A 54366-nucleotide genomic window follows, 5' to 3' on the forward strand; every position below is an offset into this window, starting at 1 on the left:
CAGCTTGCAGCTTGCAGCTTGCAGCTTGCAGCTTGCAGCTTGCAGCTTGCAGCTTACTCTTCCCAGTCGCGGGTGCGCTCCACTGCCTTTTGCCAGCCTTTGTAGAGCTTTTCTTTCTGCGCTTCGTCCAGTTGTGGGCTGAACTCGCGCTCGATGATGGCCTTGTCCCGCAGCTCGTCCAGTCCGCTCCAGAAACCACAGGCCAAGCCTGCCAAGTAGGCGGCGCCCAGGGCCGTGGTTTCGCGCATCTTCGGCCGTTCGACGCAGGTGCCGAGGATATCGGCCTGGAACTGCATGAGGAAATTATTGGCCACTGCACCACCATCGACGCGGAGTTCGCTCAGGCGCTGGCCGCAGTCGTGCTGCATGGCATCGAGCACATCGCGGGTCTGGAAGGCGATCGATTCCAGGGCTGCGCGAATGATGTGATCCACCTTGACCCCACGGGTCAGGCCGAACAGCGCGCCACGGGCGTAGGGGTCCCAATAAGGGGCGCCAAGGCCGGTGAAGGCGGGTACCAGGTAGACGCCATTGCTGTCTTTGACCTTGCTGGCGAAGTATTCGGTGTCATGGGCATCGTTGACGATCTTCAGCTCGTCGCGCAGCCACTGTACGGTGGAGCCGCCGTTGAACACGGCGCCTTCCAGGGCGTAGGCCACTTCCCCCCGCGGGCCGCAGGCGATGGTGGTGAGCAGGCCATGGGACGACTTCACCGCCTGCTTGCCGGTATTCATCAGCAGGAAGCAGCCCGTGCCATAGGTGTTCTTGGCTTGACCGGGTTCGACGCACATTTGGCCGAACAGGGCCGACTGCTGGTCACCGGCGATACCGGCAATGGCGATACCGCTCTTGGTATGACCATAGATTTCGGACGATGGGCGTACCTGAGGCAGCATCTGGCGAGGAATACCCAGGATCTCTAGCAGCTTGTCGTCCCATTGCAGGGTATGGATGTTGAACATCAGGGTGCGCGAGGCGTTGGTGTAATCGGTGACATGCACCTTGCCACCCGAGAATTTCCAGATCAGCCACGTATCGATGGTACCGAACAGCAGTTCGCCCCGTTCGGCACGTTCACGGACACCTTCGACATTGTCGAGGATCCACTTGAGCTTGGTGCCGGAGAAATAGGGGTCGGTGACCAGCCCGGTGGTGTCGCGGATGTAAGCCTCATGGCCATCGCGCTTGAGTTGTTCGCAGATCTCGGTGCTGCGCCTGCACTGCCAGACGATGGCGTTGTACACCGGACGGCCGGTTTCCTTGTCCCAGACCACCGTGGTTTCACGCTGGTTGGTGATGCCCAGCGCTGCCACCTGGGCATGGCTGATGCCTGCCTGGGCCAGCGCCTCGACCATGGTCGCGCTCTGGGTGGCGAAGATTTCCATCGGGTCGTGCTCGACCCAGCCAGCCTGAGGATAGTGCTGGGCGAACTCGCGCTGCGAGGTGCCGACTACGTTGGCGTCGCGGTCGAAGATGATGGCCCGCGAACTGGTGGTGCCCTGGTCCAGGGCGATGATGTAGTTCTTGTCCTGGGTATCTGTCATGTCGGTGGCCTTGCACAAAATTGGGGGAAGTCAGGGCTGGTCGGGCAATCGGCCCGGCGGCATCAGGAAACCTGGGTCTTGCCCTGAGGATTATCGTCTGTTTGCAGGTTCGCGGCGTGTACCGTCGGCAGATTGCGGGCGATCAGGCCTCGATACAGGGCGGCGCCCAGGCACGCGCCCAGGATCGGTGCGAACACCGGAACCAAAAAGTAGGGGATGTCACGTCCGCCAGTGAAGGCGATTTCGCCCCAGCCGGCCAGGAAGGTCATCAGCTTGGGCCCGAAATCCCGCGCCGGGTTCATTGCAAAGCCGGTGAGCGGCCCCATGGCACTGCCGATCACCGCGATCAGCAAGCCAATCAAGAGCGGTGCCATGGCTCCTCGGGGCAAGCCATTGTTGTCGTCGGTCAGCGCCATGATTACGGCCATGAGGATGGCGGTGATCACCACTTCGACCACCACGGCCTGGGCAATGGACAGAGAAGGGTGTGGATAGGTGGAGAACACCGAGGCCAGCTCCAGGCTGGCCTGGCTGCCACGTACTATCGCGTGGGTCTGTTCGAAATCGAAGAACAGGTTGCTGTACAGCGTGTATACGAGCGCGGCGGCACAGAAGGCGCCACAGACCTGGGCGAGAATGTAGAAGGGCAGTTTGCGCTTGTCGAAATCGGCGAACAGGCTCAAGGCGATGCTCACGGCGGGGTTCAGGTGAGCACCTGAAATGCCGGCGGTGAGGTAGATCGCCATGCTGACGCCAATGCCCCAGATGATGCTGATCTCCCAGAGACCGAAGCTGGCGCCGGCAACCTTGAGCGCGGCGACGCAACCGGTACCGAAGAAAATGAGCAGGGCGGTGCCGAGGAACTCGGCCAGGCATTGGCTTGAAAGGGTGGGTTGTCGTAGAGCAGTCGTCATGTGAAACCTCGTTTCTTGTTGTTGTGAGGCACTGGGCGCTCGACAAAATGCTCGGTGTCTATCCCCATAAACCCGGGCGAATGTAGGAAATGCACCTTTAAAGGGCGTCATTTATTCAAAAACGAAAAAATATAGACAAGAAACGCTGATGTCAAAGGTCGAAAGTGAACTGTCATTCACAATCTGACCGCCTGTATCAAGCGTGAATCCGCGTGCCAGACACGATCGAGGTCGGTTCGCTGGTCGCTCTGTGGGATTTGTCCTAAAGTACGCGGCGACTTGCCATCGACTGGAGCCGTACATGACCCCCGCCCTCGATCTTTTGAAGAAGGCGCGTGCCGAACACCGCGTGCACAGCTACGAACATGACCCCAAGGCAGCCTCCTACGGTCTGGAGGCCGCAGAGAAGCTCGGGCTCGACCCGCAGCGGGTGTTCAAGACCCTGTTGGCCAGTAGTGAAAAAGGCGAATTGCTGGTGGCGGTGGTGCCGGTGGGAGGTACGCTGGATTTGAAGGCGTTGGCCCATGCGGCAGGGGTTAAGAAATGTGAGATGGCCGACCCGATGGCGGCGCAGCGTGCCACGGGCTACCTGGTGGGTGGGATCAGCCCGCTGGGCCAGAAGAAGCGCCTGCGCACCTTTATCGACGATTCTGCGCAGCAGTTCGAAAGCATTCATGTGAGCGCCGGCCGACGCGGGCTTGAAGTGGAACTGGCGGCGACGGTGCTGGCCGAGCACACCCAAGGGACGTTCGCCGGGATCGGGCGAGGCTGAGCCTCAGCGAATTTGATGGAGGGAAGCAGGCGCTTGGCGACAGCGAGAAATGGGCCGACCAACGGCCCCTTTCGGATGGCTCAGGTTGCCGAGCTGTAGCGGCGAACCCCGTTCTCCTGACGTGGCAACTGTGCCGCGACGCTGCCTGGTACCGGGAAAAGGACCAGGTGGTCTGCCGCTACGCTGATGCCAACATCCTGACCGACCTGATGGTCGATATGGCTCGGGAAGATCGCCTCGAGCTGGCTGCCGGTGGGCAACTGCAGGCGGTACAGCGTCGATGCACCGAGGAAGCTCTTGCCGATGATGTTTGCCCGCAAGCTGCTGTCCGGCGCGTGGATGATGTCATCCGGACGCAACAGCACATCCACTGAGCTGCCCAGCGCCATGGTGTAGGCACGGTTGCCGCGCAACTCACCCAGTTCGGTATTGACCGCATCATGACTGCTCATCTGGCCACGGATGAAGTAGCCCTGGCCGATGAAGCTGGCGACGAACGGCGTCTGCGGTTCGTGATAGAGGTTGTAAGGGGTATCCCACTGCTCCAGGCGGCCTTCTTTGAACACGCCCACGTGATCGCTCACGGCGAAGGCCTCTTCCTGGTCGTGGGTAACCAGGATGGCGCTGGTGCCGCGGCTCTTGAGGATGTCGCGCACCTCATGGCTCAGACGGCGACGCAGCTCCACGTCCAGGTTGGAGAAGGGTTCGTCAAGCAGCAACAACTGGGGTTCCGGGGCCAAGGCCCGGGCCAGGGCCACCCGTTGCTGCTGGCCACCGGACAGCTCGTGGGGGTAACGGCTACCCAGGCCGCTGAGCTTGACCAGCTCCAGCATTTCGTCGACCACCTCGCCCTGGCGGGGGTGCTTGCCGATACCGAAGGCGATGTTCTGCGCGACGGTCAGGTGGGGGAACAGTGCATAGTCCTGGAACACCATGCCGATGCGGCGTTTTTCCGGCGCCAGGGTGAAGCCTGCGCGGGAAATGACCTCGCCGGCCAGCTGGATCTCGCCCTCATGCACCGGCTCGAAACCGGCGATGGCGCGCAGTGTGGTGGTCTTGCCGCAACCTGACGACCCCAGCAGGCAACCGATGTCGCCTGCATTCAGGTGCAGATTTAGGTTCTGGACGATGCGCTGGTCACCATAGCCACAGGCCAGGTTGCGCAGGTTGATCAGTAGCGGATGACTCATGCGTGGTGGTAAGCCGGTTCTACAAGGAATTCCAGGAGGGCCTTCTGCGCATGCAGGCGGTTTTCAGCCTGGTCCCAGGCGACCGAACGTGGGTCGTCGAGCAGGTCCTGGCTGATTTCCTCGCCACGGTGGGCGGGCAGGCAATGCATGAACAGGGCGTCGGGTGCCGCCAGGTCGAGTAGTTCACGGGTGACCTGGTAGGGCGCGAAATGCGCCAGGCGCCGTGCAGTTTCCTCCTCCTGGCCCATGGAAGTCCAGACATCGGTAGTCACAAGGTGTGCACCGCGCACGGCCTCCTTGGGGTCACGGACGATGGTCACGCGCTCGCCACCCAGTTGGAGGAAGCGCGGATCGGGCTCATAGCCTTCCGGGCAGGCGATGCGCAGTTGGAAGTCGAATTGGTGGGCGGCTTCGATATAGGAGTTGCACATGTTGAAGCCATCGCCGATCCAGGCCACGGTCTTGCCCTGGATCGAGCCGCGGTGCTCGAGGAAAGTCTGCATGTCGGCCAGCAACTGGCACGGGTGCGACTCGTCGGACAGGGCGTTGATCACCGGAACGCGCGAATAGGCAGCGAACTCGGTCAGGGTGCTGTGGGCGTGGGTGCGGATCATCACCACGTCAAGCATGCTCGACAGGACGATGGCGCTGTCGCTAATTGGCTCGCCACGGCCCAGTTGGGTGTCACGCGGCGAAAGGAAGATCGCCTGGCCGCCCAGTTGGATCATGCCGGCCTCGAAGGACACGCGGGTACGGGTCGACGATTTCTCGAAGATCATTCCCAGTACGCGATTCTTCAGTGGCTCGAACAGCACGCCTCGCTTGCGCAGGTCCTTCAGCTCGATGCCTCGGCGGATCACACCGAGCAATTCGTCGGTGGTGAAATCCAGCAGGGAGAGAAAGTGCCTAGCGCTCATGATTGACTACCTTATCTGCAACGGTTTGCAGGTCGACCGTATGGTTTTGTTGACAACGGGAGTGACCTGCGGCGTAAGCCGCACGAGGCGGACGGAATAGGGGAAGGCGCAATACTATAATTAAATGTCGCCTCAAACCAAGAGGGGAAACAGCTGCTCTATTACTGCGGATGTCATAACCCCTTGTAGGGCAGCTGTTTTTTATTTTCTACAGGGGTTGTACACGGCTTGCCGGCGGTTTGGCAAACCCCTTGTCGCGAATCGCGCGCCACAGGTCGGAGGATGTTCAAGGCATTGCGCGGCGTCGATACACACGTGAAGGCCGCTGCGGTGCCGGCAAGGCCGAGCATGCTGCTCGGCTTTCCGTTACAATGCGTCACCGTGCCGACGATCGCGTCGGAAAGTTCAGCCGAGGTGCTTCATGGATATCATTGAAACAATCAAAGAGCAGATCGCCAACAACACCATTCTGCTTTACATGAAAGGCTCGCCGAATGCCCCGCAGTGCGGCTTCTCGGCGCGCGCTGCGCAGGCCGTGATGGGTTGTGGCGAGAAGTTTGCCTACGTCGACATCCTGCAGAACCCGGAAATCCGCGCCAACCTGCCCAAGTACGCCAACTGGCCAACCTTCCCGCAACTGTGGGTTGGTGGTGAGCTGGTCGGCGGCAGCGACATCATGCTCGAAATGTTCGAGAAGGGTGAGCTGCAGACCCTGATCAAGGAAGCCGCCGCCAAGGCCAAGGCCTCCGAAGCCTGATCCTGCCGCCAGCCCCGCGACCGAACAGATCCGGCGGGGCTGACAAGGTTTGACAGGTATGAAAAAAGCCCCGCACATGGCGGGGCTTTTTCATTACTGGCGAAACTTATTCTTCGCCCATCTGCGATTGCAGGTAGTTCTCGATGCCAATCTTGTCGATCAGACCCAATTGGGTTTCCAGCCAATCGATGTGCTCTTCCTCGGACTCGAGGATATCCTCGAGCAGTTCCCGAGAGCCGAAGTCGCCTGCGGTCTCGCAGTGAGCGATCGCGGCCTTGAGATCAGCCAAGCCCTTCTGCTCGATCTTCAGGTCGCATTGGAGCATTTCTTTGGTGTGTTCGCCGATCAGCAACTTGCCCAGGTCCTGCACGTTGGGGATGCCTTCGAGGAAGAGAATACGCTTGATCAGTTTATCAGCGTGCTTCATCTCATCGATGGACTCCTTGTACTCGTGCTTGCCGAGTTTGTTCAGGCCCCAGTCTTCATACATACGTGCGTGCAGGAAGTACTGGTTGATTGCGACCAGCTCGTTTCCGAGGATCTTGTTGAGATGCTGGATGACGCTTACGTCGCCTTTCATGTCGGGTTCCTGCCCTTGTTGAAGTGTGTCAATGCAAGAAGTCTGATCCCGCTAACGGCCTCTGTCAAACCTAAGTTATTGAATAGTAAGTGAAAATTAATAGAAATAAGAATGTTTGTGAACCGCGTTAGAACGCTAACTTCTTGAATTCTGGGCATAAAAAAACCGGACACTTGGTCCGGCTCTTCTTGATTGGGTGTTTTCAGGCTGCGTTGAATTCAACAGGGTAGGGCAGGGCGGCGTGCTGGCTGGCCTGAAGTTCGGTCAACGTCTCGCGAACTACCTGCTTGGCAAGGCAGGCGCATTTTCCGCACTGGCTGGCCACATTGGTGGCGGTTCGGACTTCCTTGTAGCTGCAGCATCCTTCAAAGATCGCATCGCGGATCTGTCCGTCGGTGACGCCGACACAAAGACACACATACATAGGGGAGACCATCGCTGGTTAGGCTCGATGGGATGGAGCTTAATGGTAATGAGAATGCGTGTCAAAGAACTTTCGGCAAGCGCCGGGCTTGAGCGACCGGTGGTTGGATTCGGCCTGTCACCAGAAGCCGTGTATGATGGGCGACCTTTGCTGGATGCCGGGCGGCCCCGCCCACCCAGGCATCGGTATTTCACCACCCTCAGGAGATCACGAATGAGCGTACTCGTTGGTAAAAAAGCCCCTGACTTCACCGTTCCAGCCGTACTGGGCAACGGCGAGATCGTCGACAGCTTCAACCTGGCTTCGGCCATCAAAGGCAAGTACGGCCTGGTATTCTTCTACCCGCTGGACTTCACCTTCGTCTGCCCGTCCGAACTGATCGCTCTGGATCACCGCATCCCTGACTTCCAGGCGCGCGGCGTGGAAGTGATCGGCGTGTCGATCGACTCGCACTTCACCCACAACGCCTGGCGTAACACCCCAGTCGACAAAGGCGGTATCGGCCAAGTCAAGTACACCCTGGCAGCTGACATTGCCCACGACATCTGCAAGGCCTACGACGTTGAGTCCGAAGGCGGCGTGGCCTTCCGTGGCGCCTTCCTGATCGACAAGAACGGCGTTGTCCGTTCGCAGATCGTCAACGACCTGCCTCTGGGCCGTAACATGGACGAACTGCTGCGCCTGGTCGACGCCCTGCAATTCCACGAAGAGCACGGCGAAGTGTGCCCGGCCAACTGGAAGAAAGGCGACAAAGGCATGACCGCTTCGCCAGAAGGCGTCGCTGCCTACCTGAGCGAGAACGCTGGCAAGCTGTAATTGCCACGCGAATAAAAAAACCGGCCTTCTTGGCCGGTTTTTTTATGCGTCGGGTTCGAACTCAATCGTTGAAGTCGCGCCAGCCGCCCATTTCCTTCCAGCGGTTGACAATGCCGCAGAACAGCTCGGCGGTCTTCTCCGTATCGTAGCGGGCCGAGTGGGCCTCGCGACCGTCGAAGTCGATGTCGGCGCTCTGGCAGGCCCGTGCCAGTACGGTCTGGCCGTAGGCCAGGCCGGCCAGAGTGGCCGTGTCGAAGCTGGAGAACGGGTGGAACGGATTACGCTTGAGGTCAGTGCGCGCCACGGCGGCATTGAGGAAATTCAGGTCGAAACTGCTGTTGTGCCCGACCAGGATGGCCCGTTTGCAGCCATTGGCTTTCAACGCCTTGCGCACGCCGCGGAAGATGTCGGTGAGCGCCGTTTCCTCGCTCACCGCCATGCGCAGCGGGTGGTCCAGCTTGATGCCAGTGAACTCCAGGGCTGCCGGCTCGATGTTGGCCCCTTCGAAGGGCTCGACCCGATAGAAGTAGGTGTGCTCAGGGAACAGGAAGCCCTTTTCGTCCATGCCGATGGTGACTGCGGCGATTTCCAGCAAGGCATCGGTCGCACTATTGAAACCGCCGGTTTCAACGTCCACCACGACGGGCAGGTAACCGCGGAAACGCTCGGCCATCGGATGGCGAGCGCCGCCGCCTTGACCTTCCTGGTCTTCTTCGTAGAACGCTTCGCTCACGCCTGACCCTCCAGCAGACGCCAGCGCAGCTTCTCGCCTGCGCGCAGAGGGATCACGGTATTGTCGCCCAGTGGCAGGCTGTCCGGGGCAGTCCACTCCTCGCGTACCAGAGTAATGGTGTCGGTGTTCGCCGGCAGGCCGTAGAAGGCCGGGCCGTGCAGGCTGGCGAAGCCTTCGAGCTTGTCCAGGGCATTACGCTGCTCGAACGCCTCGGCATACAGTTCGATGGCGGCATAGGCGGTGTAGCAGCCGGCGCAACCGCAGGCGGCTTCCTTGGCATGACGGGCGTGCGGTGCCGAGTCGGTCCCCAGGAAGAACTTGCTGTTACCGCTGGTGGCCGCGTCCAGCAAGGCCACCTGGTGGGTGTTGCGCTTGAGGATCGGCAGGCAATAGAAGTGCGGGCGGATACCGCCCACCAGCATGTGGTTGCGGTTGTACAGCAAGTGTTGGGCGGTGATGGTCGCGCCGACGTTGGCCGGGGCCTGCAGGACGAACTGCGCGGCATCGGCGGTGGTGATGTGCTCGAACACCACTTTCAGGGTCGGGAAGCGCTCGACCAGGCGAACCAGATGCTCGTCGATGAAGCGCTTCTCTCGGTCGAACACATCGACCTCGGCGCGGGTCACCTCACCGTGCACCAGCAGCGGCATGCCGGTTTCGGCCAGGGCTTCGAGCGCTGGCGTGATGTTGTCCAGGCTGGTCACGCCCGAGTCGGAATTGGTAGTGGCGCCGGCCGGGTACATCTTGGCGGCATACACGAATCCACTGGCCTTGGCCGCGCGGATGTCCTCGGCGCTGGTACGGTCCGTGAGGTACAGCACCATCAAAGGCTCGAATCGGCTGCCGGCCGGACGTGCGGCCAGGATGCGCTCACGATACGCACCGGCCTCGATGGCGTTGCGGACCGGTGGGACGAGATTGGGCATGATGATGGCGCGGGCGAAGGTGCGCGCCACGTCGCCAACGGTGTGGGGCAGGACGGCACCATCGCGCAGATGGATGTGCCAGTCGTCGGGGCGCAGGAGGGTCAGGCGATCGGACATTGGGGATTCCAGGCGGGTCGAACTCGTGTGCCAATGCTACCGGAAAACCCTCGTTCGAGCACGGCTATCAAGTTTTCCTGCCCGCGTCCGATAGCTTGCAGGTAAGCCGTCAGAATCAATGGAGCCGCCTGTGCGCCAGCGTTACCTAGCCCTGTTCACCCTGTTTGCCAGCCTGCCGGCCGGGGCATTGACCTTCCAGACTCGCGTGGAGAACGTCACCTGGAATGTCGAAGGGGATCAGTTCGAATGCCGCCTTGTTCAGCCGATCGACGGTTTCGGCAGTGGCGAGTTCGTGCGTCGGGCCGGTGAGCAGCCGATCTTCCAATTGCGTTCGGACACCAACGCACTGGGTGCCGGCGGCGCGACTTTGCTGGCGGCAGCGGCGCCTTGGCAGCCAGGCCGGGGTGATATCAATCTCGGCTCGGTGCGCATGGGTCGTACGGGGGTGTTGTTCACCTCGTCACAGGGCCAGGCCAGCCGACTGATCAATGGCCTGCTCGATGGTCGCAGCACGGTGGTGCGCAACTACACGGGCGAAGGTGGCAGGCCCATGGAAGTGCGTGTGCTGCCTGTGAGTTTCGCCAAGGCTTACGGTGACTATCAGGTGTGCGCAAGCAAATTGCTGCCGATGAACTTCGACCAGATTCGCCAGACCCAGGTGAGCTTCCCCCGTGGAATCGAGCTGGACAGTGCTGCCAGGGCGCGACTGGACGTGATCCTCGATTATCTCAAGGCCGATCCTTCGGTGAATCACATAGAACTCGATGGCCACTCCGACAACAGCGGCAATCGGCTGACCAACCGCGACACATCGCGGCGCCGGGCCTTGGCGGTCGCCGATTACCTCAAGGCCCATGGCGTGCCACAGGAGCAGATCACCGTGCGCTTCCACGGTGAGCGATATCCGCTCGCGCGCAACAACAGTGCCGCCAACCGGGCGCGCAACCGCCGAGTGAGCATCCAGCTTGACCGCGTCGCGCCGGTGGAAAAGCCCGTGGAAACACCCGCCGACAAGCCCGCTGGCCAACCGCCGGCGACGCCTGCTGCACCCGCTCCCGCAACCCCGGCTGCGGCCGTGGCTGGCCCACGTGCGGGCAAAACCGCCTGAATGCAACCGCTGGTCGCGGTCTTGACTGTTCCTGTCGCTTTGTCGTCACAAGCTGTCGCCCCATTGTAAATATTTCAATGGGGCCGGTAGAATCAACCGCTTTCCGTACAACCCCGTGGAGTGATGGCATGGCGGACGTAAAAAAGGTCGTACTGGCGTATTCCGGCGGCCTTGATACTTCGGTGATTCTCAAGTGGCTGCAGGATACCTACAACTGCGAAGTGGTGACCTTCACCGCTGACCTGGGGCAGGGCGAAGAGGTCGAACCGGCTCGCGCCAAGGCTCAGGCGATGGGCGTGAAAGAAATCTACATCGATGACCTGCGCGAAGAATTCGTGCGTGATTTCGTTTTCCCGATGTTCCGCGCCAACACCGTCTACGAAGGCGAGTACCTGCTGGGTACTTCCATCGCCCGTCCGCTGATCGCCAAGCGTCTGATCGAAATCGCCAACGAAACCGGCGCCGATGCCATTTCCCACGGCGCCACCGGCAAGGGTAACGACCAGGTTCGCTTCGAGCTGGGCGCCTATGCGCTCAAGCCAGGCGTCAAGGTCATTGCACCCTGGCGTGAGTGGGATCTGCTGTCCCGCGAGAAGCTGATGGACTATGCCGAAAAGCACGGCATTCCAATCGAGCGCCACGGCAAGAAGAAATCGCCGTACTCGATGGACGCCAACCTGCTGCACATCTCCTATGAAGGCGGTGTCTTGGAAGATACCTGGACCGAGCACGAGGAAGACATGTGGCGCTGGAGCGTCTCTCCGGAAAACGCCCCGGATCAGGCCACCTACATCGAGCTGACCTACCGCAATGGTGACATCGTCGCCATCGACGGCGTCGAGATGACCCCCGCCACCGTACTGGCCGAGCTTAACCGTATCGGCGGTGCCAACGGCATCGGTCGCCTGGATATCGTCGAGAACCGTTACGTGGGCATGAAGTCCCGTGGTTGCTACGAAACCCCTGGCGGCACCATCATGCTCAAGGCTCACCGTGCCATCGAGTCGATCACCCTGGACCGCGAAGTCGCTCACCTGAAGGATGAGCTGATGCCGAAGTACGCCAGCCTGATCTACACCGGCTACTGGTGGAGCCCGGAGCGTCTGATGCTGCAGCAAATGATCGACGCTTCCCAGGCCAACGTTAACGGTGTTGTCCGCCTGAAACTGTACAAGGGCAACGTGATTGTCGTAGGTCGCAAGTCGGACGATTCGCTGTTCGATGCCAACATCGCGACCTTCGAGGAAGATGGCGGCGCTTACAACCAGGCCGATGCCGCGGGCTTCATCAAGCTCAACGCCCTGCGTATGCGCATCGCCGCCAACAAGGGGCGCTCGCTGCTCTGACCTTTGCGAGTACCTCGAAAACCCCGGCCTTGTGCCGGGGTTTTTTTTGCCTGGATTTCAGGGCTGGCCACGTTTTTCATCAGCGTCCCCGACATTGACCGACAGATTGATGCGAACACCGGTATCCAGGTTTTCGAGAACCCAACTGCGAGGGAGTGTGTGAGGCTGGGTGAGAGCACGCAGAATGTGGGTTTCGACGATCTTGCGTGTGTCTGGGCCGGAAAGGGTGATGCACATGGTCTGTTCCGGCACGGATGTCTCGGAGGGTGCCTTGTCTGGCGAGACGTCTTCAGGGGGGTATGAAAGGGGGGGCTGAGTGTCCGCCTTTTCTACCGTCTCCGGTTGAGGAGGTTGATACAAGGATTGATTGTTGAAGTTCAAGGTGAGGAAAAACAGCATGGTCAGGAAGAAGGGGAAGCCTACTAGGAACCATGTGTAGATTTCCTGGCTGTTCTCACTGAGAAAAGGCAGCGTCGCCAGCGCAGAGGCTTCGATGATACCTGCAAAGATGGCGATGATTGCCAAGGGGCTGATGGAGTCTGTCTGCATGGTCCTTGCCCACGAATGTTTTCTTATCTCTCGCCTGTTTTGAGGCTGATGAAAAGATAGAGCTGTTTCCCGTGGAGGCGACGTTTCGCACTCTCTAAAGTTACCCCGTCTGAACAGAGAATTCCTTCAAGTTAGTGGCGTTATGGAAGTGGGGTTTTATATTGCTTATTGTTAGTTTTATAGGTGGTGCCTGGGTGCAAAAAGTTTGAAGCAACTAGGCATGTAGGAAAATTCTTTAATTTATGTAGGGGCTCTCTCTGCTTGCTGATGGGCGGCAATCCGCTGCGCCATAAGGCGGTCAGCTCGGTTATCGTAATGCTTTGGAGTTGTAATAGTGAATCAATGGATGCCGCATGAATAAAGTGCTTATCGTGGATGATCATCCGGTAATTCGTCTGGCCGTACGCATGCTGATGGAACGGCACGGGTACGACGTTGTGGCGGAAACCGACAATGGTGTGGATGCCTTGCAATTGATCCGGGAACATCTTCCGGACATCGTGATACTCGATATCGGTATTCCAAAGCTTGATGGCCTGGAGGTCATTGCCCGCATGGCATGTATCAGCCCTGGCAGCAAAGTGCTAGTACTTACCTCGCAGGCGGCGGGACATTTTTCGATGCGTTGCATGCAGGCCGGTGCTGCCGGGTATGTGTGCAAGCAGCAAGACCTGACGGAGTTGCTCAGTGCGATCAAGGCCGTGTTGTCTGGATACAGCTACTTCCCAAATCAGGCGCTGCACAAGGCTCGGGGTTGCGTTAAGGGCGGTAGCGAGGAGGAAATGGTCCAGCGTCTCTCCGGCAGGGAGGTGATGGTGTTGAAGGAGCTGGCCAGCGGCAAGAGCAACAAGGAAATTGCCGACAGCATGTTCCTCAGCAACAAGACGGTGAGCACTTACAAGACGCGTCTGTTACTCAAGCTCAATGCCCATTCGCTGGTCGACCTTATCGAGCTCGCCCAGCGCCATGGCTTATCCCGTCCCTGAAACACAAAGCCTCCACGAGGGAGGCTATTAAGGACGTCCGCCCCGTCACAGGTCGTAGTCAAAGTCGGCGAGTTGCTTTTGCAGGCGCCGCTCCTCGAGAAGGTTGTCGATGGTGCGGCGTTTGCTCAAATTGGTCTTTGCAGGTTCCACCTGAGGCTCTGCGTCGTCTTCCGAGGTGGGAAATTCGTCGTCGATTGACAGCTCGTCTTTATCGGTGCTCATGAGTCACTCCAAGCCAAGGGGCCGTTGGCCGTCCTTATAGCGAGAAACCCGATTCCGGTAAAAAAGATTTTTTCAATCGTATAGAACCCTTTCTTTCTATTGCATCAATCGTCAGAAGTCTTGTGCTTGTACTCGCACAAGTCTTCGATTCGACAGCTTCCACAGCGAGGCTTGCGTGCCTGGCATACATAGCGTCCATGGAGGATCAGCCAGTGGTGGGCGTCGAGCAGGTAGTCTCGGGGCACGAACTTCATGAGTTTCTTTTCCACCTCCAGCACGGTCTTGCCCGGGGCGATGCCGGTGCGGTTGCTGACGCGGAAAATATGCGTGTCGACCGCCATGGCAGGCTGACGGAAAGCGGTGTTGAGCACTACGTTCGCGGTTTTGCGGCCTACGCCCGGCAGTGCTTCTAAGGCTTCGCGAGTTTGTGGCACTTCGCTGTCGTGATGCTCAATCAGCAAACGACAGGTTTCGATGACGTTCTTGGCCTTGCTGTTGTAGAGGCCGATGGTCTTGATGTATTCGCTCAGCCCTTCGATACCCAGTGCATAGATCGCCTCTGGGGTATTGGCAATTGGATACAGTCGAGCAGTGGCTTTGTTGACGCTGACGTCCGTCGCCTGGGCGGAAAGGATTACGGCGATCAGTAGTTCGAAGGGCGTAGTGTAGGCCAGTTCGGTTTTCGGATCGGGATTATCTTCGTGCAGCCTGCGAAAGATCTCCAGGCGTTTGGCAGCATTCATGGGGTCAACGGCTTCCTTGACGGCGTGAGGGGGCAGCCCCCGGATGCAGGCGATTGTACAGGGCCAGCAGCAGGCCAAGCAGCATCAATCCCCCAGGTGCAAAACCCGCCAAATGGATGCCTGGCCCAGTTGCCAGCCATTGACGACAGGCGCCAAGCAGCACGCACAGCATTAGCAGAGCGCTCACGTGAACCGCGAGATTGCGCCACCGTCCCGTGGTGGGAAGCAGGTAGTGCGCCGCAAGGCTCTGCACGCTCAGCAAGGCCGGGTAGTGGCCCAGCGTCAGGGCCAGGGGCAGCGACCAAGCGTTCAAACCCAATTGCAGGCAACTGGCCAGACCGGCGAGCAGCAGCAGGTTGGCCAGCAAGTGGGGGAGGCCAGTCAGAGTTTTGCGTAGTGGGAGCATCAAAGCCTGGTGGATGATCATCATCCCGGCTGCGCACAGTCCGATCATTATCCCTTGCGCCAGCGTCGAGGTTGCACCGACCAACGACACCACGCTCGCCCCCAGCAATCCGAACCTATTCATGTGCACTTCCCTCCAGCAACGCGGTTCGATGGGTGTCGAAATAGCGCAAGGCGTCCTGCAAGGCGTCGATTACCGCGCGTGAGGTGACGCTGGCGCCTGCCAGTTGGTCGAAGTCTCCTTGATCGCGTTTCAGTGCCCATCGGCTGCTCTGGGAGTGGCCTGCAAATTGCGCCAACCAGTGCACAGTAGGGTCGATCAACCGCGCCCCCAGTCCAGGGCTCTCCTGTTGTTCGAGCACCTGGATGCCCAGCAGGCGCCCATTGGGGGCGATCGCGATTGCCAGGACTATCGGGCCGGCATAACCCTGGACCTGACTGCGCAGCAAGATAGCGCTCGGGCTTCCAGCCAATGTGGCACGGTAGCCGGCGAGCAACTGGCTATGGGGCAGACGGGGATCGCGCAGGGCGAGGGGTGCTTGCAGGGGCTGGTTGTCATAGCTGCTGTCAGGAAGCACTGAAAGCCATTGACGGCTTTGCAGTTGTTGCTCGGCTTGTTGGATCGCCGAGAGCGTCCAATGCCTCCAGATCAATGTGATGCCCAGTGACAGGGCGCCGACCACGATCACCAACAGGACACTTCGCACTGTACGGTTCATGGTGCGGCCTGCTTGCGGCGTGCGGCGTATCGCTCTAGTACCGGCACGGCAAGGTTCATCAGCAAGATGGCGAACGCGGTACCGTCGGGGTAGTTACCCCAGGTTCGGATCAGGTAGATGAGCAGGCCAGTGCCGAAACCGAACAATAGCCGGGCCGGAGCACTCTTGGGGCCAGACACAGGCTCAGTGGCGATGAAGAATGCGGCCAGCATGGTCGAGCCGGAAAACAAGTGCAGTAGAGGCGAGCCATTGGAGTCGGAACCTGAGCCGTTCCAGCACAGCAGGCTGAACAGGAACAATCCGCTGAGCAAGCCTGCTGGCGCGTGCCAACTGATGACCTTGCGCTGAAGCAGAAACAGCCCGCCCATCAGGAACCCGGCATTCACCCATTCGCTACCTCGCCCCCCGACCGCGCCGAACCCTGGGTGCTGGGCGAACAGTTCATCGATGGTCAGGCTGCGATTGTGGCGCAGGCCATCGAGCACCGTCGGGGTAGCCCAGGCGTCGATTTGTCCAGTGTTGGCCCAAAGGCTGTGCAGGCTTTCCATGAGCCCGGGCGATTGGCTCGGCCATTGGTTCATCTGTAGGGGGAAGCTCAGGAGCACGAAGGCATAACCGACCATCGCGGGGTTGAAGGGGTTGCGGCCGACCCCGCCAAAAGCCTGCTTGCCAATGCCGATGGCGACGCTGGTGGCGATGACCGGCAACCACCAGGCGGCATGGGTGGGGAGTGCGGCGGCCAGCAGGACGGCGGTTACCAATGCACTTCCATCGGCCAACGCCGGTTGAGCAGGGTGGCTGCGCAGGGTCAGGAGCAACGCTTCGCAGGCCAGCGCAGTGCTCGCACAGAACACCAAGTTGAACAATACCCCCCAGCCGTGCAGCCAAAGCAGTCCTAACAAGCCAGGCACACAGGCCAACAGCACTTGGCCCATGGCGCTGCGCAAGCGTGGATCAGGCGCGGGCATGATCCGCCCCGGACTGAAGGGCATCGAGGTGCTGTTGGGCGTCTTTGGCGGCTTTTTCCAGCAGGTGTAACTGGGCGAGCTGCGCCTCGTTCGGTGTGGCACCGAATGCGCTTCGGGCTTTGTTCAGTTGCGCGCGGCTCATGGCCGCTGCGATCTTGGCCTGCTTGAGGGCGGCATCGTTGTTGGCGGCCTTTTGTGCCTTGACCCGTTCGATAGCGGCTTTGATCGGGTCAGACGCGTCGGTGCTGGTGGTCGGAGTGCTCGCGGCCCGTTGGCTGCGCGCCATACGTTCGGCCTGGCGGCGCGCTTCCTCGCGCTGCAGTCGGGCATTGCGTTGTTCGTGGCGATGACGGGCGTGGTCGCGACGTTTGGTGCGGGCATCGAGCTGTTCGACGGTGTGAGCCAAGCCGCCGACGATAGGTACGATCTTGTCAGGCAGGGGCAGCAGGTCGATACAATCGACCGGGCAAGGCGCCAGGCACAGGTCGCAGCCGGTGCACTCGCTGGCGATGACCGTGTGCATCAGCTTTGCGGCGCCGACGATGGCATCCACTGGACACGCCTGGATGCATTTGGTGCAACCGATACATTCGGCCTCGCGAATAAAGGCGACTTGGGGCGGTGCGTTACCACGCCCGGTGTCCAGAGCAATGACTGGTACCTTGAGCAGGTTGGCAAGGGCGGTGATGGTTTCGTCGCCGCCGGGCGGACATTTGTTGATCGCTTCGCCCACGGCCAGCCCTTCGGCATAGGGCCGGCAACCGGCATGGCCGCACTTACCGCATTGGGTTTGCGGTAGCAGGGCATCGATGCGTTGAATCAGACTCATTGTGTAAATAATCCGTTGAAACCGGAAAATGCCATGGTCATCACTCCGGCGCCGACCAGTTCGATGGGAAGGCCACGCAAGGCACTGGGGATGTCTGGATGATCGCTGCGCTGGCGCAGGTCGTCGAACAATACCAGGGCAAGCCAGAAGCCCAATCCGCCGATCACGCCCCATGCCCACACCGCCAACCATCGATCATTCGCATGGATGACCTGTAGCAGCAAGCCTAGCACCAGGGCGTTGCAGAGCAGCCAGGATGGCAGGTTCTCCAATGGCCAGGTCGGCTGTACTCGCTTGAGCGCATTGGCGATGCCCCAGGCCAGTAACAGCAGGAGCGGCAGGAGCAGGAACAGTTGCAGGTCCTGCAGGCCCAACGCACGCCACACCTGATCGTGCAAAAGCTTGCCAAGCGGCAGGCTCAGGAGCGTGAGCAAGGCTGTGGATGCGCCGAGCAAGTGGATCCTCAGGCGGGAGACCGGCGCCCTGTGCAGGATCAGGTGATTGACCAGCGCAGCGCTGACCAGAACCAAGACGTAGTCGTTCATGGGGATGCCGATGGCCGGGGCTGCCGTCATTATCCGGTAGGCGGCAGGGGATGGAAATGCCCCGGCACTAGGCCGGGGCAGAAGGGCGGATGCTTACTTGATGCGCTGGCCTGGCTTGGCGCCGCTGTCGGGGCTGAGCAGGTAGATCTCCTCGCCACCTGGGCCGGCTGCCATGACCATGCCCTCGGACACGCCAAAGCGCATTTTCCGTGGCTTGAGGTTGGCGATCATCATGGTCAGTCGGCCTTCGAGCTTGGCCGGGTCAGGGTAGGCCGATTTGATACCGGAGAACACGTTGCGACGCTCGTCTCCGATGTCCAGGGTCAGGCGCAGGAGCTTGTCGGCCCCTTCCACGGCTTCAGCCTTGACGATCAGCGCCACGCGCAGGTCGACCGCAGCGAAGGTGTCGAACTCGATTTCTGGCGACAGCGGGTCCTTGGTCAGCTCACCGTTGCCTGCCGGGACCGGGGATTGTGCAGCAGCCAGGTCTTCTTTGCTGGCGGCGACCATGGCCTCGACCTTGGCAGGCTCGATGCGGCTCATCAGTGCCTTGAACGGGTTGAGCTTGTGGTTTTCCAGGCGCGACAGGTGGTCGTTCCAGGTCAGCGGCGCGACGTTGAGGAAGGCCTCGGCGTCGGCAGCCAGCAGCGGCAGCACAGGCTTGAGGAAGATCACCAGTTGGCGGAACAGGTTGATGCCTTGGGCGCAGATGGCCTGGACCTCGTCCTGCTTGCCTTCCTGCTTGGCCAGGGACCAGGGGGCCTTGTCGGCAATCCAGGCGTTGGCGCGGTCGGCCAGGGCCATGATTTCACGCATGGCGCGGGAGAAATCACGGTTTTCGTAGGCTTCGGCGATCGACGGCGCAGCCGCGAGGAAGGCCTCGCTCAGTTCGGGTGCGGCATCGCCGGCGACCAGAACGCCCTCGTTGCCTTTGTGTACGAAGCCTGCGCAGCGGCTGGCGATGTTGACCACCTTGCCGACCAAGTCGGAGTTGACCTTCTGCACGAAGTCATCGAGGTTCAAGTCCAGGTCATCGACGCCACGGCCCAGCTTGGAGGCGTAGTAGTAGCGCAGGTACTCCGGGGCCAGGTGGTCCAGGTAGGTACGCGCCTTGATGAAGGTGCCGCGCGACTTGGACATCTTGGCGCCGTTGACGGTCAAGTAGCCGTGCACGTTGATGCCGGTCGGCTTGCGGAAGCCCGATCCTTCGAGCATGGCCGGCCAGAACAGGGCGTGGAAGTTGACGATGTCCTTGCCGATGAAATGGTACAGCTCGGCCTTGGAGTCTTCTTTCCAGAACGCGTCGAAGTCCAGTTCCGGACGACGCGCGCAGAGGTTCTTGAAGCTGGCCATGTAGCCGATCGGCGCGTCCAGCCAGACGTAGAAGTACTTGCCGGGTTCGCCTGGAATCTCAAAGCCGAAGTACGGCGCGTCCCGGGAGATGTCCCACTCCTGAAGGCCCGAATCCAGCCACTCGGCGAGTTTGTTCGAGACCGCTTCCTGCAGGGTGCCGCTGCGGGTCCACTGCTGCAGCATGGCCTGGAAATCCGGGAGTTTGAAGAAGAAGTGCTGGGAGTCGCGCAGCTCTGGGGTGGCGCCGGAGATTGCCGATTTCGGGTTCTTCAGCTCGGTGGGCGCGTAGGTGGCGCCGCATTTTTCGCAGTTGTCGCCGTACTGGTCTTCGGCCGCGCACTTGGGGCAGGTGCCCTTGATGAACCGGTCGGCCAGGAACATGCCCTTCTCGGGGTCGTAATACTGGGTGACCGAACGGGTGGCGATGTGGCCGGCGTCGCGCAGGCGAGTGTAGATCAGGCTCGACAGCTCGCGGTTTTCTTCGCAGTGGGTCGAATGGAAGTTGTCGAAGTCGACCAGGAAGTCGGCGAAGTCGCTGCTGTGCTCGGTCTGGACATTGGCGATCAGTTGTTCAGGCGTGATGCCTTCCTTTTCGGCGCGCAGCATGATGGCCGAGCCGTGGGCGTCGTCGGCGCAGACATAGATGCACTGGTTGCCGCGCAGCTTCTGGAAGCGCACCCACATGTCCGTCTGAATGTACTCGAGCATATGGCCAAGGTGGATTGAACCGTTGGCATAGGGCAGGGCGCTGGTGACGAGAATCTGGCGTGGCTCGGACATGGTGGCTCGGCTACTTAATCTGGCGACAGGATGGAAAATAAAGATGATCGGCAACTATAAAGGGCTGACGAATATATTTCACCCCAAGGACGCATCTGCTGACGATTGACGGGTTAGCATAGGCACCTGTTCGATCTACAGCCTGCCAATGGGAGCCTCCATGAGTGCCGTCACACGTGCCGCCGTCGAAGGCGTGCTTCGCCAGTACACCGACCCCTACCTGAACCAGGATCCGGTCAGCGCCGGTTGCGTGCGCGCTATCGATATCCAAGGCGGCCAGGTCAATGTGCAGATGCAGTTGGGCTATGCGGCCGGGTTGTTCAAGAATGGCTGGGCGCAGGTGCTGGGCACAGCCATCGAGAGCCTGGACGGCGTCACAGCCGCACAGGTGTCGATCGAGTGCGTGGTTGTGGCGCACAAGGCCCAGGCCCAGGTGCCGGCCATGGCCAACGTCAAGAACATCATCGCCGTGGCCTCGGGCAAGGGCGGGGTGGGCAAGTCCACCACCGCGGCCAACCTGGCACTGGCCCTGGCCCGTGAAGGCGCCCGGGTCGGCATCCTGGACGCCGATATCTATGGTCCGAGCCAGGGTGTCATGTTCGGTATCGCCGAGGGCACCCGCCCGCAGATCCGTGAGCAGAAGTGGTTCGTGCCGATCAAGGCGCACGGTGTGGAAGTCATGTCGATGGCCTTCCTTACTGATGACAATACCCCGATGGTCTGGCGCGGCCCGATGGTCTCCGGTGCGCTGTTGCAACTGGTGACCCAGACGGCCTGGGATAACCTGGACTACCTGGTGATCGACATGCCGCCTGGCACCGGCGACATCCAGTTGACCCTGGCGCAGAAAGTGCCGGTGGCCGGCTCGGTGATCGTCACCACCCCACAGGATCTGGCGCTGCTGGATGCGAAGAAAGGCGTGGAGATGTTCCGCAAGGTCAACATCCCGGTGCTGGGTGTGGTGGAGAACATGGCTGTGCACATCTGCTCGAATTGCGGTCATGCCGAGCACTTGTTCGGTGAGGGCGGCGGCGAGAAGCTCGCAGCCCAGTATGGCGTCGACCTGCTGGCCTCGCTGCCTCTGTCGATGCTGATTCGCGAGCAGGCCGACAATGGCAGGCCGACCGCCATTGCCGAGCCGGAAAGCCAGATCGCCATGGTCTACCAGGAACTGGCCCGCCAAGTGGGCGCGCGGATCGTGCTGCAGGAAGCTGCGGCACCTGCGATGCCGAACATCACCATCAGCGAGGACTGATCCGCAGGGCCGAGTTGTCTGCTTTACGAGTTAACCCGCTCCCACAGGCTTGTGGCAGCGGGTTTAACCGCGAAGAAGGCTACACTCACCTCTCCGTCATGCATAAAAAAACCCGCCATTTGGCGGGTTTTTTTGAAGCGCGAAAGAAGGATTAGCCTTCGATGCGAACTTCTTCAGCCTGCATGCCTTTCTGGCCGCGGGTAGCGACGAAAGTAACAGCTTGGCCTTCTTTCAGGGTTTTGAAGCCGTCAGCCTGGATGGCCTTGAAGTGTACGAACAGATCGTCACCCGACTGAGGGGTGATGAAGCCGTAGCCCTTCTCATCGTTGAACCACTTGACGGTACCGGATTGGCGGTTGGACATGGTATGTCTCCTTGGACAAAGTAGATTTCGGCACAGGAACACCCTGGCCGGGACTGAGTGCAAAGAGAGCGGAAAATTCAGCGATGGGCCGATAGGAATCGTGCATCAAACAGAGATTCTCGGTGTCACGTGCAGCACAGTGGCGCCACCTTAACCCACTTTCCCCGACCTGCCAATGGTCAATGACGGCTTTGTCGAAAATCGGATCGGCGGCGGCTGCAGCTCCCGTCCGGCGCGGGATTGCGGGATGGAACTTTGCCGTAGCCGCCGGGACCGGTAAGATGCGCGTCTCGTTTTTCACCTAGCACTTTCAGGACACTCCCGCCATGAGCATCAAATCGGACAAGTGGATTCGCCGCATGGCGCAGGAACACGGCATGATCGAACCGTTCGTCGAGCGCCAGGTGCGCGGCGGCGAGGACAGCCGAGTCATTTCCTTCGGCGTGTCCAGCTACGGCTACGACGTGCGCTGCGCCGATGAATTCAAGGTCTTCACCAACATCAACTCGGCCACTGTCGACCCGAAGAACTTCGACGCCGGTAGCTTCGTCGACGTCAAGAGCGACGTGTGCATCATTCCACCGAACTCCTTCGCCCTGGCCCGCACCGTCGAGTACTTCCGCATTCCGCGCAACGTCCTGACCATCTGCCTGGGCAAGAGCACCTACGCGCGTTGCGGCATCATCGTCAACGTCACGCCCCTGGAACCGGAGTGGGAGGGTCACGTGACCCTGGAGTTCTCCAATACCACCACTTTGCCAGCGAAGATCTATGCCAATGAAGGCGTAGCGCAGATGCTCTTCCTCGAATCCGATGAAGAGTGCGAAGTGTCCTACAAGGATCGCGGTGGCAAGTACCAGGGGCAGCGCGGCGTCACCCTGCCACGTACCTGAGGCGACGAGCGCGGGGAATTCCTCGCCCGCCAGGCACTCCAATGGCTAGAACGATCCGGTGCGCATGACGCGCATCGGGCATCGCCGGGAGCCGCCAATGAAACTTCACCCCGCAATCAGTGCGAAGCTCGCCGTCCTGCAGCCCAACCAGATCGGGCTGCTGGCTTGGTCATTGCTGGCGCACCCTTCAACGCCCGTACAGGCCGGTGGCGTGCCCCATCAGCCCGACCCCGACACACCTCAGCCTCCCGATCCTGGCGAGTCTCCGCCCATGGAGCCGGGGGAGCCGACCTTGCCTGACGAACCACCTCCTTCGCCGGTGGCCTGAGCGCCAGGCAGCACGACGGGCTCAGTTGGCCAGCAGGTAACCGCTACGACAGACCTGCTCGCCCGCCACGTGGGCGATGACCATGCCCGCAGTGGCCATGCGCCTGACGCTACGCGCGTAGAGCAGGCCGGGCTGGGTATTGCGCACGGCAGTCACCCTGTCGCTCAGCGGATCGATGACTTCAGCGATCAGCTCGCCCGCCTCCAGGTAGCGGCCGGGTGTCGCGTGGAAGACCAACAGCCCGCCCCACGGCGCCACCACAGGTTCCACGGCAGCCAGCGGCGTTGCCGGGTAGGCCAGTGGCGGTAGGGCGGGAGCTTCCCCCGAAATCACCCCGGCATGCGTCAGGAAATTGAGTATCCCTTGGCAATCCTGGGTGGCCAGGTCGTGGCTGACATCCGCCTGCCCGCGTAGCTCGACAGTCACCGAGAAACTGCCCAGGGGGATGGGGAACTGCTTGCCAAAGCGCTGCTGCAACTGCCACCACACCAGGCTGAAGCATTCATCGAACGACTGGCCGCCGGAGTCCGTGGCCAGCAGGCTGGCCTGCACGCCCAGGTAGCGGGCCAGCGGCTCGACCTGATCCCAGGCCTCCGGTGTGGTGTACAGATGTTCCACGGCCTCGAAGTCACAATGCAGGTCCAAGACCATATCGGCATCGCACGCCAGGCGTTGCAGGGTCAGGCGCTGGGATTGCAGTGGTGTGCGCGCGGGATGCGCATCCAGGCCTCGGCGCAGGTACTCGCGGATCAGTGCCAGGTTGTGCGAAGGATCCTGGGTCAGATGCCCCTCGATCTGATCACCAATACTGTCGGACAAATCAACGAAGTTGCGGTTGAAGTTCTCGCCACTTTGCAGCTCGAAGCGCCCTAAGGGCGCGTCCAGCAGCACCTGCTCCAGGCCCACGGGGTTGGCCACCGGCACGAGGATTATCTCGCGTTGCAGTCGCCCACCCTGTTCCAGCTCCAGCAAGCGTCGCTTCAGATGCCAGGCCACCAGCATGCCGGGTAGCTCGTCGGCGTGCAGTGACGCCTGGATGTACACCTTGCCACCGCCGCGAGGGCCGAAGTGGAAGCTATGAAGCTGGCGGGCAATGCCCGGGACAGGGGACAGCAGGTCGTGGGTCGAATGATGCATGGTGGTCCTGGCTGAAGTGGCGAATACGGTCTGCGATAACAGTCGGCAGAAAGATAGAAGCATAACTTCTGCCATTGCGCAGCTTCCTTGCGCGGGTTTGCCCGCTCTCAGGCAAGTAAGGCCTGCAAGGTGGCCAGGTCGTCGGCTTCTTCCACAGGTTTGTCATGGCGCCAGCGCAGCATGCGCGGAAAGCGCACCGCGATGCCGCTCTTGTGGCGCTTGGACAGGGCAATACCCTCGAAACCCAGTTCGAACACCAGTGTCGGGGTCACACTGCGCACGGGGCCGAAGGTTTCCACCGTGGTCTTGCGGATGATGGCGTCGACCTGCCGCATTTCTGTATCGCTCAGCCCGGAATACGCCTTGGCGAAGGGCACCAGGGTGCGTCCCAATGTCCCCGGTGGCGCGTCCCAGACGGCGAAGGTGTAGTCGCTGTAAAGGCTGGCACGACGGCCATGACCGCGCTGGGCGTAGATCAACACCGCATCGACGCTGAAGGGATCGATCTTCCACTTCCACCACAGGCCTATGTCCTTGGTCCGGCCGACGCCATAGAGGGCATCGCGCTGCTTGAGCATCAGGCCTTCGACGCCCAGGCTGCGTGACTGCTCGCGCAGGCGGGCAAGGTCATGCCAGTCGCTGCCCTGTAGCAACGGTGATAGCAGCACGGGGGCCAGCGGGTACTGCTGCGTCAGGCGCTGCAACTGGGCTCTGCGTGCATGTTGAGGCCGGTTGCGCCAATCTTCACCCTGCCATTCGAGCAGGTCATAGGCTTGCAGCACCACCGGCGCATCGGCGAGCAGCTTCTTGCCCAGTGTCTTGCGGCCCAGGCGTTGTTGCAGCAGGGCGAAGGGCTGCACGGCGACATCGCCGGCTTGGCTGCCCGGTTTCCAGACCAGGATTTCGCCATCGAGCACCACGCCATCCGGCAAGGTGGTGGCCAAGCTGTGCCGTTCCGGGAAGCGCTCGGTCACCAGTTCCTCTCCCCGTGTCTCGAACTACTCGATGGGCGCTTGCAGCGCATGGGCGAGGAAGAACGGGTAGGGCTGGCCGCCGTGAATCACCGCGCGGTCCACGGGGCGCCACGGGTCGATGTAGAAATCACCGGGCGGGCAATAAAGGCCTTCGGGGCGGGCGATGACGAGATCCATGCGCGTGCCGGTTGGCTAGGGGCTTGTAACCTCAGAGCACGAGAGGATCACGGAAGTTCTTGGAGAGGGAACCGCGAGCGTCCAGCGGCGGACGTCGCGGTTCAAAGGGCGGGGCTGGCGGTCAGCGGCCAGGGACCAGGGTGAGTCGCTGCGAGCCGTAAGCGCGAGAGAAGTTCTGCTGTTGCAGCGGCAGGCTCATGAAACGCCCCTGGAACCAGGCGTCCAGACCATCGCTGTAATGCCGGCTCGCGGGGTTGCCGGACTGGCCATTGCTCGTCAGCACCTGCAGCGGTTCTGCCTGGCCGAAATCGACGATCATGCGCGCCGACGCGGGCAGGTGGGTATCGAAGCTGCCACCCCAGGCATAAGGCGTCAGCGCCAGGGTGCTGAAATCGCCGCTTGCGGCCATGGGACTGCGGCTGATGGCATCACCCAGGCCATGGTAGGCCGGTGCCGGCCAGCGATACTGGTGCAGCTTGCCCCATTGCCAGGCGCGACGGTCGCTGCCCAGCTGGGCGACGCCAGCATCCACGGCCGCCGCCAGGCTACGGGCGAGAATGGCGGGCTTGTCTTCTTTTTGCGGCGTGTTGCGGTCATCCCAGAACGGGCTGTCCTCGCGGCCCAGCAAGTGGTCGGCCTGGGCCGAGTAGGAAAGCTGCGCATTGCCGATGAACGCCTGCCAGGCCGGGCTGGACTCCGGGCCCAGGTCGTCGAGGAAGGTCTGGCGAGCGACCTCCTGCAGGAACAACGCATACAACGCGGCATCGGCCGATACCGGGCTCAGGCGGCCATCGAAGGCTTTGAGCCGGGTCAGCGCCTCACGGGCTTTGTCCCGCTGGGCGGCCGGTAATGCGTCGATCGCTTGAGTGAGCGACTGGGACATGCCGGGGGCATCGAACATCTGCTTGAGTTTGTCTGCCAGCAGAGTGACTTGGTCGTTCTGCAGGGCCATCAGGCTGCGGCTGTCGTGGCGGCCATTGCCGGCCAGCTGGGCCAGGCGCTCGGCGCGCTCGGGGTAGTACCAGGTGTTGGACAGCTGCATGCCATAGCCACGTGGCAGGCTACGCTGGTTGGCATGGCCGACCCAGCCGGCGACCGGGTCCTGGTCGTAGGGGTGCAGCATCGGGTCGGCGTAGCCATCCCAGTCATAACGGCTATCCCAGCCGGGCGAGGGCAGCAGGCCCTGGCCTTCGCGGCGGTTGGGGTAGCGGCCGCTGACCTGCCAGCCGATGTGCTGCGGTTCGGCGAAGACGAAGTTCAGGGCAGCGGCGCCGACTTCACGGGTATTGTCGAAGGCGCGCTCCACCGACGATGCGCGGGTCAGGTCGAACAGCGCGTCAAGGCTGCGATCGCCTTTGAGTTGCGGCAGGTTCAGGGCCAGGCCCAGGCCGGCATTGGCCGGTTGGCTGAGCAGGGTGCCGTGGCGGGTGTCGTACATGACTTCACGCAGGGGGCGTTGGCCGCGGACGAAGAAGGTTTCGCTGCGTGCGCGGGCAGGCTGCCACTTGCCATCGGCCAAGTAGGTCACCTGGCTGCCCTGGTGACGCAGTTGCTCCAGGTACAGGTCCTGGTTGTCGGCCATCACCGCGCTGCTGCTCCAGGCCAGCTTGCCGTTGTAGCCGGCGAGGATGATGGGCAGTCCCGGCAGTGCCAGGCCTGCGACCTGATACTTGCCAGTGTGGATCTGTACCGGGGAGAGGGCCCAGGTGGCGCGGCTATCGCTGGCCAGCAGGCTCTTGCCGCTGCGGCTGCGTTGCGGCGACAGTGCGAGGTTGGCCGAGCCGGGGCTGCCCAGCAGACCCAGGTCAGCGAGCTTCTGCCCTGCTGCGCCCAGGCGTTCCAGACCTGGCAGTTGGCTCGTCAGGTTCAGGCCTTTGAGCTTGTCCAGTTCGGCCTCGGCCAGTGGTTCGTCGGGAGCACCTGGCAGCAGCCATGCAAGCTTGTCGCTGCCGACTTTCTGCGCCAGGGTCAGGGCGGTCAGTTCTTCTTGTAGGTTCACCGACTGGCTGAAGGCATACAGGCTGAAGATCAGTGCCGAGTCCTCAGGCTTCCAATACTCCGGGCGGTAGCCGCTACGAGCCAGGTCCGCCGGCAACTTGTCGCGGTAACGGAACAGATAGGCGTTGACGCCGCGGGCATAGACTTCGAAGAACTGCTTCAGGCGCGGCGAGGCGTCGGCGTAAAGCTGCCCGGCGCTTTGCTTGAGGTTGGCGGCGCGCATCAGACGGTCGATGTCCAGGGCGTCAGGGCCGGCCACTTCGGCCAGGCGCCCCTGGGCCAGCAGGCGCATGGCGACCATCTGCTCGATGCGATCGCCGGCCTGCACGTAGCCCAGGCTGAACAGCGCATCATGGAAGCTGCTGCTTTCGATCAGAGGTGCGCCCATGGCGTTGCGGCGTACCGAGACATTCTGCGCCAGGCCCTTGAGCGGTTGCACGCCAGTGGTCGCAGGGACGCTGTCCTGGTAGCCGCCCACCTGGCAGCCGGCAAGGCCGAACATGCCGAGCACGACGGCAGCGGGGCGGAACCGAAGGCGGAAGGGAGGAAGGACGGGGGCGGCCATGACAAGGCTCCTGCAGGGTGTGGCGGGATTTGGAAAGGCGCTACGTTAGTGAGCGCGCGGTCGCCATGCAAGGTGCCTGTAGGCTTTATTTTCAGGGGGCTGCCCAGTGGTTGGCCGGGCCTGAAGCTTCAAGCTTCAAGTCAAAGCAGGTCGAGGGCGAGTCTGCTTTTTCTTGCCGCTTGAAACTTGCCGCTGGCCGCGGGGTCAGGCCCCGTGGCACTTCTTGAATTTCTTCTGGCTACCGCATGGGCACGGGTCGTTGCGGCCAACGTCTTTCAGGGCGTTGCGCACCGGCTCCTGGTGGCCATGGTTGCAGTGCGGGCCGTGCACGTGGCCGTGGTCGTGATCATGGTGATGGTCGTGACCGTGGTTGCAGTCCGGGCCATGAACATGGGGTTGCTGGGTCATTGCAGGGTTACTCCGGTTGAAGATCGCCGGGGATTATCTCACCACTGCGCGACAAGTGCAGGTCCCGATGGATGATCAGTCCCGTGTGCAGTTCGGCTTGCAGCCGGTAGTGCAGAGGCTGCTCGCGCTTGAGCATCTTGGCCAAGGGCTTGAGCTTTTGCCACAGGTTGGTTCGGGCCGTGATCTTGAACGTGCGCTGGGCGTGGCCGCCGACGCTTCGCCACAGGCTGGCTTCATCCTGCACCAGCAGCAGGTCGTTCAGGCGTACCGAGTAGTCCAGGCTGCGGATGAACAAGCGGCTGTCGTTGGGGTTTTCGACCCGTACGTGGAGAATGAACTCCTGTTGCAGCAACCGGGCCTTGACCGTTTCGACCCGGACCAGGTGCACCTGGGGTTCGCGCCAATCGTCGTCCCCCCAGCTCGCACAGCCCGCCAGGAGCGTCATCAGCAGTGACAGAGCAAGCAGGCGGGCCAGGGCGCTCATGCTCAGCTACCGATGTAACTGGCACAGCATTTCTTGAACTTCTGGCCGCTGGCGCAGGGGCAAGGGTCGTTGCGTCCGGCCTTGAGTGAAACCGTCGGGTCGATGAAGTACCAGCGACCGCTGTGCTGGACGAAGGCAGAACGCTCGCGGTGCTGGTGATCGCCCTGCTGGTCATGCCAGCGTGCGGTGAAGCTGACGAAGGCGTGCTCAGGCTGCCCGCCCAGTACTTCGGCACTCTCGACCTCCAGGCCAAGCCAGGTGCTCTGGGCGCTCCAGGCGGCGATCGCGGCGCGGTCCAGGCCAGCCTGCTGGGCGGGCAGGGTGGTGTCCACCAGATAGTCGACCAAGCCCAGCACATAGGCGCTGTAGCGCGAGCGCATCAGGGCCTGGGCGTCGGGCGCCGGGGTGCCGGCATGGTATCGCCCGCAACAGGCATTGAGCAGGTTGCCACTGCCGCATGGACAGACCGAGACACTCATTGAATCACCACCAGTACTTGCCGAAGTTTTCAGGGTTTGCCCAGAATTTGGCGTTGAGCCAGTCCGGGACCTGCTTGTAGTCATGTAGATCATAGGTGAACAGGCTCAATACCTGTTCGTCTCGCCGGAACTTCTCGCTGGCCGACAGTGCCAGGGCGAAGAAATCCGTGTCCTGCCAGCCGCAGGCTTGCAGGTCGGCGAGTACTGCGACCCGGCTGGCATTGAGGTTGCGGATGCCGCCCAGCAACTGAAGGCCGGTGCGCTTGGGCAGGTGCTCCAGGCAATCCACCAGTACCGCCAGGTCGAAGCGCTGGGCGGCGGCCGGTGCGGGCAGTGGGCCTGGCGGGACCACTTCGATATGCACCTGCGGATGCGCCTGGGCGAAGGCTTCCAAGGCCGGAAAGCGCGTGCCCACCAGCAGCAGACGCTGGGGGGTGAAGCGCTCGAGCAAGGCTGCCAGAGCCTGCTGTGGGGTGCGCTGGGAGAAACTGTCGGTCATTGCCAATCCTCGTTCAGGTCGTCCTAGCCTATCGGGCCGGGAGCGCTCGGCAAAGAGGCGCCATGCCATATGTGGCTTATTGCTGGCAGAGAGGAAGCGGGCGGTCTTTACTCCGAAGGATCGGTCTTATGCCGATTCCCCCTAGGAGATGCGACAAAATGAGCATAGTACGCACAGCGATACCCCTGGTCCTGCTCACCAGCGTGTTGACTGGTTGTGCAGGTTTGCAAAAAACCGACTGGCCGAAGTGTGCTGCCGTCGGGGGTGTAAGTGGCGCGGCCCTCGGCGCCATCGAGAGCTCCACTTGGGCGGGTTGGGGCGCGCTGCTTGGCGGTGGCCTGGCGGCGGGCTACTGCTGGGCCCACGGCGATGGCGACGAAGATGGCGATGGCGTACCGGACAGCCGTGACAAGTGCCCTGGCACGCCACGCGGTGTACAAGTCGATGCCAACGGCTGCCCACCGGCACCGGAACCGGTCGAGGAGGTGGTGGTACAGAAGGAAGAAGTCATCGTCATCCGCGACGTGCACTTCGAATTCGACTCCGCCCGCCTGACCGCCACCGACAAGGAGCGGCTGAACACCATTGCCACCCGGCTGAAGCAGGAAGCGCCCAGCGCCCGTCTGACTGTCACCGGGCATACCGACAGTGTGGGTTCTGATACCTACAACCAGAAACTGTCCGAGCGCCGTGCCCACTCCGTCACCGACTATCTGGTCGAAAGCGGCGTGCCACGTAGCAGCTTCGTTGCGGTGGTAGGGGCCGGGGAATCCCAGCCGGTTGCCGACAACGCGACGGCTGATGGCCGTGCCATGAACCGCCGCACCGAGATCAAGATCCAGCGCTGACGGCGTGCGCCCATGCCTTGAGCAGTGGCATGGGCGCGTCTTTACTCGGGTGACCGGTAGAGACCGGTGACACAGGAGCATTGATCATGGGTGTTATGTCGAAGGCGGCGTTGCCGCTGGTGCTGGTTACAGGCCTGCTCGCCGGTTGTGCCACCCACAGCGATGGCAGCGCGCCCCTCAATCAACGGACCTGGCCCCTGTGTAGCCTGCTAGGCGGGCTGGTCGGCGGTGGCCTGGGTGCCATCGAGAATTCCAGTTGGGCTGCCGGTGCCGGAGCGCTCGGCGCCATCGCCGGTGGCTTGATCTGTTACGCCCAGGATGGCGACGAGGATGGTGATGGCGTGTTCGACCGTCGCGACCGCTGCCCTGATACCCCGGCCGGTACGTCGGTCAATCACATGGGCTGCCCGTTGCCGCAGTATCCGACAACGCCACCGGCAGGCGAAGCGCCGATGCCTGAGGTCATCACCCTGGATGACCAAGGGCAGGTGCTGTTCGCCTTCGACTCGGCACAGTTGACCGCCGAGGCCCAGCAACGTCTGCGCGCCTTGCTCCCTCAACTGAGCGATCCACAGGTGACCCGTATCAAGGTCATTGGTTTTACCGACAGCGTCGGCACCGATGCGTACAACCAGGGCCTGTCTGAGCAGCGTGCCGGCAGCGTCGCGGAGTTCTTGATCGGTCAGGGGCTGGCAGCGGACAAGGTGACCAGCCAAGGCCGCGGCGAAAGCGAGCCTGTGGCCGACAACGACACAGAAGAAGGTCGGGCCCGTAATCGACGGGTAGAACTGCACCTGAATTGACACCTCTGGCGCGTACCCTGGCATAGGTTTACTGTTGGCTGCACGGCCCGCTCGCACGGGCCTTGCAGCCATAACAACAAATTCAGGGGGCGGGTATGAAGTTCATCCTGGGCCTGGGCAAGGCCCTGACGGTGGTGTTCTGGTGGGTGGTGCTGTTTAACCTGTTCATGCCGCAACCGCTGCCGTTCAATCTGTTGCTCAATGCCGTGGGGATCTTCCTGCTGAGCCTGCACTGCCTGGAAGTGCTGTTCTTCAATGCCAGTCTGCGCGGGCGTAGCCACCGTTGGTTCGATCGGCTGCAGATCCTGCTGACGGGCATTTTTCATGTCATGTCCATTCCCAAGCCTCTGGAGACGCCACGCCATGCGTAAGGTGATGTTGATGCTGGCGTTGACCAGTCCCATGGTCCAGGCCGAAAGCCTGGACGTCGCGGCCCATTCGATGTTGCGCCTACCGAACAAGGCGAGCAGCGTGCACCTGGAGCAATTGCAGATCGCCGATTCGGCGACATTGTTGCTGCCCGCGACGCTGACGGAGCTGAAGGTGGATCGTCTGGTGCTGGGGCGCGATGCGCGTATTGCCATTACACCCGCCGAGGCCCCTTTGCGTATCGAGACCGGCGTTGCCGAGCTGGGTGAAGGCAGCGAAATCAGTGCCCCCGGCGCTGCCGGCACCTATGAACGCGCCGCCCGACCTGGGCGGGACCTGGAACTCAGGCTGAACGGGTTGCAGGCGCAGCGGCTGTCGATCGATGCCCGAGGCGGTGCCGGTGCGCCAGGCTATGTCGGACTCGATGGTGCCAATGGCAAAGCTGGCGGGTGCACCTGGGGAAAGGCTAGCCGCGGCGCCAATGGGGGCGACGGTGGAAACGGGCATGACGGCGCTTCCGGTGGGCGCATTCGCCTGGCTGTGCCGGAGGGGTTCCCGCCGGAGCGTATCCAGATTCGGCTCGATGGCGGTGCGCCGGGCAAGCCGGGTGCGGCGGGCAAGGCTGGCTTGGGCGGCGCAAGCAAGGGATGCCTTGTTTATCGAACCGAGGCTGGTGCGGATGGACGGCCTGGGGTGCAGGGGCAGCCTGGGTTGGCGGGGGCGGCTGGGGAGTTGGTCCTGCAGCGGTTGTGAGTTGGTTTTTGGGGCGAAGCTGATTCACGTTCGTCCCACGCACCTCCACTCGGCATGCTGATGGGGCCCCGTTATGGACGGTGGAGCAACTGTCAGCCATTCAACCTGGTGCCGGTGCGCGGTCCATCTCAGGCTTCACCAGCGCCAGGTTCTATGCTGTTTCGCCTTTGATGCGCGATATCCAGGCGCTGCCAATCGCGACCTCAGAAGGCCGAGTGGAGGTTTCTGTAGGGGCAGGCGCGCAGCGCCCTTACCACCACTAATGGATATTCACACTCTCTGAAAGCCCAAGCCCAAGCCCAAGCCCAAGCCCAAGCCCAAGCCCAAGCCCAACCTCAAACCAAAACCCGCGAACTGGCCACCACCACAACCACAATCCCCAACAGCAAATTGACCCCAACCATCCGACGAATTCGCCCAAGCACCCCAGCCCCTGCCGCCCAGTCCTCAGCCGCCACCGCCGCCCGCAGTTCCGGCAGCAAAAGCGCTTGAATCCGCATGAACAATGCAAACATGGCAACCCCACCCCCGATCATCACCTGGATGTAACGGGGCGCAGTCTCGAACCCATTGAAGCGCATGTGCAGCATCCCGATACCACTTATCGCGAGAATGACCACCGCCAGCCAGACCCATCGGAAGAACCGTCGGAAAACTTCCACCCACAATTTCAGTCGAGCAGGCCCTTCGAGGGCTGAAACCGCCGCCGGCCGTAGTACTAGCCAGGCGAAAAACATACCTCCGACCCAAACCAGGGCTGCGAGGACATGCAATGTGTAGGGCAGGGCAAAGGCAAGCATCCGGATCTCCATGCGGCATAAAGGGCAATAGCGGGGTATGATAGCCGGCCCATGCGAAACACTGAAAATTTATCCAGCCCTCCGGGCGCCTGCAGACCATGATCAGCAACGAACTCAAAGCCACCATCCAGGGCGCCTATTCGCGTTTTCTCGAAGCCAAGAGCCTAAAGCCCCGCTACGGTCAGCGCCTGATGATCGCCGAAGTGGCCAAGGTGCTTGGCGACATCGCCTGTGACGATGAAGGGCGCCGCGCGGGCGAGCCCGCCGTGGTTGCGGTCGAGGCCGGTACCGGTACGGGCAAGACGGTCGCCTACAGCCTAGCCGCCATTCCCGCCGCCAAGGCTGCCGGCAAGCGGCTGGTGATCGCCACTGCAACTGTCGCCCTGCAAGAGCAGATCGTCTTCAAGGATCTACCCGACCTCATGCGCAGCAGCGGGCTCAACTTCAGTTTCGCCCTGGCCAAGGGCCGTGGCCGCTATTTGTGCCTGTCCAAGCTCGACATCCTGTTGCAGGAGGGGCATGCCCAATCGGCCACCGCGCAGTTATTCGAGGAAGAGGGCTTCCGCATCGAGGTCGATGAAAAGAGCCAGAAGCTGTTCAACAGCATGATCGAGCGGCTCGCCGGCAACCGCTGGGACGGCGACCGCGACAGCTGGCCCGAAGCACTCGAGGATCAGGACTGGGCCCGTCTGACCACCGACCATAGCCAATGCACCGGGCGCCACTGCCCGAACTTCCAGCAGTGCGTGTTCTACAAGGCCCGAGAGGGCATGGGCAAGGTCGATGTGATCGTCACCAACCATGACATGGTCCTGGCTGACCTGGCCCTGGGCGGTGGCGCCGTATTGCCCGATCCGCGCGATACCATTTATGTCTTCGACGAAGGCCATCACCTGCCGGACAAGGCCATTGGCCACTTCGCTCATTACTCGCGGCTGCGCTCGACCGCGGATTGGCTGGAGCAGACCGCCAAGAACCTCACCAAGCTCCTGGCCCAGCATCCTTTGCCGGGTGACCTGGGCAAGCTGATCGAGCAGGTGCCTGAACTGGCGCGGGAAGTGCGTACCCAGCAACAGTTCATGTTCACCCTGTGCGAGCAGGTCGCAGATTTCCGTCCCGGTGAAGATATGGAAGGCCGGGAGCGTCCACGCTACCGCTTCGAGGGCGGCGTGGTGCCGGAGCAGATTCGAGAGGTCGGAATCGAACTGAAGAAGGGCTTCGCCCGTCTCAATGACGTGTTCACCCGGCTGGCCGACCTGCTCAAGGAAGGCATGGACGGTGAGGTCAACATCGGTATCGCCAGTCATCAGGCCGAGGAATGGTACCCACTGTTCGGTAGCCTGGTGACTCGCGCCCAGGGCAACTGGGAGCTGTGGACCGCCTTTACCGCCGAGGATCCCGAAGACAGCCCGCCCATGGCGCGCTGGCTCACCCTCGCCGAAAGTGGCGCGCTGTTCGACATCGAAGTCAACGCCAGCCCCATTCTGGCCGCTGAAATGCTGCGTCGCAGCTTGTGGAACGTCGCTCATGGCGCCCTGGTGACCTCCGCGACCCTCACCGCCCTGGGCAAATTCGATCGATTCCGCATGCGCTCGGGCCTGCCACGCGATGCGGTTACCTGTGTCGTGCCCAGTCCGTTCGTGCATGGCGATGCAGGCCTGCTGCGGGTCCCTGACCTGGGAGCCGACCCGCGCGACGTGCCGGGGCACACGGCCGCCATCATCCGCGAACTGCCGGGCATGCTTGAAGAGGCCCGTGGCGCGTTGGTGTTGTTCTCGTCGCGCAAGCAGATGCAGGATGTGTTCGATGGTTTGGATCGGGACTGGCGCAAGCTGGTGCTCATCCAGGGCAACCTGTCCAAGCAGGAAACCCTGAACAAGCACAAGGCGCGCGTGGATGACGGCCAGCACAGTGTGCTGTTCGGCCTGGCGAGCTTTGCCGAGGGTGTCGACCTTCCCGGCGCCTACTGCGAACACGTGGTCATCGCCAAGATCCCCTTCGCTGTGCCGGACGATCCGGTCGAAGCGGCCCTGGCCGAGTGGATCGAAGCCCGCGGTGGCAACCCGTTCATGGAGATCGCCGTCCCCGACGCCTCGCTGCGCTTGATCCAGGCCTGCGGGCGCCTGCTGCGTACCGAGCAGGACCGCGGCGTCATCACTTTGCTTGATCGGCGCCTGGTCACCCAACGCTATGGCAAGGCTATCCTCAATGCGCTACCGCCGTTCCGGCGGGAAATTTCCTGACGGTCGCGGTTTTCGGCTGCGACCTGCTGTCCATTACCTGTCACGGCCCCCTGGGTCCTGAAGGAGAGCTTCAACCCTATGATCCGCCGCACCCTGCCCGCCGTTCTCGCCCTGTTGTTCAGCTCGCCCTTGCTGGCCGGGCAGCAGACGTTGTTCAGCTTCGTGCGTCCGGCAGCGGTGGTCAACGTGACCACTACCGATGCCCACATGCCGCAATACAACGCCGAGCAGACCACCGAAGGCGAGGTGCTGCGGCGCGTGGTGTTCAACCCGGTGCAGCAGCCGACCTTGCGCCTGAGCCCGCAGAGCGGCGCCTGGGACTGGTCCGGCGGCCAGGCCCTGACCCTGCGATTGCAGAGCGCCATGGACTGGGCATTGACCGTGGACGTGACGGTGCAAAGTAGCGACGGTCGCACCCTGAGCAGTCGCATCGACCTGCCTGCGGGCCCTGCGCAGACGGTGTGGGTGCCTTTGCGGGCTCGTTCGCCATTGAGCCAGGGTATGCGCGCCGGGCCGCCGATGCCCTGGGTGTATGAAGGGCAGCGCGTTTTGCTCGCCAGCAGTGCAGGGGAGGTGGATCTTGCGCAGGTGGTTGGCGTCAGCCTGAGTATCCCCAATCCCAAGGTGGCCCAGAGCCTGCTGATCGAGAGGGTCGGCATCCAGGACGATGACCAGGCGTTCACGGCCGCCTACGAAGGACTGCTCGACGCCTACGGCCAGTCTACCCGCGGGCGTTGGCCAGAAAAAATCACCAGTGACGAGCAATTGAAGGCCGCCCGAGGACGTGAGCAACAGCAACTCAAGGACTGGCTCGATGCCCGCGGCAAGCAACAGCTCGATGCCTATGGGGGGCTGCTGGCCGGGCCTGCGTTCGAAGCCAAGGGGTTTTTTCGAACCGAGAAGCGCGACGGACGCTGGTACCTGGTGACCCCGGATGGCCACGCGTTCTATTCCCTGGGCGTCAATGCCGTGGCCGCCGATGGCGGGCGCACCTATGTGGCGGGCCGCGAAAGCATGTTCAAGGCCTTGCCTGGCGAGGGTGAACCGCTGGCCGCTTTCTATGGGCAGGGCAACAACGACGATGGCAATGCCTCATCGCAGGGGCGCAATTTCAAGCAAGGCCGCTGGTTCGATTTCTATGCAGCCAACCTGTACCGCACCTATGGCGAGCCTTGCCCGGCAAGCCCTGCGGTGCCGTGCCCACCAGCCGCCCTGGATGCGGCACGCTGGCAGGCCCATACCCTCGACCGGCTGCAGGCCTGGGGCTTCAACACCCTGGGGAATTGGAGCGATCCGGCGCTTGGGCAGGCTCGGCGGATGCCCTACACCCTGCCGTTGTCGATTGTCGGCGACTACACCAGCATCAGCACCGGCATGGATTGGTGGGGCCGTATGCCCGACCCATTCGACCCGCGCTTTGCCATGGCGACCGAGCGTGCGGTTGCCATCGCTGCCCGGGATCACCGCGATGACCCCTGGCTGGTCGGCTACTTCGCCGACAACGAACTGGCCTGGGCGGCCCCAGGCGAGGACCCCAAGGCCCGCTATGGCCTGGCTTACGGCACCTTGCGTCTGACGACCGATGTGCCGGCCAAGCGTGCCTTCCTCAAGCAATTGCGCGACAAATACCGCAACCAGCAAGGCCTGTCCAAGGCCTGGGGCATCGACCTTCAGGCCTGGGAGCTGATGGAAGACCCTGGTTTCGAGGCGCCCTTGCCGAACCCCGAGTATCCCGAGATCGAGCGTGACTACCAGTACTTCCAGCAGGTATTTGCCGAGACGTACTTCAAGACCATCTCCGACGCGCTGAAATGGCATGCGCCCAACCACCTGTTGCTGGGCGGTCGCTATGCAGTGAGCACCCCGGAGGCGGTCAAGGCCTGCGCCCAGTTCTGCGACGTGCTGAGCTTCAATTTCTATACCCTCAAGCCTGAGGACGGCTATGACTTCGCCCGCCTGGCCGAGCTGGACAAGCCCGTTCTTGTCTCGGAGTTCCAGTTCGGCTCGCGTGATCGCGGGCCGTTCTGGCCTGGACCGGTGGAGGTCGCACGGGAGGAGGACCGCGGGCCGGCCTACGGCAACTTCCTCAAGGCGGCCCTGGCCCAGCCGATGATCGTCGGTGCGCACTGGTTCCAGTACCTTGATCAGCCAGCCAGCGGGCGTCTGCTCGACGGAGAAAACGGCCATCTTGGCCTGGTAGCCATTACCGACGTGCCGTATCCGGGGTTTGTGGAGGCGGTGCGCAAGAGCAACCAGCAGGCGCTAGAGCACGTACGCAAAGGCCTGGAGCAGCCTGTGCAATGAGGGCAGGGCCGCTGCGCGGCTGTATGGCAATACTAAAGAGAGCGTAGCGGCCTCGTGCCACCTATGACCACCCGGCCACATTCAGTTTGCAAATTGGCCAACTACTGGAACAATGCACGACTTTCGTTGAGATGAGTCGTACGGAGAGCTGTCGGGTGCAGATCCAGGGTCACTATGAGCTGAAGTTCGAGGCGGTGCGAGAAGCCTTCGCCGCGTTGTTCGACGATCCCCAGGAGCGTGGTGCGGGACTGTGCATCCAGGTTGGCGGCGAAACCGTGGTGGATCTGTGGGCCGGCAGTGCCGACAAGGACGGCCGCGAGGCCTGGCACAGCGACACCATCGCCAACCTGTTCTCGTGCACCAAGACCTTCACTGCCGTCACCGCGTTGCAACTGGTCGGGGAGGGCAAGCTCAGCCTGGACGCTCCTGTGGTGCGCTACTGGCCCGAGTTCGGCCAGGCCGGCAAAGAGTCCGTGACCTTACGCCAATTGCTCAGCCACCGGGCTGGCCTACCGGCCATTCGCGAACTGCTGCCGGCCGAGGCGCTTTACGACTGGCAAACCATGGTCGACGCCTTGGCAGCCGAAGCACCCTGGTGGACGCCGGGCACCGAGCATGGTTATGCCGCTATCACCTATGGCTGGCTGATCGGTGAGCTCATCCGGCGTGTCGATGGGCGTGGCCCAGGCGAGTCGATCGTCGCCCGTACTGCTCGTCCCCTGGGGCTGGATTTCCATGTCGGTCTGGCCGACGAAGAGTTCCATCGCGTGGCGCACATCGCCCGTGGCAAGGGCAACCCCGGCGATGCCGCGGCCCAGCGCCTGCTGCAGGTGACCCTGCGTGAGCCTGAAGCCTTGTCCACTCGTGCCTTCACCAATCCGCCGGCCATTCTCACCAGCACCAACAAACCTGAGTGGCGACGCATGCAGCAGCCAGCGGCTAATGGCCATGGCAATGCCCGCAGCCTCGCGGGCTTCTACGCCGGCCTGCTCGACGGCAGCCTGCTGGAGTCGGAACTGCTCGATGAGCTGACCCGTGAGCATAGCCTTGGCCAGGACCGAACCCTGTTGACCCAGACACGCTTCGGACTGGGTTGCATGCTCGACCAGCCTGAGGTGGCCAACGCGACGTTCGGGTTGGGCGCCCGGGCTTTTGGTCACCCAGGTGCCGGCGGTTCGGTCGGATTTGCCGATCCAGAGCACGACGTAGCCTTTGGTTTCGTGACCAATACGTTGGGCCCCTATGTGCTGATGGACCCTCGCGTCCAGAAGCTGGTACGCGTTCTTGGCACTTGCCTTTGATCGGGTAGTGCGGGTAATGCCCAAGCCCTTTGACTATCCTCAATGCCAATGCCTGATGTGTGTTGGCAAAATTTCTTTCTATTTCATGGTGTATCGCTGATGTCTTCACATAAAACCTTAGCACTTGCTCTGTGCCTTGCCGTTACTGGCTGTGCCCAGCATTCGCAAAAAGCGTCGAGCGACGCAGGCCACAGCTGGTGGCCGTTCGGCTCGGACAAAGTGGCCGAGCAGGAAGTGAAGGAAGCCGTGACTGAAAAGGTGGTCAAGGCTGATGCCAAGTCCGAGAGCGGCAGCCGCTGGTGGTGGCCGTTTGGCGGTGATGACAAGCAGGTCAAAGGCCCGGTCGTCCCCAAGATCGACCAGAAGGCCACCCAGGCCTGGCTTGATGAGTACGAGCCAAAGCTGCGTGAGGCCATCAAGGACAGCAAGTTCGAATTGGAGCGCCGTGACAACGTACTCGCGGTGACTATCCCTGTGGACGGCTCCTACAACCCGGATCGTCCTAACATGCTGCTGCCGATGACCCTGGGGCCGATCACTCGCGTGGCCAAGACCGTCGAAACCGACCCCAAGACCGCCGTGCTGATTCTCGGTCACGCCGACGCCAGCGGCGTCGCCGCAGCCAACCAGAAGCTCAGCCTGGAGCGCGCAGCTTCGGTATCGGCGATTTTCCGCCTCAGTGGCCTGCAGCGTGACCGCTTGACCCTCAAGGGTATGGGCTCGGTAATGCCACGTGCCGCCAACGACAGCGCCGAAGGTCGCGCTCTGAACCGCCGCGTGGAAATGCTGCTGACCCCACAGAACACCATGGTTGCGCTGCTGGCCAAGTACCAACAGGCAGCACCTGCGCCTGCGCCTGCCTCGATGGTTGCTACCCAGAACGCTCCGGCGCCCGCAGCCAAGGCAGCCGCCGGCAAACCCGCGGTGAAGGCTGCCGCCAAGCCGGCCGCCAAAAAGCCAGCCGCCAAGGCCAAGGCTCCTGCCAAAGCCACCGCGAAGAAGAAAGCCGCACCGGCAAAGCCGGTTGCAAAGAAGGCCGCGACTGAAAAGAAAGTAGCCTCTGCGAAGACCAACTGATCGTCAAGGAAACGCAGTCATGACCCAATCTCTGGCCGATATGCGCCGCGACTATACCCGTGATGGCCTGGCCGAAGCCCAGGCACCGGGTGAGCCGTTCGCCTTGTTCCACCAGTGGTTCGGCGAAGCCGTGAAAACCGAGCAGGCACCGGTTGAGGCGAACGCCATGACCCTGGCCACTGTCGATGAGCAAGGGCGTCCCCACTGCCGGGTGCTGTTGCTCAAGGGGCTCGACGAGCGTGGTTTCACCTTTTTCACCAACTACGACAGTGCCAAGGGCCAGCAACTGCTGGCCAATCCATACGCTGCCATGACGTTCTTCTGGCCGGCGCTGGAGCGTCAGGTGCGTATCGAGGGGCGGGTGGAAAAGGTTACGGCCAAGGAGTCTGACGACTATTACCAGGTGCGTCCGTTGGGGAGTCGCCTGGGGGCCTGGGCTTCGCCGCAGAGCCGAGTGATTGCCGGTCGTGAGGAGCTCGAAGGCCTGGTCAAGGCCACTGAGGCGCGATTCTCCGATACTCAGCCCCATTGCCCCGAGCATTGGGGGGGCTATCGCCTGTTGCCTGAGCGTATCGAGTTCTGGCAGGGCCGCGCCAGCCGGCTGCATGATCGCCTGAACTATCGATGGGTAGAGGGTCAGTGGCTGCGTGAGCGCCTGGCGCCTTAACCGGTGTAAGCGGCGGCCTGGCGTTCAAGCCAGGCTGCCAGTTCCTTTTGTTTGATCTTTCGTCCCCGCGCCTGCTCCAGGCAATCAAGCATGTAGGCCCGTTTGGCTGGGTCCTCGCCCGCCAGCGACAAGGCCAGGTCGCGGTCCATCCAGCGGCGCATGCGCACGTACAGCCACCAATGGAAGTACAGGCCTGTGACAGTCACCACAACGACGATGAAGTAATCCATGGCTATCCTTGGTCTCGATAATCGAGCCCGCAAAGGGGTGTGCAGGCTGTACTGAAGCTGAATAAAAGCAAATTTGTAACGTCTGTGTCGTGACAGTCATCAACGCGCGGGGTCTAATGGACACCTGACTTATGGAGAGTTTCCCATGCGTAAATCCGTTTTGCTGGTGGCGAGTTTCACCACCATGTCGCTGCTGCTCGGCGGTTGTGCTTCCAGTCTGACCGGTGACAGCTATTCCCGAGATGAGGCCCGCCGCGTACAGACCGTACGCATGGGCACTATCGAGTCCCTGCGTCCGGTGAAAATCGAAGGCACCAAGACCCCGATCGGTGGTGGTGCAGGTGCCGTGGTTGGCGGTGTGGCTGGTAGTGCCATTGGTGGCGGTCGCGGCAGCATCGTCGCCGCCGTGATTGGGGCCGTGGCCGGTGGCTTGGCAGGCTCCGCCGCCGAAGAAGGCCTGACCCGTACCCAGGGTGTGGAAATCACCGTTCGCGAAGACGACGGCAGCATGCGTGCCTATGTGCAGCAAGTGCAGCAGAACGAAATCTTCCGTGTGGGTGAGCGCGTGCGCATCATGACTGTCGATGGCACCAGCCGTGTGACGCACTGATCGTACTGAGGTAATGAAAAACCCCGACTCGGCTTACGCCGGTCGGGGTTTTTTGTTGCCGTAATGATCAGTTGATGGGTTTGCGGCTGGCCATCGCAGTTATTGCGTAACCGATCAGGGCCGCGAACAGAGAACCAGTAAGAATGCCCATGCGGTCCATGCCGGCAAACTCGCTGTCCCCCGGTGCGAAGGCCAGGGAGCCGACGAACAAGCTCATGGTGAAGCCGATGCCGCACAGGATCGCAACGCCCAGCACCTGCCCCCAGTTTGCGCCTGCAGGTAACGCAGCCAGCCGCAGCTTGACCGCAAGCCAGGTCAGGCCGAATACGCCGACCGTCTTGCCCAGTAACAGGCCGACGGCGATACCCAGGGGAACGGGATGAGTGAAACTGTCCAGGGTCATGCCTGCGAGAGAGACACCGGCATTGGCAAAGGCGAACAAAGGCAGGATGGCATAGGCGACCCAGGGATGCAGGGCGTGTTCAAGGCGCAGCAGTGGTGAGGAGGCGGCATGACGGGTGCGCAGTGGAATGCACAGGGCCAGGGCCACACCGGCCAGGGTCGCGTGGACGCCGCTCTTGAGCACGCAGACCCAGAGGATCAGGCCCACCAGCAGGTAGGGTGTCAGCTTGATCACGCCCAGCCGGTTCATCGCTAACAGGGTCAGCAGGCAAGCACCCGCCAGCATCAGCGAAACGTTTGACAGGGTACCGGAGTAGAACAGGGCGATGATGACGATGGCGCCCAGGTCGTCGATGATCGCCAGGGTCATCAGGAACAGTTTCAGCGACACCGGTACCCGCTTGCCGAGCAGCGCCAGCACGCCCAGGGCGAACGCGATATCGGTGGCGGTGGGAATGGCCCAGCCGGCGATGGCAGCCGGGTTGTCCCGGTTGATCAACCAATAGATCAGCGCGGGCACCAACATGCCGCCGATGGCGGCGGTGGCCGGGAGGATCACCTGGGAAGGTTTGGACAACTGACCCTCGATGACCTCGCGCTTGACCTCCAGGCCGATCAGCAGAAAAAACAGCGCCATCAGGCCGTCGTTGATCCACAGCAGCAGAGGCTTGGCGATCTGCAGGGCGCCGACCTGCACGGCGACCGGCACGTCGAGCAGGCCGCCATATAGATAGGAAAGGGGAGAGTTGTTGACGACCAGGGCGAGGACCGCCGCGGCGATCAGCAGCAGGCCACCGGCGGCCTCAAGCTGGAGAAAACGGGTAATGAGGGTACGCACGGCCTGACGGGTCTCCATGAACGGGCTCGGATGAAAAAGACGTACACCCTAGCGTGGGGGCGTGGGGTATTGGAACAAAAACGCCCTGCGCTTTTGTTATAGGTTTTTACGGCTCGATCTGCGAAGCCTAAAGGGCTTTTGCCGGACGCCGTGATGGAAAAAATCTGGCATCGGTGAGGGGGTTTTCTGATCTTTTGGCTCAGTTGAGGGCTGTGCGTCAGCCCTCATTTCCATCTGAGTCAGGCATCGAGCCCAAGCATGTCCCGCGCTACGGCTTCGGCGATACGAATGCCATCGACGCCTGCGGAAAGGATGCCGCCGGCATAACCTGCGCCTTCACCTGCCGGGAACAACCCCTTGAGGTTGAGGCTTTGGTAGTCTGCACCTCGGGTGATGCGCACCGGCGAGGACGTGCGTGTCTCGATGCCGGTCAGTACAGCGTCGTGCAGGTTGTAGCCCTTGATCTGGCGGTCGAACGCCGGCAGCGCTTCGCGGATGGCCTCGATGGCGAAGTCCGGCAGGCTCGGCGCCAGGTCGCCCAGGGTCACACCTGGCTTGTAGGAAGGTTCAACGCTGCCCAGTTCAGTAGAGGGACGGCCAGCGACGAAATCGCCTACCAACTGCGCAGGCGCCTGATAATTGCTGCCGCCCATCACGTAGGCATGGGACTCCAGGCGTTCCTGCAGTTCGATACCCGCCAGCGGGCCACCCGGGTAGTCGCGCTCCGGATCAATGCCGACGACGATACCGGAGTTGGCGTTGCGCTCGTTACGCGAGTATTGGCTCATGCCGTTGGTGACCACACGGCCCGGCTCGCTGGTGGCGGCGACCACGGTGCCGCCCGGGCACATGCAGAAGCTGTAGACCGAACGGCCGTTTTTGGCATGGTGCACCAGCTTGTAGTCGGCAGCACCCAGCTTCGGGTGCCCGGCATATTTACCCAGGCGCGCCTTGTCGATCAGCGACTGTGGGTGTTCGATGCGGAAGCCGACCGAGAACGGCTTGGCTTCCATGTAGATGCCTTTGGCATGGAGCATGCGGAAGGTATCGCGAGCACTGTGACCCAAGGCCAGGACCACATGGCGCGAGTGCAACTGTTCGCCGCTCTCCAGCACCACGCCGGTCAGTTGACCGTCATCGATCAGCAGGTCGGTGACCTTTTGCTCGAAGCGGACTTCCGCGCCCAGGGCAATCATGTCCTGGCGCATCTGCTCGACCATGCCGGTCAGTCGGAAGGTGCCGATGTGCGGTTTGTTGATGTAGAGGATTTCTTCCGGCGCACCGGCCTTGACGAACTCTTCCAGGACCTTGCGGCCATGGTGGTTCGGGTCCTTGATCTGGCTGTACAGCTTGCCGTCGGAGAAGGTGCCGGCGCCGCCTTCACCGAACTGGACGTTGGACTCAGGGTTGAGCACGCTCTTGCGCCACAGGCCCCATGTGTCCTTGGTGCGCTGGCGTACTTCCTTGCCACGCTCCAGGATGATCGGGCGAAAGCCCATCTGCGCCAGCAACAGGCCTGCGAAGATGCCGCAGGGGCCGAAGCCAACCACGATCGGCCGTTCTTGCAGGTCGGTGGGTGCATGGCCGACGAATTTGTAGCTGACATCGGGTGCAACACCGATGTTGCGATCGTCAGCGAACTTGCGCAGCAGTTGCGCTTCGTTGCTCGCCTCCAGGTCGATGGTGTAGATGAACAGCATTTCGCTGTTCTTCTTGCGGGCATCGTAGCTGCGCTTGAACAGGGTGAAGCTGAGCAGTTGCTCATCGGTGATACCCAGACGCTCGACGATCGCGTCACGCAGGGCTTCATCGGAGTGGTCCAGGGGCAGCTTCAGTTCGGTGATTCGTAGCATGGCAGGGTCCAGTATCCCGGCCATGGGGCGGCCGGCGGCTTTACACAAACCGCCAAGTATAAGCTGTTAGCCTTCCTGACTGGAGGATAAAAGCGCCCCGGTGATCAGTTGTCGCGGGCACCGCCGTAGTAGCCGCAGCCTTGCAGGGTCTGGCCATCGATACGAAGCTCGGCGCGCAGGTGGCGAACAGCTCCGGTGGCACCATCGATGCAGCGTTGCGGGGCGACCCACAGCTCGATGCGCTGGCCGTTGGCTTCGCTGGACAGGCTCAAGCCACCGCCAGGCATCTGCTCTTCCAGATAAGGCAGAGGCAGTGGGTCCTTGCCGACACGCTCCAGCACCATGCCCTTGCCGCTGGCCTTGATCGCCCAATCCGGCTCGTGGCCGTCGGCGCGCAGCGTCAGTTGCTTGAAGTTGGGGTCTTCGCAAGCCTGTGCGGAAGGTTCGAGGCGATACAGGCGTTGTACTTCCAGGCGGCCGTCGTTGTTGGCCTGCTTGGTGCCGGTCAGGCTGCCACGAACATCGGCGAACAGCTTGTCGCCTGCGTCGTCGGCCAGATTGGCTGCCTCCTGCAGGATGCCGGTACCGGCGGCATCGCTGACCACGAAGCGGCGGGCTTCATTGCAGGGCTTGAACAGCAACTGCCCGCCCCCGGCGCTCAGTTCGCCCTGCATGCGGGTGGTGCCGATGTTCGGATTGACCGGCTTGTCCGCCATGAGCTGGCAGCCGGCGAACAGCGGCAGCAGGGTGGCGAGCAGCAGGGGAGGGGTGAGGCGCATGGGGCGGGCTCCGAAAACGTTGCAAAAGAGCTGGCCACGTTACTCAGGCTGGACGTGTATCACAAGCGTGGGGTTGACTGTGCCGGCGTGTTCGCGGGTAAAACGGGAGGGCATGCCTGGTGAATGAGGCGCCAGCCTTTCATCCATGAAAAAAGGGCCCGAAGGCCCTTTTTTCAATCGTAGGTCGATCAGCCGCCCAGATAGGCGTCGCGTACCTTCGGGTCGACCAGCAGCGCTTCACCGGTGCCCTGCATCACCACCTTGCCGTTTTCCAGCACATAGGCGCGGTCGGCGATCTTCAACGCCTGGTTGGCGTTCTGTTCGACCAGGAACACCGTCACGCCGTCACGGCGCAGTTGCTCGATGATGTCGAAGATCTGCTGGATGATGATCGGTGCCAGGCCCAGCGAGGGCTCATCGAGCAGCAACAACTTGGGCTTGCTCATCAGCGCCCGGCCGATGGCCAGCATCTGTTGCTCGCCACCGGACATGGTGCCGCCTCGCTGCACGTAGCGTTCCTTCAGGCGCGGGAACAGCTGCAGGACCTTGTCCAACTGCTCCTGGTAATCGCCCTTGTTGGTGAAGAAACCGCCCATGGCCAGGTTCTCTTCGACGGTCAGGCGGGCGAACACACGGCGGCCTTCCGGAACCACCGCGATACTCTTGCGCATGATGTGCGAGGAGGGTTGGCCGACCAGCTCTTCACCCAGGTACTTGATGCTGCCGCTGTGGGCCTGGGGCGAGCCGCAGAGGGTCATCAGCAGGGTGGATTTGCCAGCGCCGTTGGCACCGATCAGGGTGACGATCTCGCCCTGGTTGATCTCCACGTTGACGCTGTGCAGCGCCTGGATCTTGCCGTAGAAGGTGGAAACGTTCTCGAACTTCAGCATTTACGCCTCCCCCAGGTAGGCCTTGATCACATCAGGGTTGCCGCGAATTTCTTCCGGCGTGCCATCGGCCAGGGGCGTGCCCTGGTTGATCACCACGATGTGGTCGGAAATGCTCATCACCAGCTTCATGTCATGCTCGATCAGCAGCACGGTCACGTTGTGGGATTCGCGCAGGTAGGCGATCAAGGCCTTGAGGTCCTCGGTCTCCTTGGGGTTCAGGCCGGCGGCTGGTTCGTCGAGCATGATGATCCGGGGCTGGGTCATCATGCAGCGGGCGATCTCCAGGCGGCGTTGCTGGCCGTAGGCCAGGGTGCCGGCGGTACGGTTGGCGAACTCGGTCAGGTTGACCTTCTCCAGCCAGTACTGTGCGCGTTCCATGGCTTCCTTCTCGCTGCGGCGGAAGCTCGGGGTCTTGAACAGGCCTGCGAAGAAGTTGGTGTTCAGGTGGCGGTGCTGGGCGATCAGCAGGTTTTCCAGGGCGGTCATTTCCTTGAACAGACGCACGTTCTGGAAGGTCCGTACCACGCCTTTGCGGGCGATCTCATGGCCGGCCAGGCCCTGGATCGGCTGGCCATCGAGCAGGATGGTGCCGCCGCTGGGCTTGTAGAAGCCGGTCAGGCAATTGAAGACGGTGGTTTTGCCGGCGCCGTTCGGGCCGATCAGCGCCACCACTTGTTTCTCCTTGACGGTCAGGCCCACGCCGTTGACCGCCAACAAGCCGCCGAAGCGCATGCTCAGGCCGCTGACTTGCAGAATTTCGCGGCTCATCGACGCAGCTCCATATGGGGACGTTGCATAGGCAGAAGGCCCTGCGGACGCCAGATCATCATCAACACCATCAGGGCACCGAACATCAGCATCCGGTACTCACTGAACTCACGCATGAGCTCCGGCAGCAGGATCATCACGATGGCCGCGAGGATCACGCCCAACTGCGAGCCCATGCCGCCCAGCACGACGATGGCGAGGATGATCGCCGACTCGATGAAGGTGAACGACTCCGGTGTCACCAGACCCTGACGGGCCGCGAAGAAACTACCGGCGAAACCTGCGAAGCACGCACCGAGGGTGAAGGCCGACAGCTTGATCACGGTCGGGTTCAGGCCCAGCGCACGGCAGGCGATCTCGTCCTCGCGCAACGCTTCCCAGGCGCGGCCGATCGGCATGCGCAGCAGGCGGTTGATGACGAACAGCGCCAGCAACGCCAGCAGCAGGGCCACCAGGTAGAGGAAGATGACCTTGTTGATCGAGTTGTACTGCAGGCCGAAGAACTCATGGAAGGTCTGCATTCCCTCGGCGGCGCGGCGTTCGAAGGTCAGGCCGAAGAACTCCGGCTTGGGGATGTTGCTGATGCCGTTGGGGCCGCCGGTCCAGTCGGTGAGGTTACGCAGGAACAGGCGGATGATCTCGCCGAAGCCGAGGGTCACGATCGCCAGGTAGTCACCGCGTAGGCGCAGCACCGGGAAGCCGAGCAGGAAGCCGAACGTGGCGGCCATCAAGCCGGCGATCGGCAAGCATACCCAGAAGCTCCAGCCCAGATAGTGCGAGAGCATGGCATAGCTATAGGCGCCGACGGCGTAGAAGCCGACATAACCCAGGTCGAGCAGTCCAGCCAAGCCGACCACGATGTTCAGGCCAAGGCCCAGCAACACGTAGATCAGGATCAATGTGGCGATGTCGACCGCGCCGCGCGAGCCGAAGAACGGCCACACGAGCGCCGCGACGATCAAACCCATGATCACATAGCGCTGGGTCTTGGGCAGGGTCAGGTAGTTGGTGACGGCCGGAGGAATCAGTTTGCGATCCGAACGGCGGCCCAGCACTGAATTCCACTGCTTGTCGAACAGCACGCGCAGGAACATCAGCACCGAGCACACGGCGATGATGCTGATGGTGAACGAGCCCTGGCTATGCACGGCCAGGCTGATGCCATCGATGCTCAGTTTCAGGCCCAGCACCGGGAAGGCCACAGCCCATACCAGCAAGGCGCTGAAGAACGCCTGTTTGAGATTTCTGTTCATACTTTTTCAACCTCCGGACGGCCCAGGATGCCGGTCGGCCGGAACAGCAGGACAAGAACCAACAAGCCGAACGCAACGACGTCCTTGTACTGGTCGCCGAAGATATCGGCACCAAACGCTTCGGCCACGCCCAGCACCAGCCCGCCGAGCATGGCGCCCGGGATACTGCCGATGCCGCCCAGTACCGCCGCGGTGAAGGCTTTGAGGCCCACCAGGAAGCCGGCGTTGGGGTTGATCACCCCGTACTGCATGCTCAGCAGCACGGCCGCCACCGCCGCCAGCGCGGCGCCGATGACGAAGGTCAGGGCGATGATGTTGTTGGTGTTGATGCCTAGCAGGTTGGCCATCTTGATGTCCTCGGCGCAGGCACGGCAGGCGCGCCCCAGACGGGAACGGGAGATGAACAGGGTCAGGCAGGTCATGGCCACCAATGTGACCACGAACACCAGAATCTGCATGTAGGACACCAGGACTTCCTCTGCACCGCCCGGCCCGAACGAGAAGGCGCCCGGAATCAGGTTGGGGATGGATTTGTCCTTGGAGTCCTGGGAAAGCAGGACAGTGTTTTGCAGGAAGATCGACATACCGATGGCAGAGATCAGCGGGATCAGGCGGTTGCTGTTGCGCAGCGGCCGGTAGGCGACCCGTTCGATGCTATAGCCATAGGCACTGGTGACGAAGATCGTCGCGACGAAGGCGACGGTCATCAGGATCGGCAGCGAATGGATACCCATCATGGCCAGGCCCGCGAGGGCGATGAAGGCCACGTAGGAACCGATCATGTACACCTCGCCGTGGGCGAAGTTGATCATGCCAATGATGCCGTACACCATCGTGTAGCCGATGGCGATCAAGGCATAGGTGCTGCCGATGGTCAATCCATTAACCAGTTGTTGGAAGAAATGGTAGATCTCAGGCATTACAGCGCTCCTAAAAACCTGATTTGCATTCGCTGGCGGGTGGTGAACCCGTCCCGTATCGAGGGCTTGGCAACGATGACAGGCACGGCCAGGGAACCGCGGGTGACGGTTTTAAGATTTTCAGGTGAACCCCCTCCCGGATCGCGGGAATCGGGCCCATGAACCTCGTAAAACAAAGCCCACTGCTCACACAGTGGGCTTTCGGTTAGCTAGTCACGCTGTTACTGGGGAGAGACTTCGGTCTTCGGTTTGCCGAAGTGCCATTCGTAGACCACGAACTTGAAGTCCTTCAGGTCGCCTTTCTCGTCGTAGGACAGCTCGCCGGTCGGGGTCTTGAACTTGCCGGCGTGGATGGCGGCAGCCACTTTGTCGGTGTCTTCGGACTTGGCGGCCTTGATGCCTTCGGCAATCAACTCGACGGCCGAGTAGGCCGGGAATACGAACGGGCCGCTCGGGTCTTTGCCGTCAGCCTTGATGGCGTCGACGATTGCCTTGTTCGCCGGGTCCTGGTCGAAGGACTTCGGCAGAGTCACCAGCAGGCCTTCGGAGGCGTTCTGGGCGATCTGCGAGATGGAGTCGTTACCCACGCCTTCCGGGCCCATGAACTTGGCTTTCAGGCCTTTTTCCTGGGCTTGGCGCAGGATCAGGCCCAGCTCTGGGTGGTAGCCGCCGTAGTAGACGAAGTCGACGTTGTTCTGCTTGAGCTTCTGGATGATCGAGGAGAAGTCCTTGTCACCGGCGTTCAGGCCTTCGAAGACAGCGACCTTGACGTTCTTGCCTTCCAGGGTCTGCTTGACCGCGGTGGCGATGCCTTCGCCGTACTGCTGCTTATCGTGCAGGACCGCGACGACCTTCGGCTTGACGTGGTCGGCAATGTAGTTGCCGGCGGCAGGGCCCTGGGCGCTGTCCAGGCCGATGGTGCGGAAGATCAGCTTGTAGCCACGGGCGGTGATTTCCGGGCTGGTGGCAGCCGGGGTGATCATGATCACGCCTTCGTCTTCGTAGATGTCCGACGCAGGCTGAGTGGAACTGGAGCACAGGTGGCCGACCACGAACTTGACGCCATCGTTGACCACTTTGTTGGCGACTGCCACGGCCTGTTTAGGGTCGCACGCGTCGTCGTATTCCTTGGCCTCGAGCATCTTGCCGTCGATACCGCCTTTGGCGTTGATGTCCTCGATGGCTTTCTTCGCGCCGATGAACTGCATGTCGCCATACTGGGTGACCGGACCGGTCTTAGGGCCGGCGATACCAATCTTGATGGTGTCGGCGGCAAACGAATGGCTGGCAACCCCGGCCAGAACCATTGCGGCGAACAGCTTGGAAATCTTGATCATAGTGCTCCACTCATTCTGTTGTAATTCTTATAGTCCTGGCGGCCAGGGCTACAGATCGGGCGGCTCCGGCATGGCCACGCCATGTCGCAAGCCTACCTTCCCCGGAACGTGTCCCGGAACTGTACCGGTACAGTGTAGAGCGCCCTTCGAGCGCTTGAAAAGCGGGCGAAAAGCGCGACGTTCTCCGGGTGTCGCCTGATCGAAACAAAGATACAGAAAAGCGCCATTGCTTTGCCTGCATCCTTGGCCCCACCCCACAACTTCGGGACTGATCGACCAATTTACGTATTTGAAACCGGGTTTTTCTGCAAAAATGCCGGCCTTTTCAAATGCCACATTTCTGCCGGTAGGAACCCATGACTGATCAAGCAAGCACCCTCTATGCCAAATTGCTCGGCGAGACGGCAATCATCGAGTGGAAAGCATTGGAGCGTTTCTGGGCCAAGGGTGACCTGATTTGGGTCGACCCTAGCCTGGACCTGATCGCTGTTGCCGAGGCGATGGCCGAGAATCGCAGCGAGATCTTCGCCAAGTGGCGCAATGATGGCACTGTGGCGCCCGTCTCCGCAGAGCAGGCGCTGGACCTGCAAAGCCGCGATCCAGAGATCTGGGCGGTGGTCGTTTCGCCGTTCATTGTGATCCAGGTGAAGAAACCGGAATAAGCCCGGGCTTTTTTAGTGCGCGAAAACGCACAGCGCGCCACAAGGGTGCGCGTTGACGCTCACGTAAGGTGGAAACAAGTAACAACGGCGCCGCGGTTCGGCGTGGCGGTAACAGTTTACGGCATGCGTAATGGGCATCCCGTTTCAGGCTTCGCCAGCGCCTGTTGAATCCTTGGCGCTGGCGAAGCCTGCGATGGGCCACGACGCGGCCCCAAGCGTTCCGTTAGTAATCCACTCGCCCGGTGTGGTTGTTCAGGGAGATGACCCGAGTCTTGCCAATCCGGTGGCGGAAGATCTCGCGCAGGTACTTCACTGCCTTCTTCACGCACTCGCGTGACAGGCGGATGTCGTTGATCGAGACGAAGCGGCTCTTGTCGTTGATCAACTCGCGGTACTTCTTCTCGTACATCGGTTTGATCGCGTACCAGTTGGTGTCGAGGATCTTGGCCGGGTTTTCGAACTCGTTGAGCAGGTCGTCGATGCGTTCTTCGGCGAAGTGCTCGCTGGTGATGAATTCGAGGATGGCGTTGTCCAGCGTGTCGTCGAAGCGGTACGGGGTACGCGCGAAGCAGCGCTTGATGAAGGCCACGATCAGTGTCAGGAAGTCGTCCGACAGGCACGGACTCTTGGCGATCAGGGTGGTCAGCGACAGATTCGCCGAGGCGCCGATGACCAGCGCGTAGCGCTTGAGCGTGGTGTTGGGGAACAGGCTGTTGAGGTGGGTCTTGAGCCGGTTCAGGTCCATGTACGACAGCTTGTAGTCCTTGGGCAGCGACACGATCGACACCACCGAGGAGCAGTTCTTGAAGAAGTGCAGGTCGTGCAGGGCCGCGGCGTCATAGCCGGACGCTTGGTATTGCTCGAGCGCCGCGCGGTAGCGACGCGATTCGATCGGCAGCAGGCTGATCCCTTCGATGGCCTGGGTCTGCTTGTTGAAGTGCGGCAGATCGATGGAGCGGAAGAACAGATCGTCGATGTCCAGTCGCGGGCTTTCCTTTTCGAACACCTTGAACTTGTCCGAGGCTGGCGCAGGGCGTTCCGGCACCACCGACTCGGCATAGGCGATGGCGACCGGGCCCGCCAGGCTCATGAACAGGTCGTTGGCGTCCAGGCGAATGGTTTCGCCAATGTCGATGCCGGCGCGACGGAAGTAATTCTGGTCGTAGTCGGTGGTCACGGCCTGGGCCGTGAGGATGTTGAAGATCTGCTGGGAGATGTACTGGTTGGCGTGCTTCTCCATGGCGTTGACGTCGATGTTCTGGATCGTGCCGTCGTCGCTTTCCTCGGCATAGCGCATGATGTCGTTGGAGATGAGCATCATGGCGTTCCAAGGGCGGATGCGCCCCATGACGCTGGCTTCGCTGCTGTCTTCGTTATCGAAGTTGTACGAGAAGTCCCATTCTTCCGACAGGTACTTGCACAACAGGCGCCCGGCATTGATGTGCAATGCCTCGGACATCTCGCTGCGGTGGTCGGAGATGTTCGGCAGCACGCAGATGCCGCTGGTGAAGATCGGTTCGAAGACGAACGAGTGACCGCTCTTGCCGTCGTTCTCGTCGGCTGGCTTGGTATCGAAGGTCTTGTTCATGTACGAGTACTGCTGGGCCAGGCCGAATTCCGAGGCCATGCCCGAGCCGGTACCGCCGCCGGCGCTGAAGATATAGAAGTACAGGCGCGACTGGTTGGCCTTGATGCCGCAGGAGTCGATCAGGTACGAGTGGATCAGTTTCCAGTCGGCGCTGGAGAAACGCTGTGTGTCCTTGTTGAGGATGATCTTGGCCAGGTACTGGCCTAGGATCGGCGCGTTACCGGCCCCGCCGGCATGGACCTCGGACAGGTCCATGATTTTCATCTTGCTGTAGTCGCGCAAGAACCCGCCACGTTCGCCCTGGCGGGAGAAGCGGATGCGCCCGGCAATGTCCTTGTCCAGGTCGCCGAGCATCACCAGCGGCTCCACCAGAAACACCGGCTTCATGGCCTTGTTCTGTACCAGACGCAGGTTCTGGCGGATCCAGCGCGCCGGGCTGTAGCCGGTTTCGCTCTTGTGCCGATCCTCGTTGTTGAACTCGTTGAGGAAGAATGTGCGGGCGTTGTAGACCAGCTCGGCCACGTCAAGGGCGATGTTCGAGCCGCAGCGGCCCAGACCGATCAGGCATACCGACGGGAACTGCTGCTCCAGGCGCAGCAGGTTCTCATCCTCGGCGTGCAGGTTCTGCGGAAACACCAGATCACGCAGACCATCGAGATTATCGAGGATGCGTTGGATGTCCGGCTCGGTGTAGTACAGGTATTGCTGCGTGGGCGCACTGCGTACAGGCGCAAGGTCCCGGGCGGTACCCGTTGGCAGGGGGGAGGGGATCGACGACTCGGGCACCGCATTGGCAGAAGTAGTTGTTAGGGTCATAGTGCGCCATTTGCCTTGGGTGGTGGGCCGTCGGACAGTTGTGTCATCTAGCCATCACGGGTGGGATTACGCGACTGTATCGTCTGTTTGTCATGCTTCTTTAATCGTCTGCCTGGAGTTTTCATGAGTACTGCATTGCCTTCGCTGGGGTTCGCCGGAATCGGTTTGATGGGGCTGCCGATGTGCCGGCGCTTGCTGGCGGCGGGTTACCCGTTGACGGTCTGGAACCGCAACCCGCAAAAGTGCGCCGAACTGGTGGCGGCCGGTGCGCGCCAGGCCGCCAGCCCCGCCGAGTTGTGCCGCGACACGGACATCGTGCTGCTGTGCCTGGCCGATACGGCCGTGGTGCGGGAGGTAGTATTCGGCGAGCACGGCATCGCCCAGGGCGGGCGTGACGGCCAGCTATTGGTGGACTTCTCCAGCCTGGAACCGACCGCTACCCGTGAGATGG

General features: G+C 61.8%; 56 protein-coding genes and 3 pseudogenes (1 of these 59 only partly in view). 22 read left to right on the forward strand and 37 right to left on the reverse strand.

All coding sequences use genetic code 11. The features are described from left to right. Positions 1-53: 53 nt before the first annotated feature. Positions 54-1544 (reverse strand): glycerol kinase GlpK, encoded by a 1491-nt coding sequence (gene glpK, locus ABOA88_RS20310; RefSeq protein WP_196170044.1) that lies wholly within the window; start codon positions 1542-1544, stop codon positions 54-56. Between the two features lie 62 nt (positions 1545-1606). After that, entirely contained in the window at positions 1607-2458 is an 852-nt protein-coding gene (locus ABOA88_RS20315) for an MIP/aquaporin family protein (protein WP_196170045.1), read from the reverse strand. A 301-nt stretch (positions 2459-2759) separates the two neighbouring features. Between ABOA88_RS20315 and ybaK the strand changes: the two genes are divergently transcribed. Further along, positions 2760-3230: a Cys-tRNA(Pro) deacylase gene (gene ybaK, locus ABOA88_RS20320; RefSeq protein ID WP_196170046.1), complete on the forward strand. Its 471-nt coding sequence runs from the start codon at positions 2760-2762 to the stop codon at positions 3228-3230. 80 nt (positions 3231-3310) lie between these two features. Here the strand turns inward: ybaK and ABOA88_RS20325 are convergent, their stop codons facing one another. Beyond that, positions 3311-4420: an ABC transporter ATP-binding protein gene (locus ABOA88_RS20325; RefSeq protein WP_367852073.1), complete on the reverse strand. Its 1110-nt coding sequence runs from the start codon at positions 4418-4420 to the stop codon at positions 3311-3313. Continuing rightward, positions 4417-5337 (reverse strand): ornithine carbamoyltransferase, encoded by a 921-nt coding sequence (argF, locus tag ABOA88_RS20330; protein WP_196170048.1) that lies wholly within the window; start codon positions 5335-5337, stop codon positions 4417-4419. The genes ABOA88_RS20325 and argF overlap by 4 nt, the downstream gene beginning before the upstream one ends. Positions 5338-5619: 282 nt before the next feature. Between argF and ABOA88_RS20335 the strand changes: the two genes are divergently transcribed. Next, complete coding sequence (locus tag ABOA88_RS20335) at positions 5620-5772, forward strand: hypothetical protein (protein WP_196170049.1); 153 nt, start codon at positions 5620-5622, stop codon at positions 5770-5772. After that, a complete protein-coding gene (grxD, locus tag ABOA88_RS20340) occupies positions 5759-6094 on the forward strand; it encodes a Grx4 family monothiol glutaredoxin (protein WP_043206518.1) in 336 nt (111 codons plus the stop codon). Before ABOA88_RS20335 ends, grxD begins: the two co-directional genes overlap by 14 nt. 106 nt (positions 6095-6200) lie before the next feature. Here grxD and bfr read toward each other — a convergent pair whose 3' ends face one another. Together bfr and ABOA88_RS20350 are read right to left on the reverse strand one after the other, a co-directional pair. Next, positions 6201-6674 carry a bacterioferritin gene (gene bfr, locus ABOA88_RS20345; protein ID WP_196170050.1) on the reverse strand — a complete coding sequence of 158 codons (474 nt, stop codon included), beginning with the start codon at positions 6672-6674 and terminating at the stop codon, positions 6201-6203. Between the two features lie 202 nt (positions 6675-6876). Continuing rightward, entirely contained in the window at positions 6877-7098 is a 222-nt protein-coding gene (locus ABOA88_RS20350; RefSeq protein ID WP_196170051.1) for a bacterioferritin-associated ferredoxin, read from the reverse strand. A 213-nt stretch (positions 7099-7311) separates the two neighbouring features. Here ABOA88_RS20350 and ABOA88_RS20355 point away from each other — a divergent pair, with 213 nt between their 5' ends. Beyond that, complete coding sequence (locus ABOA88_RS20355) at positions 7312-7914, forward strand: peroxiredoxin (RefSeq protein WP_196170052.1); 603 nt, start codon at positions 7312-7314, stop codon at positions 7912-7914. 61 nt (positions 7915-7975) lie between these two features. On the opposite strand, the gene rnt is transcribed toward ABOA88_RS20355, so the two are convergent. Further along, a complete protein-coding gene (rnt, locus tag ABOA88_RS20360) occupies positions 7976-8587 on the reverse strand; it encodes a ribonuclease T (RefSeq protein WP_230387848.1) in 612 nt (203 codons plus the stop codon). A gap of 56 nt (positions 8588-8643) precedes the next feature. After that, positions 8644-9690: a dihydroorotase gene (gene pyrC, locus ABOA88_RS20365; protein WP_367852071.1), complete on the reverse strand. Its 1047-nt coding sequence runs from the start codon at positions 9688-9690 to the stop codon at positions 8644-8646. 130 nt (positions 9691-9820) lie between these two features. Between pyrC and ABOA88_RS20370 the strand changes: the two genes are divergently transcribed. Both ABOA88_RS20370 and ABOA88_RS20375 read left to right on the forward strand, forming a co-directional pair. Beyond that, positions 9821-10798, forward strand: coding sequence for a flagellar protein MotY (locus ABOA88_RS20370; protein ID WP_196170054.1), 978 nt, complete (start codon positions 9821-9823; stop codon positions 10796-10798). A 128-nt stretch (positions 10799-10926) separates the two neighbouring features. Next, a complete protein-coding gene (locus ABOA88_RS20375) occupies positions 10927-12144 on the forward strand; it encodes an argininosuccinate synthase (protein WP_196170055.1) in 1218 nt (405 codons plus the stop codon). Between the two features lie 57 nt (positions 12145-12201). On the opposite strand, the gene ABOA88_RS20380 is transcribed toward ABOA88_RS20375, so the two are convergent. After that, complete coding sequence (locus ABOA88_RS20380) at positions 12202-12693, reverse strand: hypothetical protein (RefSeq protein ID WP_367852070.1); 492 nt, start codon at positions 12691-12693, stop codon at positions 12202-12204. A gap of 353 nt (positions 12694-13046) precedes the next feature. Here ABOA88_RS20380 and ABOA88_RS20385 point away from each other — a divergent pair, with 353 nt between their 5' ends. Further along, a complete protein-coding gene (locus tag ABOA88_RS20385; protein WP_196170057.1) occupies positions 13047-13679 on the forward strand; it encodes a response regulator transcription factor in 633 nt (210 codons plus the stop codon). Positions 13680-13724: 45 nt separating this feature from the next. Here the strand turns inward: ABOA88_RS20385 and ABOA88_RS20390 are convergent, their stop codons facing one another. The 8 genes and pseudogenes from ABOA88_RS20390 to metG form a co-directional block, all read right to left on the reverse strand. Then, entirely contained in the window at positions 13725-13901 is a 177-nt protein-coding gene (locus ABOA88_RS20390) for a PA3496 family putative envelope integrity protein (protein ID WP_196170058.1), read from the reverse strand. A 104-nt stretch (positions 13902-14005) separates the two neighbouring features. Beyond that, positions 14006-14644, reverse strand: a complete 639-nt coding sequence (nth, locus tag ABOA88_RS20395) for an endonuclease III (RefSeq protein WP_196170059.1) — start codon at positions 14642-14644, stop codon at positions 14006-14008. 4 nt (positions 14645-14648) lie between these two features. Further along, positions 14649-15173 (reverse strand): NADH:quinone oxidoreductase, encoded by a 525-nt coding sequence (locus tag ABOA88_RS20400; RefSeq protein WP_367852069.1) that lies wholly within the window; start codon positions 15171-15173, stop codon positions 14649-14651. After that, complete coding sequence (locus ABOA88_RS20405; RefSeq protein ID WP_367852068.1) at positions 15166-15768, reverse strand: RnfABCDGE type electron transport complex subunit G; 603 nt, start codon at positions 15766-15768, stop codon at positions 15166-15168. The genes ABOA88_RS20400 and ABOA88_RS20405 overlap by 8 nt, the downstream gene beginning before the upstream one ends. Next, positions 15765-16736: an RnfABCDGE type electron transport complex subunit D gene (locus ABOA88_RS20410; RefSeq protein WP_367852067.1), complete on the reverse strand. Its 972-nt coding sequence runs from the start codon at positions 16734-16736 to the stop codon at positions 15765-15767. Before ABOA88_RS20410 ends, ABOA88_RS20405 begins: the two co-directional genes overlap by 4 nt. Before the next feature lie 4 nt (positions 16737-16740). Continuing rightward, positions 16741-17565 (reverse strand): annotated as a pseudogene (locus ABOA88_RS20415) (RnfABCDGE type electron transport complex subunit B); the annotation flags it as partial. Further along, positions 17562-18110, reverse strand: a complete 549-nt coding sequence (locus ABOA88_RS20420) for an Rnf-Nqr domain containing protein (protein ID WP_196170064.1) — start codon at positions 18108-18110, stop codon at positions 17562-17564. The gene ABOA88_RS20420 and the pseudogene ABOA88_RS20415, both read right to left, overlap by 4 nt. 93 nt (positions 18111-18203) lie before the next feature. Further along, complete coding sequence (gene metG / locus ABOA88_RS20425) at positions 18204-20243, reverse strand: methionine--tRNA ligase (protein WP_367852066.1); 2040 nt, start codon at positions 20241-20243, stop codon at positions 18204-18206. Positions 20244-20403: 160 nt separating this feature from the next. Here metG and apbC point away from each other — a divergent pair, with 160 nt between their 5' ends. Continuing rightward, a complete protein-coding gene (gene apbC, locus ABOA88_RS20430; RefSeq protein WP_196170066.1) occupies positions 20404-21498 on the forward strand; it encodes an iron-sulfur cluster carrier protein ApbC in 1095 nt (364 codons plus the stop codon). Positions 21499-21649: 151 nt separating this feature from the next. Here apbC and ABOA88_RS20435 read toward each other — a convergent pair whose 3' ends face one another. Beyond that, positions 21650-21862: a cold-shock protein gene (locus ABOA88_RS20435; RefSeq protein ID WP_043213073.1), complete on the reverse strand. Its 213-nt coding sequence runs from the start codon at positions 21860-21862 to the stop codon at positions 21650-21652. Positions 21863-22188: 326 nt separating this feature from the next. On the opposite strand from ABOA88_RS20435, the gene dcd reads away from it, so the two are divergent. Continuing rightward, positions 22189-22755 (forward strand): dCTP deaminase, encoded by a 567-nt coding sequence (gene dcd, locus ABOA88_RS20440; protein WP_043213075.1) that lies wholly within the window; start codon positions 22189-22191, stop codon positions 22753-22755. A 97-nt stretch (positions 22756-22852) separates the two neighbouring features. Next, complete coding sequence (locus ABOA88_RS20445; protein WP_080642124.1) at positions 22853-23083, forward strand: hypothetical protein; 231 nt, start codon at positions 22853-22855, stop codon at positions 23081-23083. 21 nt (positions 23084-23104) lie between these two features. Here ABOA88_RS20445 and ABOA88_RS20450 read toward each other — a convergent pair whose 3' ends face one another. The 8 genes and pseudogenes from ABOA88_RS20450 to ABOA88_RS20485 all read right to left on the reverse strand — a co-directional run bounded on the left by ABOA88_RS20450 (position 23105) and on the right by ABOA88_RS20485 (position 29804). Next, the gene (locus ABOA88_RS20450; protein WP_367852065.1) at positions 23105-24220 is read right to left on the reverse strand and encodes a succinylglutamate desuccinylase/aspartoacylase family protein; all 1116 of its coding nucleotides are present in this window, start codon (positions 24218-24220) and stop codon (positions 23105-23107) included. 107 nt (positions 24221-24327) lie between these two features. Next, a pseudogene (locus ABOA88_RS20455) lies at positions 24328-25209 on the reverse strand (cisplatin damage response ATP-dependent DNA ligase); the annotation flags it as partial. Positions 25210-25272: 63 nt separating this feature from the next. After that, a pseudogene (locus ABOA88_RS20460) lies at positions 25273-25371 on the reverse strand (ligase-associated DNA damage response exonuclease); the annotation flags it as partial. Positions 25372-25492: 121 nt separating this feature from the next. Continuing rightward, on the reverse strand, positions 25493-27934 hold the full coding sequence (locus ABOA88_RS20465; protein WP_367852064.1) for a penicillin acylase family protein: 2442 nt from the start codon (positions 27932-27934) through the stop codon (positions 25493-25495). A gap of 204 nt (positions 27935-28138) precedes the next feature. Further along, positions 28139-28342: an SEC-C metal-binding domain-containing protein gene (locus ABOA88_RS20470; RefSeq protein WP_011532538.1), complete on the reverse strand. Its 204-nt coding sequence runs from the start codon at positions 28340-28342 to the stop codon at positions 28139-28141. Between the two features lie 7 nt (positions 28343-28349). Further along, the gene (locus tag ABOA88_RS20475) at positions 28350-28826 is read right to left on the reverse strand and encodes an LEA type 2 family protein (RefSeq protein WP_196170069.1); all 477 of its coding nucleotides are present in this window, start codon (positions 28824-28826) and stop codon (positions 28350-28352) included. Between the two features lie 2 nt (positions 28827-28828). Then, the gene (locus ABOA88_RS20480) at positions 28829-29305 is read right to left on the reverse strand and encodes a YchJ family protein (protein WP_196170070.1); all 477 of its coding nucleotides are present in this window, start codon (positions 29303-29305) and stop codon (positions 28829-28831) included. Positions 29306-29309: 4 nt separating this feature from the next. After that, positions 29310-29804 (reverse strand): DUF6231 family protein, encoded by a 495-nt coding sequence (locus ABOA88_RS20485; protein ID WP_043213092.1) that lies wholly within the window; start codon positions 29802-29804, stop codon positions 29310-29312. 158 nt (positions 29805-29962) lie between these two features. On the opposite strand from ABOA88_RS20485, the gene ABOA88_RS20490 reads away from it, so the two are divergent. From ABOA88_RS20490 to ABOA88_RS20505, 4 genes are all read left to right on the forward strand, one after another. Next, a complete protein-coding gene (locus ABOA88_RS20490) occupies positions 29963-30652 on the forward strand; it encodes an OmpA family protein (protein WP_367852063.1) in 690 nt (229 codons plus the stop codon). Positions 30653-30738: 86 nt separating this feature from the next. Beyond that, entirely contained in the window at positions 30739-31455 is a 717-nt protein-coding gene (locus ABOA88_RS20495; protein ID WP_367852062.1) for an OmpA family protein, read from the forward strand. A 95-nt stretch (positions 31456-31550) separates the two neighbouring features. Then, complete coding sequence (locus ABOA88_RS20500; RefSeq protein WP_070575067.1) at positions 31551-31826, forward strand: DUF1145 domain-containing protein; 276 nt, start codon at positions 31551-31553, stop codon at positions 31824-31826. Next, entirely contained in the window at positions 31819-32577 is a 759-nt protein-coding gene (locus tag ABOA88_RS20505) for a collagen-like protein (protein WP_196170073.1), read from the forward strand. The genes ABOA88_RS20500 and ABOA88_RS20505 overlap by 8 nt, the downstream gene beginning before the upstream one ends. Positions 32578-32912: 335 nt before the next feature. Here ABOA88_RS20505 and ABOA88_RS20510 read toward each other — a convergent pair whose 3' ends face one another. Continuing rightward, positions 32913-33377: a CopD family protein gene (locus ABOA88_RS20510; RefSeq protein ID WP_196170074.1), complete on the reverse strand. Its 465-nt coding sequence runs from the start codon at positions 33375-33377 to the stop codon at positions 32913-32915. Between the two features lie 98 nt (positions 33378-33475). Here ABOA88_RS20510 and dinG point away from each other — a divergent pair, with 98 nt between their 5' ends. The 5 genes from dinG to pdxH all read left to right on the forward strand — a co-directional run bounded on the left by dinG (position 33476) and on the right by pdxH (position 40969). Beyond that, a complete protein-coding gene (gene dinG, locus ABOA88_RS20515; protein ID WP_070575073.1) occupies positions 33476-35620 on the forward strand; it encodes an ATP-dependent DNA helicase DinG in 2145 nt (714 codons plus the stop codon). Between the two features lie 78 nt (positions 35621-35698). Beyond that, positions 35699-37924, forward strand: a complete 2226-nt coding sequence (locus tag ABOA88_RS20520; protein WP_367852061.1) for a beta-agarase — start codon at positions 35699-35701, stop codon at positions 37922-37924. A gap of 155 nt (positions 37925-38079) precedes the next feature. Continuing rightward, positions 38080-39225: a serine hydrolase domain-containing protein gene (locus ABOA88_RS20525; protein ID WP_196170101.1), complete on the forward strand. Its 1146-nt coding sequence runs from the start codon at positions 38080-38082 to the stop codon at positions 39223-39225. 99 nt (positions 39226-39324) lie between these two features. Next, positions 39325-40302, forward strand: a complete 978-nt coding sequence (locus tag ABOA88_RS20530) for an OmpA family protein (RefSeq protein WP_367852060.1) — start codon at positions 39325-39327, stop codon at positions 40300-40302. 19 nt (positions 40303-40321) lie between these two features. Then, positions 40322-40969 carry a pyridoxamine 5'-phosphate oxidase gene (pdxH, locus tag ABOA88_RS20535; RefSeq protein ID WP_043213110.1) on the forward strand — a complete coding sequence of 216 codons (648 nt, stop codon included), beginning with the start codon at positions 40322-40324 and terminating at the stop codon, positions 40967-40969. On the opposite strand, the gene ABOA88_RS20540 is transcribed toward pdxH, so the two are convergent. After that, positions 40966-41199: a hypothetical protein gene (locus ABOA88_RS20540; RefSeq protein WP_196170077.1), complete on the reverse strand. Its 234-nt coding sequence runs from the start codon at positions 41197-41199 to the stop codon at positions 40966-40968. The two genes, pdxH and ABOA88_RS20540, sit on opposite strands and share 4 nt — an antisense overlap. 145 nt (positions 41200-41344) lie before the next feature. On the opposite strand from ABOA88_RS20540, the gene ABOA88_RS20545 reads away from it, so the two are divergent. Next, positions 41345-41809, forward strand: a complete 465-nt coding sequence (locus ABOA88_RS20545; protein ID WP_043213112.1) for a glycine zipper 2TM domain-containing protein — start codon at positions 41345-41347, stop codon at positions 41807-41809. Positions 41810-41876: 67 nt separating this feature from the next. Here the strand turns inward: ABOA88_RS20545 and nhaA are convergent, their stop codons facing one another. The 8 genes from nhaA to ABOA88_RS20585 form a co-directional block, all read right to left on the reverse strand. Further along, positions 41877-43067, reverse strand: coding sequence for a Na+/H+ antiporter NhaA (gene nhaA / locus ABOA88_RS20550; RefSeq protein WP_196170078.1), 1191 nt, complete (start codon positions 43065-43067; stop codon positions 41877-41879). 221 nt (positions 43068-43288) lie between these two features. Further along, positions 43289-44902: an NAD(P)/FAD-dependent oxidoreductase gene (locus ABOA88_RS20555; RefSeq protein ID WP_043213115.1), complete on the reverse strand. Its 1614-nt coding sequence runs from the start codon at positions 44900-44902 to the stop codon at positions 43289-43291. Positions 44903-45006: 104 nt separating this feature from the next. Then, positions 45007-45681, reverse strand: a complete 675-nt coding sequence (locus ABOA88_RS20560; protein ID WP_367852059.1) for a COG3650 family protein — start codon at positions 45679-45681, stop codon at positions 45007-45009. 188 nt (positions 45682-45869) lie between these two features. Then, on the reverse strand, positions 45870-46571 hold the full coding sequence (locus tag ABOA88_RS20565) for an ABC transporter ATP-binding protein (RefSeq protein ID WP_043215137.1): 702 nt from the start codon (positions 46569-46571) through the stop codon (positions 45870-45872). Further along, positions 46572-47339, reverse strand: a complete 768-nt coding sequence (gene livG, locus ABOA88_RS20570) for a high-affinity branched-chain amino acid ABC transporter ATP-binding protein LivG (RefSeq protein WP_043215134.1) — start codon at positions 47337-47339, stop codon at positions 46572-46574. Further along, positions 47336-48592, reverse strand: a complete 1257-nt coding sequence (locus ABOA88_RS20575) for a high-affinity branched-chain amino acid ABC transporter permease LivM (protein ID WP_196170081.1) — start codon at positions 48590-48592, stop codon at positions 47336-47338. The genes livG and ABOA88_RS20575 overlap by 4 nt, the downstream gene beginning before the upstream one ends. Next, a complete protein-coding gene (livH, locus tag ABOA88_RS20580) occupies positions 48589-49512 on the reverse strand; it encodes a high-affinity branched-chain amino acid ABC transporter permease LivH (RefSeq protein WP_043215131.1) in 924 nt (307 codons plus the stop codon). Before livH ends, ABOA88_RS20575 begins: the two co-directional genes overlap by 4 nt. Positions 49513-49733: 221 nt before the next feature. Beyond that, positions 49734-50849, reverse strand: a complete 1116-nt coding sequence (locus tag ABOA88_RS20585) for a branched-chain amino acid ABC transporter substrate-binding protein (protein WP_196170083.1) — start codon at positions 50847-50849, stop codon at positions 49734-49736. A gap of 356 nt (positions 50850-51205) precedes the next feature. Here ABOA88_RS20585 and ABOA88_RS20590 point away from each other — a divergent pair, with 356 nt between their 5' ends. Continuing rightward, on the forward strand, positions 51206-51511 hold the full coding sequence (locus tag ABOA88_RS20590) for a DUF2288 domain-containing protein (RefSeq protein WP_070094353.1): 306 nt from the start codon (positions 51206-51208) through the stop codon (positions 51509-51511). Between the two features lie 223 nt (positions 51512-51734). On the opposite strand, the gene ABOA88_RS20595 is transcribed toward ABOA88_RS20590, so the two are convergent. Further along, the gene (locus ABOA88_RS20595; protein ID WP_196170084.1) at positions 51735-53915 is read right to left on the reverse strand and encodes a hypothetical protein; all 2181 of its coding nucleotides are present in this window, start codon (positions 53913-53915) and stop codon (positions 51735-51737) included. 123 nt (positions 53916-54038) lie between these two features. On the opposite strand from ABOA88_RS20595, the gene ABOA88_RS20600 reads away from it, so the two are divergent. After that, positions 54039-54366: the start of an NAD(P)-dependent oxidoreductase gene (locus ABOA88_RS20600; protein ID WP_196170085.1), read on the forward strand. It continues 560 nt past the right edge of the window; the window shows 328 of its 888 coding nt (coding positions 1-328); its start codon is at positions 54039-54041; the stop codon falls past the right edge of the window.

It is taken from the genome of Pseudomonas sp. PKS, assembly GCF_051913525.1.
GTDB classification, from domain to species: domain Bacteria; phylum Pseudomonadota; class Gammaproteobacteria; order Pseudomonadales; family Pseudomonadaceae; genus Aquipseudomonas; species Aquipseudomonas guariconensis_D.

What these genes read in the sequence shown, in the direction of transcription:
- ABOA88_RS20475 (WP_196170069.1), bottom strand. Translation starts at nt 28,826, where the DNA reads ATGAGCGCCCTGGCCCGCCTGCTTGCTCTGTCACTGCTGATGACGCTC.
- ABOA88_RS20540 (WP_196170077.1), bottom strand. Translation starts at nt 41,199, where the DNA reads ATGGATTACTTCATCGTCGTTGTGGTGACTGTCACAGGCCTGTACTTC.
- ABOA88_RS20485 (WP_043213092.1), bottom strand. Translation starts at nt 29,804, where the DNA reads ATGACCGACAGTTTCTCCCAGCGCACCCCACAGCAGGCTCTGGCAGCC.
- pdxH (WP_043213110.1), top strand. Translation starts at nt 40,322, where the DNA reads ATGACCCAATCTCTGGCCGATATGCGCCGCGACTATACCCGTGATGGC.
- ABOA88_RS20465 (WP_367852064.1), bottom strand. Translation starts at nt 27,934, where the DNA reads ATGGCCGCCCCCGTCCTTCCTCCCTTCCGCCTTCGGTTCCGCCCCGCT.
- ABOA88_RS20410 (WP_367852067.1), bottom strand. Translation starts at nt 16,736, where the DNA reads ATGCCCGCGCCTGATCCACGCTTGCGCAGCGCCATGGGCCAAGTGCTG.
- ABOA88_RS20390 (WP_196170058.1), bottom strand. Translation starts at nt 13,901, where the DNA reads ATGAGCACCGATAAAGACGAGCTGTCAATCGACGACGAATTTCCCACC.
- nth (WP_196170059.1), bottom strand. Translation starts at nt 14,644, where the DNA reads ATGAATGCTGCCAAACGCCTGGAGATCTTTCGCAGGCTGCACGAAGAT.
- apbC (WP_196170066.1), top strand. Translation starts at nt 20,404, where the DNA reads ATGAGTGCCGTCACACGTGCCGCCGTCGAAGGCGTGCTTCGCCAGTAC.
- ABOA88_RS20400 (WP_367852069.1), bottom strand. Translation starts at nt 15,173, where the DNA reads ATGAATAGGTTCGGATTGCTGGGGGCGAGCGTGGTGTCGTTGGTCGGT.
- ABOA88_RS20315 (WP_196170045.1), bottom strand. Translation starts at nt 2,458, where the DNA reads ATGACGACTGCTCTACGACAACCCACCCTTTCAAGCCAATGCCTGGCC.
- rnt (WP_230387848.1), bottom strand. Translation starts at nt 8,587, where the DNA reads ATGGCCGAGCGTTTCCGCGGTTACCTGCCCGTCGTGGTGGACGTTGAA.
- ABOA88_RS20470 (WP_011532538.1), bottom strand. Translation starts at nt 28,342, where the DNA reads ATGACCCAGCAACCCCATGTTCATGGCCCGGACTGCAACCACGGTCAC.
- ABOA88_RS20505 (WP_196170073.1), top strand. Translation starts at nt 31,819, where the DNA reads ATGCGTAAGGTGATGTTGATGCTGGCGTTGACCAGTCCCATGGTCCAG.
- ABOA88_RS20405 (WP_367852068.1), bottom strand. Translation starts at nt 15,768, where the DNA reads ATGAACCGTACAGTGCGAAGTGTCCTGTTGGTGATCGTGGTCGGCGCC.
- nhaA (WP_196170078.1), bottom strand. Translation starts at nt 43,067, where the DNA reads ATGGAGACCCGTCAGGCCGTGCGTACCCTCATTACCCGTTTTCTCCAG.
- ABOA88_RS20445 (WP_080642124.1), top strand. Translation starts at nt 22,853, where the DNA reads ATGAAACTTCACCCCGCAATCAGTGCGAAGCTCGCCGTCCTGCAGCCC.
- ABOA88_RS20335 (WP_196170049.1), top strand. Translation starts at nt 5,620, where the DNA reads ATGTTCAAGGCATTGCGCGGCGTCGATACACACGTGAAGGCCGCTGCG.
- ABOA88_RS20375 (WP_196170055.1), top strand. Translation starts at nt 10,927, where the DNA reads ATGGCGGACGTAAAAAAGGTCGTACTGGCGTATTCCGGCGGCCTTGAT.
- ABOA88_RS20585 (WP_196170083.1), bottom strand. Translation starts at nt 50,849, where the DNA reads ATGATCAAGATTTCCAAGCTGTTCGCCGCAATGGTTCTGGCCGGGGTT.
- grxD (WP_043206518.1), top strand. Translation starts at nt 5,759, where the DNA reads ATGGATATCATTGAAACAATCAAAGAGCAGATCGCCAACAACACCATT.
- dinG (WP_070575073.1), top strand. Translation starts at nt 33,476, where the DNA reads ATGATCAGCAACGAACTCAAAGCCACCATCCAGGGCGCCTATTCGCGT.
- livH (WP_043215131.1), bottom strand. Translation starts at nt 49,512, where the DNA reads ATGCCTGAGATCTACCATTTCTTCCAACAACTGGTTAATGGATTGACC.
- ABOA88_RS20555 (WP_043213115.1), bottom strand. Translation starts at nt 44,902, where the DNA reads ATGCTACGAATCACCGAACTGAAGCTGCCCCTGGACCACTCCGATGAA.
- ABOA88_RS20560 (WP_367852059.1), bottom strand. Translation starts at nt 45,681, where the DNA reads ATGCGCCTCACCCCTCCCCTGCTGCTCGCCACCCTGCTGCCGCTGTTC.
- ABOA88_RS20510 (WP_196170074.1), bottom strand. Translation starts at nt 33,377, where the DNA reads ATGCTTGCCTTTGCCCTGCCCTACACATTGCATGTCCTCGCAGCCCTG.
- ABOA88_RS20450 (WP_367852065.1), bottom strand. Translation starts at nt 24,220, where the DNA reads ATGCATCATTCGACCCACGACCTGCTGTCCCCTGTCCCGGGCATTGCC.
- bfr (WP_196170050.1), bottom strand. Translation starts at nt 6,674, where the DNA reads ATGAAAGGCGACGTAAGCGTCATCCAGCATCTCAACAAGATCCTCGGA.
- ABOA88_RS20385 (WP_196170057.1), top strand. Translation starts at nt 13,047, where the DNA reads ATGAATAAAGTGCTTATCGTGGATGATCATCCGGTAATTCGTCTGGCC.
- livG (WP_043215134.1), bottom strand. Translation starts at nt 47,339, where the DNA reads ATGAGCCGCGAAATTCTGCAAGTCAGCGGCCTGAGCATGCGCTTCGGC.
- ABOA88_RS20380 (WP_367852070.1), bottom strand. Translation starts at nt 12,693, where the DNA reads ATGCAGACAGACTCCATCAGCCCCTTGGCAATCATCGCCATCTTTGCA.
- ABOA88_RS20530 (WP_367852060.1), top strand. Translation starts at nt 39,325, where the DNA reads ATGTCTTCACATAAAACCTTAGCACTTGCTCTGTGCCTTGCCGTTACT.
- ABOA88_RS20590 (WP_070094353.1), top strand. Translation starts at nt 51,206, where the DNA reads ATGACTGATCAAGCAAGCACCCTCTATGCCAAATTGCTCGGCGAGACG.
- dcd (WP_043213075.1), top strand. Translation starts at nt 22,189, where the DNA reads ATGAGCATCAAATCGGACAAGTGGATTCGCCGCATGGCGCAGGAACAC.
- pyrC (WP_367852071.1), bottom strand. Translation starts at nt 9,690, where the DNA reads ATGTCCGATCGCCTGACCCTCCTGCGCCCCGACGACTGGCACATCCAT.
- ABOA88_RS20565 (WP_043215137.1), bottom strand. Translation starts at nt 46,571, where the DNA reads ATGCTGAAGTTCGAGAACGTTTCCACCTTCTACGGCAAGATCCAGGCG.
- ABOA88_RS20545 (WP_043213112.1), top strand. Translation starts at nt 41,345, where the DNA reads ATGCGTAAATCCGTTTTGCTGGTGGCGAGTTTCACCACCATGTCGCTG.
- ABOA88_RS20575 (WP_196170081.1), bottom strand. Translation starts at nt 48,592, where the DNA reads ATGAACAGAAATCTCAAACAGGCGTTCTTCAGCGCCTTGCTGGTATGG.
- ABOA88_RS20595 (WP_196170084.1), bottom strand. Translation starts at nt 53,915, where the DNA reads ATGACCCTAACAACTACTTCTGCCAATGCGGTGCCCGAGTCGTCGATC.
- ABOA88_RS20325 (WP_367852073.1), bottom strand. Translation starts at nt 4,420, where the DNA reads ATGAGTCATCCGCTACTGATCAACCTGCGCAACCTGGCCTGTGGCTAT.
- ybaK (WP_196170046.1), top strand. Translation starts at nt 2,760, where the DNA reads ATGACCCCCGCCCTCGATCTTTTGAAGAAGGCGCGTGCCGAACACCGC.
- ABOA88_RS20355 (WP_196170052.1), top strand. Translation starts at nt 7,312, where the DNA reads ATGAGCGTACTCGTTGGTAAAAAAGCCCCTGACTTCACCGTTCCAGCC.
- ABOA88_RS20495 (WP_367852062.1), top strand. Translation starts at nt 30,739, where the DNA reads ATGGGTGTTATGTCGAAGGCGGCGTTGCCGCTGGTGCTGGTTACAGGC.
- metG (WP_367852066.1), bottom strand. Translation starts at nt 20,243, where the DNA reads ATGTCCGAGCCACGCCAGATTCTCGTCACCAGCGCCCTGCCCTATGCC.
- ABOA88_RS20520 (WP_367852061.1), top strand. Translation starts at nt 35,699, where the DNA reads ATGATCCGCCGCACCCTGCCCGCCGTTCTCGCCCTGTTGTTCAGCTCG.
- argF (WP_196170048.1), bottom strand. Translation starts at nt 5,337, where the DNA reads ATGAGCGCTAGGCACTTTCTCTCCCTGCTGGATTTCACCACCGACGAA.
- ABOA88_RS20500 (WP_070575067.1), top strand. Translation starts at nt 31,551, where the DNA reads ATGAAGTTCATCCTGGGCCTGGGCAAGGCCCTGACGGTGGTGTTCTGG.
- ABOA88_RS20420 (WP_196170064.1), bottom strand. Translation starts at nt 18,110, where the DNA reads ATGAACGACTACGTCTTGGTTCTGGTCAGCGCTGCGCTGGTCAATCAC.
- glpK (WP_196170044.1), bottom strand. Translation starts at nt 1,544, where the DNA reads ATGACAGATACCCAGGACAAGAACTACATCATCGCCCTGGACCAGGGC.
- ABOA88_RS20435 (WP_043213073.1), bottom strand. Translation starts at nt 21,862, where the DNA reads ATGTCCAACCGCCAATCCGGTACCGTCAAGTGGTTCAACGATGAGAAG.
- ABOA88_RS20350 (WP_196170051.1), bottom strand. Translation starts at nt 7,098, where the DNA reads ATGTATGTGTGTCTTTGTGTCGGCGTCACCGACGGACAGATCCGCGAT.
- ABOA88_RS20490 (WP_367852063.1), top strand. Translation starts at nt 29,963, where the DNA reads ATGAGCATAGTACGCACAGCGATACCCCTGGTCCTGCTCACCAGCGTG.
- ABOA88_RS20480 (WP_196170070.1), bottom strand. Translation starts at nt 29,305, where the DNA reads ATGAGTGTCTCGGTCTGTCCATGCGGCAGTGGCAACCTGCTCAATGCC.